Raw genomic sequence first — 56114 nt, 5'->3', positions numbered from 1 at the left:
GATGCGCGCGCACAGCGCCTGGTCTTTCTCGAAGCCGAGCCAGCTGGCCGAGGTGCCGCTCCAGCAGATGGTGTCGACGCGCGCGTCGGCCAGCAGCCGCGCGGCCTCGAGGATCTTGCTGTCGTCGAACTGGTTCAGCGACGCGTCGCGCATCGAGATCTCGGTGACGGTGAAGCGCGAGAAATGCGCCGAGACGCCGGGCACGGCCGCGACCATCGCGCTGGTCAGCGGTTCGAGCGCGGTGTTCGAGGAAGGCGTGAGCACGCCGATGAGTTTGCGAGGGGTCATGGGATGGACGTCGGGGTGGTTGGCATCAGACCGGCAACTTCTTGCTGTAGTCGATCAGCATCGTCGAGCAGACGAACAGGCCCGCGCCGGCGGCCGTGAACAGCATCAGCGCCATGAAGTAGGAGCCGGTGGCCTGCACGATCAGGCCGACCACGATCGGCACGCCGATGCCCGCCACGTTGCCGCCCAGGTTCATCGTGCCGCCCAGGAAGCCGACCCGGGCACGCGTGCCGAGGATCGACGGCACGCACCAGAACAGGCCGCACCAGCGCAGGAAGAACAGCGTGACCGACAGCAGCACCACGACGGCGACCGGGTCCGTGATCCGCGTCACCATGAAGATGGCGATGGTCGCGATGATCGACGAGATGCCGAACAGCGTGCGCAGCACCTTGCTCTGCGACGCGCCGGCCGCCATCCATTTGTCGGCCAGCCAGCCGCCGAACATTTCGCCGACGAAGCCCGAGAAGAACATGATGAACACCGCGCCGCCCATCTGCTTGATGTCGAAGCCGTGCACCTTCGACAGGTAGTTGGGCATCCAGGTGAGCAGGCCGTAGAACAGCGCGTTGAAGCACATCCAGCCGAAGAACATGCCCCACACCGAGCGGTAGCGGAAGAAGTCGAGCACGCGGCCGCTGGCATTGGCCGATTCCTTGGCGGCATCGGCGGCGTGGCTGGCCTCGATGTAGCGCGCCTCGGCCTCGTTCACGTCGGGATGCTGGCGCGGATGGTTGCGGATGTAGCGCCAGGCGAAGTAGCCGGCGATGACGGTGCCAACACCGGCGATCACGAAGGCCAGGCGCCACGAGCCGAGCACGGCGATCAGCGCCGAGATCAGGATCGCGCCCAGCGCCGCGCCCAGGGGCGCGCCGCCGTCGAGCAAGGTGGCGCCGCGCCCGCGTTCGGTCTGCGTCATCCAGATGCCGTTGAGCTTGCCGCCCGCCGGGTAGATCGGCGCCTCGGCCGCGCCCAGGCCCAGCCGCGTGAGCAGCAGGGGCACCCAGCCGGTGCAGGCCGCGGCGATGGCCTGGAAGAAGCCCCAGCCCACGGTGGCGCCGGCAATGACGACGCGCGGGCCGAAGCGGTCGGCCAGCATGCCGCCCGGGATCTGCATCAGCGCATAGGTCCAGAAGAAGGAGCTGAGCAGCAGGCCCTGCACGGCCGGGCCGATGTCGAACTCCTTGGCGATCAGCGGCATGGCCACCGAGAGCGAGGCCCGGTCGATGTAGTTGATCGAGATCAGGAACAACATCATCAGGAAGATCTTCCAGCGCACCTTGGTGGGCTGGAGGGCGCCGTCGGGCGCTGCGGCGGTCGCCTTGGCGCCGTCCGTCATGGTGTTTTGCATCGGTTTGTCTCCTTGCAGTGGCACGGATGCCAGCTTGCAAGGAAACGACCCGGCACGCTGGCGAACTTTGCAGTCGCGGGTCGGGCTGGTCCGGTCCAGTGCACCACCGAGGCTGTGGAGCGGAATTTAGGCTTTGTCGAAATTAACGTCAACATCAATGTTGACAATCTTGTTGACGATAATGGCAAACACCTAGACCGCAGCCCCTTCCCGAGGGATCACGCGGCGTCGACGGCCGGTGTTTGCGCAAAGTACGCCATGGCCGCCAGCACCCCGCTGCCGGCCACCGGCACGCCCGCCAGCTTGAAACCCATCTCGATGCCGGTCAATGCGGCCATCAGCGTCAGGTCGTTGCAGTCGCCCAGGTGGCCGATGCGGAACATGCGGCCCCGCAGCTTGCCAAGCCCCGCCCCCAGCGAGAGGTCGAAGCGCTGGTGGATGAGGCGGCGCAGCGCGTCGGCATCGACGCCCTGCGGCGTGATGACGCCGGTCAGCACGGGCGAGTGCACGCGCGCGTCGGCGCACTGCGTCGGCAGGCCCCAGGCCTGCACGGCGGCGCGCACGCCCCGGCCCCAGCGCTGGTGGCGCGCGAAGATCACGGGCAGGCCCTGCTCCAGCACCATGTCGAGCGCCTCACTGAGGCCGTACAGCAGGTTCGTGCTCGGCGTGTAGGGCCAGTAGCCGCCCTGGTTCATCTCGATGATCTCGTCCCAGGCCCAGAAGGCCTTGGGCAGGCGCGCCGTCTTCGCCACCTCGAGCGCCTTGGGCGACACCGCGTTGAAGCTGATGCCCGGCGGCAGCATGAGGCCCTTCTGCGAGCCGCTGACGGTGACGTCCACGCCCCATTCGTCGTGCCGGTAATCGGCGCTCGCCAGGCCCGAGATGGTGTCGACCATCAGCAGCGCCGGATGGCCCGCCGCATCGATCGCGCGGCGCACCGCGGCGATGTCGGAGGTGACGCCCGTCGAGGTCTCGTTGTGCACCACGCACACGGCCTTGATGTGGTGCGAGGTGTCCTGGCGCAGGCGCTGCTCGATGAGCTCGGCCTGCACACCGTGGCGCCAGCTGCGCGGCAGGCCGGTCTCGTCGGTGCCTTCGAGCGCGAGGAACTCGGGCTCCAGGCCGAGTCGGCGCGCCATCTTCTGCCACAGCGTCGCGAAGTGGCCGGTCTCGAACATCAGCACGTGGTCGCCCGGGCTCATCACGTTGACCAGCGCCGCCTCCCAGGCGCCGGTGCCCGACGCGGGGTAGACGACGACCGGGTGCCGGGTCTGGAACACCTGCTGCAGCCCGCCGATGACCTTCTTGCCCAACGTGGCGAACTCGGGCCCGCGGTGGTCGATGGTCGGCAGGCTGATGGCCCGCAGGATGCGGTCGGGCACGGGGCTGGGGCCCGGAATCTGCAGGAAGTGGCGGCCGCTGGGGTGGTTGTCGAGCGCGATCATGGGGGTTGTCTCCGTTCTGGATGGGTTGTGGAAAGTGCTAGAGCTGCACCGACGCGTGGCCGATGCCCGGGAATTCGGCGGTGACGAGGTCGCCCTCGCCCGCTTCGAGAATGCCGACCCAGGTGCCGGTCGTGACCACGGTGCCGGCCGCGACGGTCTCGCCGTGGCGCGTGGCATGGCGCAACCACGCGGGCAGCAGCCAGGCGGGGTCGCCGAGCGAATGCGTGCCGCGGCGCACCACGCTCGCGCGCGCGCCGATGCGCACCTCGCAGGCCTGCGCGGCCCAGTCGCGGGCCACGAACGGCACCCACTCGGCGAGCACCAGCGCGCCGTGCGATTGCAGGTCGGCCAGCTTGCACAACGCAGGCGCGTCGAGGGCTTCCTGCCAGCGGGAATCGACGATCTCGATCGAGACCGTCATCGCATCGATCAGCGCGCGGGCGCTGTCCGCATCGAGCGCTGATGCCAGGGCCGCATCGACGTCGCGCCCGAGCCGCAACGCGATCTCGGCCTCGATGCCGCGGAGGTGGAACGGCCAGTCGCCGGCCGTCGCCGGGCTGCTCCACACGCCGCGCGGTGGCAGCGGCGCATGCGTCAGCACGGCATCGCGCGACGGGCCGCCGGCCTTCCAGTACCGGGGCGGCGCCGCCCCGAACCAGCCGAGCGCCTGCGCCACCTGCTGCTGCACGGCGTAGGCCTCGTCGGCCTGCGCGAGCCCTCCGGCCACGTCGGCCGCCGAGCTCGCGACGTGCGCGCCGCGCGCACGCACCAGCGCCTGCGCCACCGCGTCGATCGTTGAATGGGACATATCGGGTTCCTCCAGTGATCCCAGGAAAGAAATCAGAAGCGCGCGTGCAACGGCGCGAGCCCCTTCACTTCCGCCCGCACGGCCGTGCCCTGCGAGGCGAACAACATGCCGGTGCACGAACCGGTCGTCACGACCTGGCCGGCCCGCAGGCCCTGGCCCCGCGCCGCGCCTTCGTTGGCCAGCCACACGAGCAGCGCGCCGACATCGGGGTGCGTGTGCTCCCCGACCGTGTGGGCGACGACCTGTGCGTCGAAATGCATCACGACCTCGGTGTGCGCGAGGTCGAGCCACGCGCGTTCGAAAGGCGCGGGCTCGCCGAGCACGAGGCCGCCGTGGCACAGCAGGTCGGCCAGCAGCGCCGAGGGGCTGGCGTCGAGCCAGTCGATGAGGCGGGTCTCCGCCACCTCGATCACGGGCAGCACTTCCGCGATGGCATCAGCGACTTCGTCGCGGGTATAGGGCAACCCACGCGGCGGCAGGTCGGTGCCGAGGCGGAACGCGAGCTCGGCCTCGACGCCGCGCAGATGCCATGCCGCGCCGACCAGCGACGCGCCGCCGGGCACCAGCCCCTCGGCCGGCAGCGGCGCGCACACGGGCTCGCGGCCCGGCGCGCTCGCGCCGACCTTCCAGCCGCCGACCGCACCGAGCGCCGCCAGCGTCGCGTCCTGGATGGCGTAGGCGGCGTGCCGGTCGTGCGACGGCAGCAGCGCCGACATCACGCGCCGCCCGTCGCGCCGCGCGCGGCACAGCGCCTGCGCGGCCTCGGCCGGCGCGAGCTGCGCCGCCACGGCCTCGGCCAGCGTCACAACGCGGGGAAGCGCCGCCACGGATGGGCCTGTTCGAACGAGCGCGCGAGCGCGAGCAAGGCGTCGTCCGCGCCTTCGCGCGCCACGAGCTGCACGCCGACCGGCAGCGGCCCCGCAAAGCCGCACGGCAGCGCGATGGCGGGCAGGCCCGCGGCGTTCGCGAAGCCGGCGAACACCGCGTGGCCGCGCGGGCCGACCTCGCGCCCGTCGATGCGCGTGGGATGCGTCTCGCCGGCGGGCCAGGGCAGCGCGGCGGCGGCGGGCGTGAGCAGGAAGTCGTAGCGGTCGAACAGCTGCGCCAGCATGTTGCGCAGCCGCTCGGCTTCGTACAGCAGCTCGAACAGCTCGCTCGCGCTGGCCTTGCGGCCGTTCTCGGCGTTCGCCTGCATCGCGGGGCCGAACAGCGACGCGTCGAAAGGCCGGCTCGACAGCTCCTGCGGATGCGCCACCAGCCAGGCCAGCCCGACCTGCGCCAGCAGCGGCCAGCGCTGGTTGACCGCCTCAGCGATGCCGAAGTCCTGCGCTGTCGTCACCTCGTGGCCGAGTTCGGCCATGTGGCGCGCGGCGGCTTCGGTGAGCGCCGCGATCTGCGGATCGACCGGGTGATCGCCGAAGCGCGGAATGAAGAGAATGCGCGCGCGTTGCGGGCCCGCGCCCTCCTCCACCGGCCGGTCGCCGATCACCTGCATTACCGCCGCCACGTCGGCCACGCTGCGCGCGATCGGGCCCGCGACCTCGAAGCCCAGGAAGATCGGCGGCAGCCCGTCGCCGCGCGGCACGCGAGCGCGCGAGGGCTTGAAGCCGACGAGGTTGGTGTGCGAGGCCGGCCGTCGGATGGAGCCGCCGCCGTCGGTGCCCAGTGCAATGGGACACCCGCCCGCGGCCACCAGCGCCACCGCGCCGCCCGACGAGCCGCCGGGCGTGAGCGCCGGGTCCCACGGGTTGCCGGTGGGGCCGAACACCGGGTTGTCGGTGTAGCCCTGCATCGTGAACTCGGGCACGTTGGTCTTGCCGAAGATCACGGCGCCGGCCTCGCGCAGCCTGGCCACCGGCAGCTCGTCGCGCGTGGCGACCACGCCGACCAGCGCGCGGCTGCCCCAGTGCGTCGGCAGGCCGCGCACCTGCAGGTTGTCCTTGATGGTGACGGGCACGCCGTCGAGCGCGCCCAACGCCCGGCCGCTGCGCCAGCGCGCGGTGCTTTGCTCGGCGGCGTGCGCGGCGCCTTCGCTGTCGAGCGTGATGAGCGCGTTCAGCCGCGGGTTGACCTCGGCGCTGCGCTGCAGGCAGGCATGCAGCGCGTCGGTCGGGGTGAACGACGCATCGCGAAAACCTGCGGCGAGCTCGGTCGCGGTGAGTTGCCAGAGCGATGGCATACCGGGCTACTTGAGACCGACCACCGGGCCGACGACCTGCTTCCAGGTGGCCGAGCACTTGTCGTAGGACTTGTCGCAGAGTTCGCTCCAGATCGGCAGCGACACCGTGGTCAGCGCGTCGCGGATCATCTGCTGGTCGCCCGGCTTCACCGGCACGTCCTTCATCGCGAACTTCTTGACGGTCTTGCACGGCTCCTTGCCGACATTGCAGCGCGAGGCGTCGTCAAACAGTTCCTTCGAGTAGCCCCACACCTCGGTCTCGAACTTGCGGAAGGCCTCGGTGAGCTTCACTTTCTGGTCGGCGCTCAGTGCGTTCCACTTCTGCAGGTTGATCGCGTACGCATTGAGCGCGATCTGGAAGCCGATCGGCATGAAGTGCGTGGTGACCTCGGGCCAGCCCGCCGAGTTGGCCGAGCTCGGGCCAGTGATGGCGCAGTCGGTCACGCCGCGCTCCAGCGCCTGCTGCGTCTCGCCGAAGGGAATGGTCACCGGGATGCCGCCGAGCTTCTCGATGAACTTGGCGAGCGACTGGTCGTACACGCGCACCTTCTTGCCCTTCAGGTCCGCCAGCCCGCCGATCGCCACCTTGCAGAACACGACCTGCGGACCGAAGGGATAGATGCCCAGCAGCTTGCCGCCGTGGCGCTCCTGCAGCCGCTTGTCGAAGGCCTCGCGGTAGGCATCGACCACCTTGCGTGCCACCTCGTAGTCGGTCGACAGGCCCACGATGTCGGGCCCGAGGAAGAAGGGCTCGTCGCGCGACACCTGCGCCAGGCGCAGGGTGACGATGTCGAACAGGCCCGACTTCAGCACGCGCAGGCCGTCGGCGTCTTTCACGCCCAGCACGTCCATCGGCTTGTAATCGGCGTCGATCGGCAGGCCCGTGTTCTTCGCAAAATTTTCGAAGAAGGGTTGCTCCTTGGTCTGCTGGATCAGCCCGGTGGCCACCAGGTTGCCGGCCACGCGCAGGCGGGCGTTGTCCGCCTGCGCCGGCAGTGCCAGCGCCAGGGTGGCCGCGATCAGCGGGAGAACGAATTTCAGTTGCATGCCTGACTCCTTGAAAGGTTGAAAGGTGGTTCGAGAGCGGGAGGAAAAAGTGCCGTCACTTGCCGAACAGCAGGTTCGGCAGGTAGGTCGCGATCCAGGGGTTGTGGATCAGGATCGCGGTCATCACGACCATGGCGACGAAGAAGGGCAAGGTGCCCTGGAACACGTCGTTGATCGAGCCTTCGCCGCGCACGCCCTGGATCACGTACAGCGTCATGCCGATCGGCGGGCTGATCAGCGAGATCTCGCACATCAGCACCATGAAGACGCCGAAGAACACGGGGTCGATGCCTGCGGCCTGCACGATGGGGAACACCACCGGCAGCGTGCCGACCAGCATCGGCATCGTCTCCAGCGCGATGCCGAGCACCAGGTACAGCGCCGCCAGCATCCACAGCAGCATGATGGGCGACACGTCGGCCGACTTGATGAGGCTGGCCAGCGCCTGCGGCACACCCAGCATCGAGAGCACGAAGTTCAGGTAAAGCGCTGCCACCAGGATCAGCGCCGTCATCGCGGTGAGCCGCATGGTCGAGCGGAAGCACTCGTGCAGCATCGAAACGTTCAGCTTGCGGTAGCCCGCCGCGATGGGCAGGCAGACGATCACGCCCAGCGCCGCGCTTTCTGTGACGGTGGCCCAGCCCGTGTAGATGCCGCCCATCACCACCGCGAACACGGCCAGCGGGCCCAGCAGGTGCACCGAGTGGCGCAGCTTCTCCGCGAGTGCGGTGCGGCCTTCGCGAACGCCCGCCACCGACGGCCGCCACACGCAGATCGCCAGGATCGTGAGCAGGAACAGCACCGTCATGATCGCGCCGGGCAGGATGCCGGCCATGTACAGCCGCGCCGCCGAGGTGTTGGTCATCGAGCCGTAGATGATGAAAGCCACCCCGGGCGGAATCAGGTTGCCCAGGCTGGCGCCGGCGGCGATGGTGCCCAGCACCATGCGCTGGTCGTAGTTGCGGTTCTTGAAGGCGGGCAGCGCAACCGTCGAGATGGTGGCCGCGGTGGCCACCGACGAGCCCGACACCGCGGAGAACAGCGCCGATGCACCGATGTTGGTGTGCAGCAGCCCGCCCGGCATGCGGTTGAGCCACTGGCCCAGTGACTGGTACATCTTGTCGGTGGCACCGCCGCGCATCAGGATCTCGCCCAGCAGGATGTACAGCGGGATCGACAGCAGCAGGTAGTCTTCGCCGGCCGCCCAGAGCTGCTCGCCGACGGCGTTGATGGCGGGCATGCCGAAGTGGATCAGCGACCCGAGCAGGCCGACGACCAGCATCGTGGTCGCGACATGGAAGCCCAGGAACATCAGGCCCAGCATGATGGCCAGGCCGGCCAGGATTTCGAGCGGCCCGATCACGAGGCGACTCCGGTGGCGTTGGCCACGTTGGCGGCGGCATGTTCGGCCGGCGGCTGCGCCGGACTCTTGATCTGGACCTCGGTCTCGGCCTCGATCTCTTCCTCGAGCGTCTGCGGACCGAAGCGCTCGTTGAGCTCGCCCGTGCGGCGCCGCACGAACAGGCGCAGCGCATCGAAGGCCGCCCAGGCCGCGACCAGCGCGAACATCAGGTAGCCGCCGAGCCAGATCGATTGCGGAATCCACATCGGCGTGGCGAGCGGCGTGGCGGCCGTGCTTTGCAGTTCGATGCTCTCGACCACGACGTTGTAGCCGCGCCAGAGGCACAGAACCGCCAGCAGTGCGAGGCTCACCATCGCGAGCATGTTGAGCAGCGCGCGCGTGCCGACCGAGAAGCGCGACAGCAGGAAGTCGACCCGCGTGTGGCTGCGCGTGATCAGCGTGTAGGCGAAGCCGAAGGCGCCGACGATGCCGTAGGTGTACGAGCCGATCTCGTCGATGCCCTGCAGGCTGAACGAGAACACCTTGCGGCCGAGCATTTCGACGCAGGTCATGACGGACAGCGCGATCAGCCACCAGCCGCAGGCGATCACGGTCCAGTCGCAAACCCGCGTCAGCGTTCGGCTGATGCCGTGCTGTGGAAGCAATGTTTTCATGGTTTTGTGCAAGGAGGTGCGGTTGAAGGGCAAGCCATTGGAGCGCGCGCCGCACGCGCGCAGCGGACTATCCCGCTGCGCGGGACAGTCGGAAAAACGGCTTAGGAATCAAGCACTTGGCGCGCTGCGCCAGTGGAATGCGCGCGCCTCAGCGGGCGCGCCCGCCGTAGGCGGCGGTGATCTCGTCGGCGGCGGCGCGCACGGTGGCGCCCAGGTGCGGGAAGTCGGTGCTCTTGATGCGCTGCGTCGGGCCGACCAGCGAGATCGCCCCGAAGGGCTGGCCATGCTCGTCGCGGATGGCCGCGGCAATGCAGCGCAGGCCGACGGCGTTCTGCTCGTCGTCGATCGCATGGCCCGCGCGGCGCACTTCGCCCAGCGTCTCGTGCAGCCGCGAGGCGCGCGCGATCGTGTTGTTGGTGAGCTTGGGCAGGCCGTAGGTGCGCAGGTACTGCAGCACGTCGTCTTCCGACATCGCCGCCAGAATCGCCTGCCCCATCGCGGTGCCATGCAGCGGCGCACGAAAGCCCGGCTTGCCGATGGCGCGCATGAGTTCGCGGCTCTCGACCTGCGTGACGAACACGATGTCGCCCAGGTCGGCAATGCCCAGGTTGATGCTCTCGCCCGTGCTGTCGCGCAGCCGGCGCATCACCGGCAGCGCCAGGTGCGCGATGCGGCGGCGGCGCCCGAAGGCCGCGCCCACCGAGAAGCAGCGCACACCCACGTACCAGAGATTCGTCTCGCGATCGAACTGCACGAAGCGCCGCTGCTCGAGCGTGGTGAGCAGCCGGTGCGCGGTGGACGACGACAGGCCCGTGTGCGCCGCGATGTCGACCAGCCGGAAGCCCTCGTCGTCCTCGGCCAGGAGTTCGAGCAGCTGCATGGCGCGCGTGAGCGACTGCACGGTGCTGTCGTTGTCGCGGTCGATGCGGGTGACCTTGGGGGCCTTGGCGGAGGTGCGCGGCGAGCTGGCTGTCATGGCGTGCCTTGTGCAAATTGCGTGCCATCCGGCCTGCCCGTCCGGCTCGCGATCTGGCCGCCGATGGTCTGCGACAAACGATCTGTCAACCACGGTGTTTGCACCAATGTCGACATTTCTTGATACAGCGATCACCCGATGCGCCCCGCAGGCGTGCATCACGCTCGCCCCCGCGGTGCGCCCGCGCGCGCGGCGGTGCCCTACCATCGCGGGCATCTTCTTCCTGCCCGCACCGGTCACACGGATGCCATGATGCCCAGCGATCTCCCGCGTTTCTTCGGCTTCGGCGCTTCGCGCGCCACCCCACGCGGTGTGATCAGCCTGCTGAACCGCTACCAGCGCGCGCTGCTGTACGTGGGCGGCGCAGTGACCTCGCTCGTGCTGCTGGCCGCCACCGGCGTGATGCTCTCTTCGCAGGTGCGCGACTACGTGGCCGAGCGGCAGGCCGAGTTCAATGCGCGCAAGGCGCTGCTGCACCTCGAACTCTTCGTGCGCCAGGGCTCGGCGCGGATCAACATCTTTCACGAGGAAGGCGCCTGGGAACGGCGCGCGCGCGCGCCGCAGTCGCTGGTCGACGCCTTTGCCGCGCACGAGGGCCGGCTGGTGCTGCCCAGCAACAAGGACTTCCCGCCGATGCTGCTGCTGGGCGACCTCTCGGCGCAGCGCCCGGCCGACAGCTTCGCGCAGTACCTCGGGCTGGCCGAAGAGGTCGGCTACCGCTCGGCGGCCTACACGAAGACGCTGACGCTGCACTCCAGCTACTTCTACGCGCCCGACCTGCGCTTCCTGGCCGTGGTGCCGGCCCCCGCCGCGGCCGACCTGTTCGAACGCCACGGCGCGCGCACCACCGAAGACCTGCTCCAGCGCATCGCACCGCCCGAGCTCGGCGACCTGAGCGACCCGGCCGTCGTTGCCCGCCTGCGCGACAGCGGCACGGCCGTGTGGCTGCCGCCGGCCGTGAGCCCCTTCACCGGCGAGGCGGTGCTGCGGCTGGCGCAGCCCGGCTTCCACGACGGCAAGCCCTTCGTCGTGCTGGTGAACGACTACCCGCTGGACATCGTCACCGCGCACCTGTCGAACGAGCGCCACGACGAGGCCTCGATGTTCGTGGACCCGTCGGGCCGGGTGATCGCCGAGACGCACGGCCCCAGTGGCACCGAGGGCCTGCAGGCGCGCGCGCTGCAGCTCTCGCAGCCATCGCTGGCCGCGAACGGCGCCACGCTGCAATACCGCGATGGCCTCTTCACGCTGCGCGCTCCGATCGCCGACGCCAACTGGACCTACCTCTACGCCTTTTCGTGGCGCACCATCGCGTCCGAGCTGGGCCTGCGGCTGGCGCTCTATGCGGGCGCCATGCTGCTGCTCATCGCCTTCGTCTGGGCCGCGCTGCTCCTGCTCGACCGCAAGGTGTTCCGGCCCGGCTATGCGCGCTCCCAGCGCATCGTGGAAAGCGAGAACCTCAACCGCACCATGGTCGCGACCACGCCCTCGGGCCTGGCGCTGTTGCGCTACCCCTCGGGCGAGGTGCTGCTGCAGAACCAGGTGATGCAGGCCTGCACCGACAACGCGCGCCCCGAAGATCCGCCGCTGCCGCAGCGCCTGCTGCGCCTGTACGACGACGCGCCCGGCGCTCCCGAATGGCTGCCCGACCTGGAGCTGCCCGTGACGCTGGCCAGCGGCGAGGTCACCGAGCTGCTCGTGAGCGTGGTGCGCACCAAGTACCAGGGCAGCGACGTGCTGCTGTGCAACTTCTCCGACATCACGACGCGCAAGAACGCCGAGCGTGCACTCGAAAGCGCGCGCGAGGCCGCGCACCAGGCCAACCATGCGAAGTCGGCCTTCCTGGCCATGATGAGCCACGAGATCCGCACGCCGCTCAACGCGATCATGGGCAACCTCGAGCTGCTGCAGCGCTCGCCGCTGTCGGCCGCGCAGAACGAGCGGCTCGGCGCCGTGACGTCGTCGTCGACCGCGCTGCTGGGCATCATCAACGACATCCTCGACTTCTCGAAGATCGAGTCGGACCAGATGCGCCTGGAGTCGATCCGCTTCGACCTCGCGGACACGGCGCGGCAGGTGATCGCGGTCTTCACGCCGCTGGCGCAGGCCAAGCGCCTGGCGCTCGATTGCGTGATCGACGACGCCCTCGCCCCGCACCACCTCGGCGACCCGACGCGCATCCGCCAGCTACTCATGAACCTGCTGAGCAACGCCATCAAGTTCACCGACACCGGCGACGTGCTGCTCGAGGTCTACCTGAAGGACGACGCCGACCCCGCCTCGCCGGTGGTGATCGGCGTGAGCGACACCGGCATCGGCATGACGGCGGCGCAGCAGAAGGCGCTGTTCGAGCCCTTCACGCAGGCCGACAGCAGCATCGCCCGCCGCTTCGGCGGCACCGGCCTGGGGCTGGCGCTGTGCCGCCGGCTGGCCGGGCTCATGGGCGGCGACATCCAGGTGGTGAGTTCGCCGGGCAAGGGCAGCACCTTCCTCGTCACGCTGCCGCTGCCGGCCGCGCCCGCCCTGCCCCCGCGCGCGCCCGCACCGCCGGCGGCCGGCGCCGACACGGCCGCACCGGCGGCGCACATCCTCGTGGTGGACGACCATCCGGCCAACCGCGAGCTGGTGAAGATGCAGCTCGAGGCGCTGGGCTACACCTCCGACCAGGCCTCGGGCGGCCTGCAGGCGCTCGACCTGTTCGCCCGGCGGCGGCACGACCTCATCATCACCGACATCAACATGCCGGGCATGGACGGCTACACGCTGGCACGCGCACTGCGCGCGCAGGGCTCGCGCGTGCCCATCGTGGCGCTCACGGCCGACGTCGCGGTGCGCGAACGCGAGCGCTGCGAATCGGCGGGCATCGACACCGCGCTGATCAAGCCCATCCTGCTCGACACGCTCGAACGCACGGTGCGCCAGCTGACCCTGCGCGACCCCGATGCCGCGCCGTCGGCCGGCGCCCGGCGGCAGGACATCGCCCAGGGCACCCTGCCCGCATCGGTGCACCAGCCGCTCGCGCAGTCGCTGGCCGACACCGCGGCGGTCATCCGCGCAGCGCTGGACGCCGGCGACACCGCCGCGCTCGGCGCCGGTCTGCACTCGCTGCGCGGCGCCTTCGCGCTGATCCACGAAGCCGGGCTCGCCGCCGACTGCGTCGCCATGGAAATGCAGCTGCGCGACGCCGACCTGCCCGCGCTGGCGCAGGCCTTCGAACGCTTCGAGCCGGCGGCGCGCGCCGCGCTCGCACGCCGGGCGCCCGAGGGCGCGGCCGCGGCCTGAAGCCGCCCGGGTCCGAACCCGTTTTCGGACCCGATCTGATCCGGAAAAGGTGCGGGTCCTAGCCCCGGGCACCCCGCGTCTTACAAATTAGGACGGGTCCTATGCATTGGCGGCCCGCTATCGGATCAGGCCGCTTAACGCAGGACCGACGCCCTCCTAAAGTCCAGTCATCCCCTGCTGGCACCGCCCGAGGCACCCGCCACCGGCCCCTTTTTCAGACGTCCCCGACGCCGGGAGCCGGGAGTTCGACAGCAGCCCTCCTTGTTCAACAGGTCCGCCATGAAGCCATTCAATCTCCGCGTCCTGATCGCGGACGACCATCCCGCCGTTCGCATCGGCATCGAGAGCACGCTGCGCGAAAGCCAGGCGGTCACCGTCGTGGGCGCCGCGCGCGACTCCACCGAGATGATGGAGATGCTCAAGCAGCACGACTGCCAGATCCTGGTGTCCGACTACGCCATGCCCGGCGGCCTGCACGGCGACGGCATCGCGCTGTTCGCGCTGGTGCGCCAGCGCTACCCGCGGCTGAAGATCGTGGTGATGACCATGCTGGACAACCCCGGCATCATCCATTCGCTGCTGGACATCGGCGTGCCCTGCATCCTGAACAAGGCCGACTCGGTGAGCCACCTGCTGCCGGCCGTGCATGCGGCCTACGCGAGCGGACGCTACCTGTCGCCCAGCATGGCGGAGATCGCCGCGCGCACCGCGCCGCACCGCACCGACACCCAGCCGCACGCCATGCTCTCCAAGCGCGAGCTCGAGGTGGTGCGCATGTTCGTGTCGGGCCTCACGGTGACGGAAATTGCCGAGCGGCTGCACCGCAGCAAGAAGACCATCAGCACGCAGAAGGGCTCGGCCATGGCCAAGCTCGGCATCCTGCGCGACATGGACCTCGTGCGCTACGGCATGGAGACTGGGCTCATGAGCACGTCGGCGGCTCCCCCGCCGCCACCGCCGGGCCTGCCGGCGTTGCCCTGGCCCTGAGGCCACACGCGGGTCAGCCTTGCGGCGCGCCCGTCACCGTGGCCGTCAGGCCGTTTTCGAGCGCATAGCGCAGCAGGTCGACATCGCGCTCGATGCCCAGCTTTTCCATCGCCTTGGTCTTTTGCGTGCTGATGGTCTTCTTGCTGCGATGCAGCTGCTCGGCGATCTCGTTGATCGTGAGCCCCGACGCATACAGCCGCACCACCTCCGACTCACGCTGGCTCAGCACGCCCGCGGCGTTGCGGCTGCGCACCTCCCAGTCGATGGAGCGCACCACCGCGTCCATGGTCGGCGAGTAGTACGTGCCGCCGGTGCGGGCGGCGTGGATGGCGGGAATGAGGTGCGCCACCGCATCCGATTTGCTCACGATGCAGCGGATGCCGCTGGACACCAGCGAGTGCAGCACCGCCGGGTTGTCGAGCATGGTCATCACCACGATCTGCGTGTCGGGAAAGCGCCGCTTCACCAGCTTGAACAGCGGCACGCCGTCGCCGAACTCGCCGGCCGGCATCGCGTAGTCGGACACCAGCACGTCGCAGGGCGTGCTCTCGAGCAGCGCCATGAGCCCGGTCGAGTTGGCCGCCTCGCCCACCAGCGTGAGGGTCTCGACCGACGCCAGCTCGTGCCGGACCCCGGCCAGCATGCCGGGATGGTCGTCGGCCAGAACGACGCGGATTTCGAAGCGGTCCATTGCCATTGTTTTTTCCCTTTTGCTTGCCGGCGTGGCCGGCGGACGAGGGTCCGGGCGCTGCGCCGGGGCATCTTACCCGCCGGTCTTGCGCGGGCGGGGCCGCGGCGCGCAGGTGAACGGCTCAGGCGGTTTCGGTGGGAGGCGCCGCGGCAGCGGGCTGCGAAGCGCGCGCGCCCGAGGCCGACAGCATGTCGCCCGGGAAGGCCTGCGCGATGGCCTGGAGTGCTGCATGCGCGGCTTTCTTTCCGGCGTCGTCCGAGGTCCGGTAGGCGCGCAGCAGCGACACCTCCTCGCGGCTCACCGACAGGTCTTCGGTGCAGGTGGGCATGCCGGTCACGACGTACAGCACGTCGATGCCGATGACGGCCATGGTGGCCAGGTAGGCCGCGTCGGGGTGGCGCGCGCCTTTTTCGAAAGCCTCCTGCACGGACGCATCGACGCCGCCGAGCACCGCGAAGGCGGCGGCGCTCAGACCGAGCCTGGTGCGCTCCATGGACAGGCGGTGTCCGATCATCCGCATGAGCGCGCTCCCCATGAAGGGTCGAGGCCCCATCCGCCTGCGATCTTGATCAAGGCCAAATGCGACCGCCTGCTCAAAAGAAATTGTCGTTCCGGGCCGTGGCCGATGGCTTTTTTGCCAGCACCAAAGCGCCGAACAACGCGCTTCGCCGCGTGCAGCCGGTTGCCTGCATTCGCTTGCCACGCAGGAATTCCCACAATTTCTTGATCCACAAGATATTCATCATCGATGACCTCTAAAAAATATTCAATCCAGCGCCCTTGCACAGGTACCAGAGAGGCGACAAAGGTAATTTTTCAATCCTATGTTTTCAGCCTAAAAAATCCAATCGGACCCGTCTGAAAATCGCTCCCGCGGTGCTTGCCTATTGGCAGTTCATCGTGAAGGTCGCGCGGCCATTGGCGCTGCCGCTCTTCACTGTCGATTTGCAAGGCAGCCTTGCCGACCCAGCGATCTGTTCGCAGGGGATCTACTCCACCCGAATAGATGATTTATTTTTCATCGACACCTATGACTGCAAAATACAGATGGAAATTTCAGAAGCCCTCGCTCATCGGCTCAGCCGAATCCTGAAAAATAAAGGCCTGCATAGGACCAGTCCTATAAACGGAAGCACTCCTGGAATTCACGAAAATCCACGCGCAATTCGCCCTACCATTCCAGTCGATTGTTTTTAATTCGCGTCTTTTTCGCCATTTTTTCGCCATGTCTCCGCCCGCCTTCCCCGCCAGCGCCCCCCCTGCCCCGACGCCTGCCCGGCAGGCGCAGGAGCTGGACCTGCTGCGCCGCTACCAGCACGCCCTGCTCTATGGCGGCGGCGCGCTGCTGTCGCTGCTCATCGTGCTGGCTGCGGGCCTCGTGCTGTACAACACCGCCGCCAATGCGCTCGCGAACCTGCGCACCACGCTGGCCGCGCACAGCGCGCAGATGCAGCTCGATATCGAGGAAAAGCAGGCGGCGATGCGCCGCGGCGTGGTGAATGCCGAGCTGCTCTGGAACAGCCAGACGCCGCCGGCCGCCGGCACGCTGGAGGCCTTCGTGCGCGACGGAGGCCAGGTGGTCCTGCAGGCCGGGGCGCAGCTGACACCCGCCATCGCAGCCGTCGACCCCGCCGGCACCCCTGACCTGCACGAGTTCGCGCCCTACCTGGGCATGCTCGAGATGCAGGCCTACAGCGTCACCGCCGTCGCGCAGCTGCGCAATTCGCCGCTGGGCGCCTACGCCTACACCCCCGACCACCGCCTGCTCACGCTGATGCCCGCGCCCGAAGGCGGCCTGCAGGGCGCGCTGGCCCGCACCGGCCTGCCGGACACCGCCGCGCTCATCGCGCGCCTGAGCTACGACATCGGCGATCTCGCCGGCGACCCCGCCCTCGCCGCGCAGTGGCGCACGCAGCGGCGCGTGGCCTGGCAGCCGCCGGCGCCCGACCTGCTGGCACCGGGGGCATCGCCCTTCAAGCTGGTGCAGCCCGGCTTCGACATGCAGGGTCGTCCTTTCATGGTGTTCGTGAGCAACCTGCCGTCCAGCGTGCTGCACAACCGCCTGCGCCACACGCCGCCAGACACGGCCGCTCTGCTGGTCGACGCGCAGGGTCGGGCGCTGCTCTCGGCCGACCGCACGGGCGACGCCATCGACGGCGGCGCGCTGATGGCCACCGCGCTGGCCCACAGCCTGCGCCAAGCCAGCCCCGCGCTGCCGCGCGAAACCTACCGCGCAGGCGTGTTCAGCCTCTCGACGCCGCTGGCCGGCACCGGCTGGTCGCTGGTGTACGCCTACTCGTGGCGCACGGTCTTCGCCACGCTGAAGCCGCAGCTGCTGCGCTACGGCGGCGCCACGCTGGTGGTGCTGGGCACGCTCTGGGGCCTGCTGCTGCTCTTCAGGCGCAAGCTGCTGGAGCCCGCCTACCGTCGCTCGCAGCGGGTGTTCGAGAGCGAGCAGCTCAACCGCGCGATCATCGCGACCTCGTCGTTCGGCGTCTGCCTGATCGCGCTCGACGACGAGCGCGTGCTGCTGCAGAACACCCTGATGGAACACTACGCCGCGGCCACCGCGCCGCCCGAACCGCTGCACCGCCAGATGGCCGCGCTCTACCGCGAACGCGCCCAGGGCGGCACGCTGCATGACGCCGGCATGCCGCTGGCCCTGAAGAACGGCCAGGCCTGCGAGCTGCTGCTGCAATGCACGCGCACGCGCTACCAGGGCGCGGACGCCCTGCTGTGCAGCTTCTCCGACACCACCGAACGCAACGAACTCGACAAGAAGCGCGAAGAAGCCCGCGAGGCGGCCGAGGCGGCCAACCGCGCCAAGTCGGTGTTCATCGCCACCATGAGCCACGAGATCCGCACGCCGCTGAATGCGGTGCTGGGCAACCTCGAGCTGCTCGGCCAGGGCGCGCCGCCCGAGGTGCAGGCCCGGCGCCTGCAGTCGGTGCGCCAGGCCTCGCGCACCCTGCTCGAGATCGTCAACAACATCCTCGACCTGTCGAAGATGGAATCGGGTCACCTCAAGCTCGAGGCCACGCGCGTGGCGCTGCCCGAGATCGTGCAGGCTTGCGCGCAGATGTTCGAGCCCTCGGCACACGCCAAGGGACTGCGGCTGGACTGCGTCGTGCACCCGGGCCTGGCCGCCGGCTACCAAGGCGACCCGACGCGCATCCGCCAGATCATCGTGAACCTGCTGAGCAACGCGATCAAGTTCACGGCTTCGGGCGCAGTGACGCTGGAGGTCGGGCCGCTGTCGCCGGGGCAGGCCTCGCCGGTGTCGATCCGCGTGACCGACACCGGCATGGGCGTGCCGCCCGAGCAGATTCCGCACCTGTTCGACATCTACATGCAGGCTTCGGCCTCGACCGCGCGCGAGTTCGGCGGCTCAGGGCTGGGGCTGTCGATCTGCCAGCGGCTGGCGCGCAAGATGGGCGGCACGATCGCAGTAAGCAGCCAGCTCGGTGCGGGCTCGTGCTTCGCGGTGACCTTGCCGCTGGTGGCGCTGGCGCCCGAAGTTGTCGCGCCATCAGACACCGGTGCTGCCAGCGCGGCCCCGCCCATGCGTCCCGTGCGCCTGCTGGTGGTGGACGACCATCCGGCCAACCGCGCGCTCATCAGCGACCAGCTCGACGCGCTTGGCGTCGCCGCCGACGTGGCGCCCGACGGCGAGGCCGCGCTGGCCCTGTTCGCCGCGCAGCGCTACGACCTCGTGCTGACCGACCTGAACATGCCCGGCATGGACGGCTACACGCTGGCCCGGCGGCTGCGCGAGCGCAGCCCGTCGATCCCGCTCGTCGCCATCACGGCGCACCTGGAGCAGGAGGGCTACCAGCAATGCTCGCTGGCGGGTTTCGCGGGGGTGCTGCTCAAGCCGGTGCTGTTGCCGGCGCTGGAGCAGGCGATCCTCAAGACGCTGGGCGCGGCCGCGCCGCCATTGGTGGCCAGCACCCCGGTCGCGCCCGCGCAAGCGCCACTCGACGCGCGCCTGCACGACGCGATGGTCTCGTCGCTGGCGTCTTCCGCGCAGCAGGTCCGCGAGGCCCTGGCGACCGGCGACCGGCGCGCGATCGGCGACGAGTTGCATGCGGTGCGCGGTGCCTTCGCCATGATCGGCGAGCCGGCCATTGCCGCGATGTGCGGCCGGCTCAGCGTCCTGGTGAAGCAGGAAGCGATGGCGGTGATCGCCCCCGATTGGACGGAACTGCAGGCAGCCGCCGAAGCGGTGCTGGCACGGCGCGCCGCTTGAGCGCGCCTCAACCCGCGTCGGGGTTGTGCGGCGCCTGCGGGCGCCCCGCCGCATAGCGCAGCAGCGCCGCGTACTGCACGAAGGCCGGCTCGGCCATCGGCGCGGCGTGCTGCGCGCCCTGCGTGAAGTGGCACCCGAGGCTGCGGGCCAACGCGAGGTCGCGCTCGCCGTCGACGCCCTTCACGAGCAGCGTCGCATGCTGTTCGCGCGCCATGGCGATCACGCTCGCCAGGATGTGGCGGGCATGCGGGTTCTCGCGCGCTTGCGCGAGCTGGCGCGCGTCGACCTGGAGCTCGCTGAACGGCACCTTGAACCAGCGGCTCAGGGTCGAGTCGCCCTGGCCGAAACGGTCGATGGCGCAGTGGAACCCGCGCAGCCGCAGGTGCGCGACCGCACCGGCCAGCACCTCGTTGCAGCGCGCACCGCCGTCTTCGGCGATCTCCAGCACGAGCTGGTCGGCGGCGATGCCGGCGCGTTCGGCCTGTTCGGCCACGCCCTGTGCCCAGGACACCGAGGCGGCCACCGACGCGGGCACGCGCACGCCCAGGCGCAGGCCGTGGTCCTTGTGCATGTAGCCGAGCAGTTCGAAAGCGCACTCGAGCATGCGTTGCACCAGCGCGTCGTGCAGGCCGGCCTGCGCGATGGCGGGCAGGAAGTTGGCCGCGGGCAGCCAGGTGTCGTCGGGCCGGTACCAGCCCGGCTGCAGTTCGGCGCCGCGCAGCACGCCCGTGCGCGCGCAGTGTCGGGGCTGGAAGTGGGCGGCAATCTGGCATGTGGCCAACGCCTCGCGCAGGGCCGATTCCGTGAAGGCCGGTGCGTCGTTCGCAGGTGGGGCGCTCCCGCGCCGCAGCCCGGCCCGGTGGCGCCGTTCGCGCGCCATGGCCTGCGCCGCCGACGCCATCGTGACCATGGTGCGCGGCTTGGCGATGGCCGAGAGCACGCGCGCGCCGCGGGCCCGGGCATAGTCTTGCGCGGCCTGCAGGATGCGCGGCGGCTGCGCGCTCATGAGCACCAGCGCGGCGGGGCTGCCGGCCTCGACCACCGCGTCGATCATCTGCAGGCCCGTGACTTCGGGCGTGTCGATGTCCACCACCAGCAGGTCGTGGCGCCGGTGCTGTACCGCCTCGACAAAGCCATGGCCGCTGCGCGTCACGTCCACGCGGGGAATGCCGGCGTAGCGCATGAAGGTGGCCAGCGCGAAGCCGGTGCGTTCGACCTGGTCGATCACGAGTGCGTTTCTGATCATGGCGAGCCTTGGCGGGGGAAGAGGATGTTCTGCATCTTCCCGGGGGCGGCAAGAATCCCCCATCGGCCCAGTCCGAAACTCGCGGCCGATTCCGTAGGACTTCGGCTGACCCCTGTTGCCACGCAGCAACTGTTGCCAGTCCTGAGCAAGGCCGCGTCTGGCGGTACGATGCGCGGAATCGAATCGATCGACATTCCACCCCACTTCGCCTGCCGCAAAGGAGCCTCGATGGCCGGACCTTCCCCCACCTTGACGCGCGGCACCACCTCGCTGGACAAGACCCTGAAAAAGAGCGAACAGGTGGCCGCCGATGTGCAGCGCGCCTCGGACAACCTCGCCGTCGTGAGCACCGTGCTGGAACAGGAACTGCCGGACGAGGTCCAGGTCGGCGAGGTAGCGCAGGCCATCGAGCACACCAGCCAGCTCGAGGAAAAACTCGCCCAGTCGGCCGAGAAACTGGCTGAAGTGAATGCGGCGCTGAGCGAGGAAATCGAGAAGCGCCTCGAAGTGACCGCCGAGCGCGACGAGAGCCAGGCGCTGGCCGAACAGCTCAAGGCGCGCATCCGCACCCAGGCGACGTCGGACAAGCGCTGATCGCCGTTGTTTCCGCACGGTTTGCGTGCGTCGTTCTCCCTTCTCCTACGCGGAGACCGCTTGCGCCACGCTACGCTATTGGTTCACACATCAAAACCGCGGCATGGCCCTCATCACGTTCCTCGTCGAGGACAACAAGACCATCAGGGACAACCTGGTCCCGGCCCTCGAGGACCTCGTCAACGGCCATGTCGTCGGCTATGCCGAAACCGAATCGGGCGCCCTCGCCTGGCTCGCCGCCCACCCCGATGCCTGGCAGTTGCTCATCGTCGACCTGTTCCTCAAGGAAGGCTCCGGCCTGGGCGTGCTGTCGGGCTGCCGCGAACGCGGCCCGCACCAGCGCGTCGTGGTGCTGAGCAACTACGTCACCCCCGACATCCGCACGCGCTGCCAGGCCCTGGGCGCCGACGCGGTGTTCGACAAGTCGCGCGACCTGGACGCCTTCATCGAGTACTGCAACGCCGACCGCCCCTCGGGCCTGGCCGCGCTCTGAAGGCAACCCCGCGCAACGGCTGCGCGCACCCCTGAATGAAAAAAAGGGCCCGAGGGCCCTTTTGTCATGGAACGACCCGGTGAAGGGTCGTTGGCTGCAATGCGATCAGCGCACCACGGCGATCTGCGTGCGCACGCCACCCTTGTAGGTGAAGAGCGTCAGGGCGCCGTTCTTGATGTCGCCCTTTTCGTCGAAGGCGATCGGGCCGGTCACGCCCTTGTATTGCACCTTGCCGACTTCAGCCAGGTACTTTTCCGGGTCGGACGAGCCGGCCTTGGCCATGGCTTCGGCCAGCACGTTGACCGCGTCGTACACGTACGGTGCGTAGATCTGCACTTCGACGCCGTTCTTGGTCTTGAACTTGGCCTTGAAGTCTTCCAGCGGCTGCTTGAAGTCGCCGTCGACACCGCCGGCTTCGGCGCAGACCACCATGTCTTCACCAATGGCGTCGCCTGCCAGCTTCGGCAGTTCGCCGGTGCACAGGCCGTCGCCGCCCATGAACTTGACGTTCAGGCCGAGTTGCTTGACCTGCTTGAGCATCGGGCCGCCCACGGCGTCCATGCCGCCGAAGAACAGCACGTCGGGCTTGGCAGCCTTCAGCTTGGTCAGGATGGCGTTGAAGTCGGTCGACTTGTCGGTCGTGAACTCGTGGCCCACGATGGTCGCGCCGGCAGCCTTGGCAGCCTTCTCGAACTCTTCGGCAACGCCCTGGCCGTAGGCCGTGCGATCGTCGATCACGGCGATGTTCTTGCCCTTGAGCGTTTCGACGGCGTACTTGCCGAGCGTGCCGCCCAGCTGCGTGTCGTCGGCCACCACGCGGAACGTGGTCTTGAAGCCCTGGCGGGTGTACTTGGGGTTGGTGGCCGACGGCGAGACCTGCGGAATGCCGGCGTCGCTGTACAGCTTGGAAGCGGGGATCGTGGTGCCCGAGTTCAGGTGACCGACGATGCCGTTGACCTTTTCATCGACCAGCTTCTGGGCGACGGCGGTGCCTTGCTTCGGATCGCCAGCGTCGTCTTCGGGAACCAGCACGAACTTGGCAACCTTGTCGCCGATCTTGAAGCCCTTTGCATTCAGGTCTTCGATGGCCATCTTGGCACCGAGCTCGTTGTCCTTGCCGAGGTGGGCAATGGGACCGCTGGTCGGGCCGACGTGGCCGATCTTGACGACCAGGGCATCAGCAGGAGGCGCAGCAGGGGCCGGAGCCGCAGCCGTGGGTGCCGGTGCCGCCGGAGCAGCAGCTTCTTCCTTCTTGCCGCAAGCCACGAGCGTGAGTGCAGCCAGTGCGACCGCAGTCCATTTCAATTGCATGAGAACCTCCAGAACTTGGATGAAAAGATATAAAAACCGGTCGTTCGATCCGGGCGTTCAGACCTCGCAAGTTTCGCGCCGCAGACCAGCGGCACCCTCACGCCATTCCGACCTGCGGCGCAGTTTAGCCGAGGATTTATGCGCCGGAAGTTGGCGTAGACCCTGTGTTTTCCCCTGTGTTTTCACAGAGTTCAGCGGCCATGGATTCGATGACGAGCGCGCGCAGCACGGCCTCGATTTCGCCGCGCAGACGCGGCACCATTTCGTCGAGCTGATGCTGAACGGCAGCTGACACGGCGTCGCTCAATCGCTCCTCCAGCGACAGGTCGACGCGCTGCAGCACGCGGTGCAGCAATTGCTCTTCGAGGCTGACGATTTCGGCCGGCGTGAGCGACACCGACGGCGGCAAGGCCACGGCGCTTGCGGGGTCCGGCGACGGGGGCTGCGACACCGGTGCACCCGTGGGTCGCACCGTCTCGGCGACCGGCACGGGCTCGGCCGGAATCTCGAGCACGGTCGTCAGCGTCGGGACGAACCGGGGTGGCGTGCGCAGCGTGCTGGCCATCAGGAAGCGCTCCTTGCGAAATCGTGCGGCTGGATCGTGTAGCCCCGGTCGGCGTAGTGACGCCAGCGGGTGCGGCCGACCTGCCGGTCGTTCGCCTCGTCGCTCACGATGTCGATCATGCGTTCGAAACGCTCGAAGCCGGCCGGCACTTCGAGGCCCAGGTTGACCAGCATCTCGCGGTGCGGCAGCGAGGCCGCGTCCGAACCTTCGGCGCACAGGATGACGGGCGAGCGCGCCACCACATGGGCCGGCGCATCGGCGCGGCAGTGCGCGACGAAGTCAACCGGCGACAGCTGCCAGAGCGCGGCATCGACCGTGTCGAGCGCGCGCGCATCGCCCACCACCACCACGCGCAGGCCGCGTGTGTTCACGGCCTTGCGAACCAGCCGGCAAGCGTAGGTGAGCTTGTCGGGGGCGTTGTAGTGAAAGCCGATGTCGGTCACTGCGCGGACCGGGCCTTTCGGGCCGGCTTGGCCGGGGCCTTGGGCGAAGCAGCCTTCTTCATGGGCTTGGCGGCCTTGCCGGCCTTCGGTGCGGCGGCAGCGGCGTTGCTGCTGCCCGCGCGGTTCGTCAGGTACGACACCAGCAGGCCGACGGGCCGGCCGGTCGAGCCCTTGGCCGCCCCGCTCTTCCAGGCCGTGCCTGCGATGTCCAGGTGCGCCCAGGCGTAGTCGGCCGTGAAGCGCTGCAAAAACTTGGCCGCGGTGATCGCGCCGCCGGCACGCCCGGCGATGTTGGCCACGTCGGCGAAGTTGCTCTTGAGGCCTTCGGCGTAGTCGTCGTCCAGCGGCAGGCGCCAGCAGCGGTCCTGCGAGGCCTCGCCGGCCGATTCGAGCGCGGAGGCCAGCGACTCGTCGCTCGCGAACAGGCCGCTGCGCACGCCGCCCAAAGCCACCACGCAGGCGCCTGTGAGCGTCGCGATGTCGATCACGGCGGCGGGGTCGAAGCGCTTGGCGTATGTGAGCGCGTCGCACAGGATCAAACGGCCTTCGGCGTCGGTGTTCAGGATCTCGATGGTCTGCCCGCTCATGCTGGTGACCACGTCGCCGGGCTTGACGGCCTTGCCGTCGTTCATGTTCTCGCACGAAGGAATCAGGCCGACCACGTTGATCGCCGGCTGGATCGCGCCCAGCGCGCGGAAGGTGCCGAGCACACTGGCGGCACCGCACATGTCGAACTTCATCTCGTCCATCTCGGCCGCGGGCTTGAGCGAGACGCCGCCGGTGTCGAAGGTGATGCCCTTGCCCACGAGCACCACGGGGGCCTCATCCTTGGCGCCGCCCTGGTAGCGCAGCACGATGAAGCGCAGCGGTTCGGCCGAGCCCTGGGCCACGGCGGCGAACGCACCCATGCCGAGCTTGTCGACTTCCTTCGGGCCCAGCACTTCGCACTTGATGCGCGGCAGCTTCGCCAGCCCCTTGGCGGCTTCGGCCAGCAGCGTGGGCGTGGCGTGGTTGGCGGGACGGTTGCCCCACTCCTTGGCCAGCTCGATGCCGGCGACCGTGGCGCGGGCGTCGTCGAAGGCCTTGGCGACGGCGGGGCTGGCGGCCTCGGAGACGCCCAGCGTCAGGTGGCGAATGCTGCGCGGCTCGGCCTTCGACTTGGTCGTGGTGTAGACATAGCTGGCATCGGCCGCAGCCGTGACGGCGGCGGCCACCGCGGCGGCGTCGGCCGGCTGCGCGAAGACGATCACGACGCGCTTGGGGCCATTGGCCTTGGCGGCGGCAACCGCCGCGCTCACGGCGCTGCGCACCGAAGCGGCCTTGCCGTCGCCGATGGCGGCGAGCAGCACACGCGAGGGCACCACGGTCTCGGGGCGGTACAGCGCGAGCAGCTTGCCGGCCTTGTCGGGCAGGTCGCCGGCTTTGCGGGCGCTGGCGGCGAGCACGGAAACGGGGTCTTTGGCGGTGGGGAGAGCGCTGCCGACGAGCACGATGAGGAGGTCGGATTTCTCGGCGGCGGCCTGGGCGACGGTGAAGGTCTTGAGTTGAAAGTCCATAATCCTTTTTTTCCTCGAACGATGTTATTCCATTCTTCCCTACGCAAGGAGCTGTCGCGCAGCTTCGGAGCGACCCTCGTCGTCCTGGTCACCATCGTGATGACCATGATGCTCATCCGTACGCTCGGGCTGGCGTCCAAGGGCAGCGTGAACCCGCAGGAGGTCTTCCTCGTGATGGCGTACACGGTGCTCGGCTACATGCCGACCATCCTGAGCCTGAGCCTGTTCATCGCCATCGTCGGCACGCTCTCTCGCATGTACCGCGACAGCGAAATGGTGATCTGGTTCTCCAGCGGGCGCGGCCTGGCCGATTTCGTCCAGCCGCTGTTCCGCTTCGCCTGGCCGGTGCTGCTGCTCATCGCAGTCATGGCGCTGGTGGGCTGGCCCTGGGCCAACTCGCAGACCATCGGCATGCGCCAGCAGTACGAGCAGCGCAGCGACATCGAGCGCGTCACGCCGGGTGAGTTCCGCGAGTCCTCGGGCCGGCTGCGCGTGTTCTTCATCGACAAGGACACGCCCGACGGCGCCACCGCCACCAACGTGTTCATCTGGGCCGTCGAGCGTGGCCTGCAGATCACCACCTCGGCGCGCAGCGGCCGCATCGAGGACATCGACAACCACCGCTTCCTGCTGCTGAGCAACGGCCAGCGCCTGGAACGCCCGCTGTTCACCGAATCGGGCCTGAAGATCAGCGAGTTCAAGACCTACGGCACGCGCGCCGGCGGCAGCTCGAACGCCACCGGCGACAGCACGCCCACGCGCGCGCGCTCCACGCTCTCGCTGCTGCGCGACCGCAGCGATGCCAGCCTGGGCGAGCTGGGCTGGCGCTTCGGCATGCTGCTGGCCGCCATCAACTTCGTGCTGCTGGCGCTGACGGTGTCCAGCGTCAACCCGCGCGTGGGGCGCAGCGGCAACCTGGTGTTCGCGCTGTTCGCCTTCGTCGTCTACTACAACCTGCTGAACCTGGGCCAGAGCTGGATCAGCTCGGGCCGCTACGGCATGGGCTCCTTCATGCTGCTGCTGCATGGCGGCGTCTTCCTCTTCGCCACGGCCTGGCTCACGCTGCGCAACAACAACTGGTCGGCCCGGCGCCAGGCCCGCGCCAGCGCCGCCACGGCCGCCCTGCCGGCCGTACCGCCTTCCCGGATCGACCCGACCTCGTGAAAACCATCCGCCGACTGATCTACGTCGAGGCACTGAAGGCCGTGGCCTTCGTGACGCTCGGCTTCCTGAGCCTGTTCTTCTTCTTCGACTTCGTCGACGAGTTGCAGTCCGTGGGCAAGCCCGAAAGCCTGGCCTACGGCCCGGTGCAGGCGCTGATCTACGTGCTGCTGCTGGTACCCAGCCACCTGTACGAGCTGCTGCCGATCACGGTGCTGATCGGCTGCATCTTCGTGATGGCGCGCCTAGCGCAAAGCTCCGAGTACACCATCCTGCGCACCAGCGGCCTGGGCCCGTGGCGCGCGCTGCGCACGCTGCTGCTGCTGGGGCTGGGCTTCGTGGTGCTCACCTTTGCCATCGGCGACTACATCGCGCCGCTGTCGGGACGCACCGGGCAGCTGCTCAAGTCGCGCTACCAGGGCACCTACTCGCTGGTGGGCAACACCGGCGCCTGGCTGAAGGAAAAGCGCGGCGACACGTCGTACGCGGTCAATGTGCTGTCGATTTCGCGCGATGGCTCGCTGCAGAACACGCGCATCTTCGAGTTCGACGGCAACGGCTACGTGAGCAAGCAGCTCATGGCCAAGTCGGCCCGCATCCTCGACGAGAAGTGGGTGCTCTCCGAGGTCGAGCAGCAGGACTACGAAACCCGCACCGCCGACAAGGCCCGCATCACGACCACCCATGTCGAGAAGATGGACTGGCCCACTTCGCTCACCGCCGAAATGGTGTCGGTCGCGCTGCTGCGGCCCGACCGCATGAGCACCATCGACCTGTTCGACTACATCCGGCACCTGAACGCCAACGGCCAGACCGCGCAGCGCTACGAGATCGAGTTCTGGCGCAAGGTGTTCTATCCGCTGTCGTGCCTGGTGATGGTGGTGCTCGCCCTGCCCTTCGCCTACCTGCACTTCCGCCAGGCCGGCATCACGACCTACGTGTTCGGCGGCGTGATGATCGGCATCAGCTTCTTCCTGCTGAACAACGTGTTCGGCTACCTGGGCAACCTCAGCAACTGGTCGCCCTGGCTCACGGCGGCGGCGCCGGGGCTGATCTATTCGGTGCTGTCTCTCACAGCCTTCAGCTGGCTGGTCCTGAGGCGATGACCACGCAGGTGCCGGGCACGGTGCTGCTCGCGCACGGCTCGCGCGACGCGCGCTGGCGCGAGCCCATCGAGGCGGTCGCCGCCCGCATGCGCGAGGACGACCCCGCCGTGCGCGTGCTGTGTGCCTACATGGAACTGGCCGCGCCCGACCTGCCCACGGCCGCCGCTGCGCTGATTGCCGACGGCGCCACCGCGGTGCATGTGGTGCCGCTCTTCCTGGGCATGGGCAAGCACGCCCGCGAAGACCTGCCGCTGCAACTGGACGCCCTGCGCCTGCGCTGGCCCGACGTGGACTTCTCGCTGGCCCCGATCGTGGGCGAATCGCCCGAACTGGTCGCCTTGCTGGCCCGGATTGCCATCAAATCCTGAAGTCCCGGTCATTTTTATAGACTTCAAAGGCATAATGAATTCCGCAATCAGACGGAATTTGATATGAATCTGCACCAGTTCAAGTTTGTTCAGGAAGCCGTGCGGCGCAACCTGAACCTCACCGAGGCGGCCAAGGCGCTCCACACCTCGCAGCCCGGCGTCTCCAAGGCGATCATCGAACTCGAGGAAGAGCTCGGCGTCGAGATCTTCGCCCGCCACGGCAAGCGCCTGAAGCGCATCACCGAACCCGGCCAGCACGTCATCGCGAGCATCGAACTGATCATGCGCGAGGTGGGCAACCTCAAGCGCATCGGCGAACAGTTCAGCGCACAGGACAGCGGCACCCTCTCCATCGCCACCACCCACACCCAGGCGCGCTATGTGCTGCCGGTGCCCGTGGCCAACCTGCGCGAGGCTTACCCGAAAGTCAACGTGAGCCTGCACCAGGGCTCGCCCGACCAGGTGGCGCGCATGGTGATCGACGAGGTCGCCGAGATCGGCATCGCCACCGAATCGCTCGACGGCTATGCCGAGCTGGTCACGCTGCCCTGCTACGAGTGGCAGCACGTGCTGGTGCTGCCCAAGGACCACCCGCTGGCGGCCAAGGAGCGCGTGTCGCTCGAAGACCTCGCGAGCGAGCCGATCATCACGTACCACCCGTCGTTCACCGGCCGCACGCGCATCGACCATGCGTTTGCCCAGAAGAAGCTCACGCCGCGCATCGCGCTCGAAGCCATCGACTCCGACGTGATCAAGACCTACGTGCGCCTGGGCCTGGGCGTGGGCATCGTGGCCGAAATGGCGGTGCGCGACGAGTCGAACGCCGACCTCGTGGTGCGCCCGATGGGCCACGTGTTCGGCCAGAACATCGCGCGCGTCGCCTTCAAGCGCAGCGCCTACCTGCGCAACTTCGTCTTCAAGTTCGCCGAGCTGCTCTCCGACCGCCTCGACCGCAACCTGATCGCGAAGGCCCTGAGCGGCCACCAACAAGACTACGAACTCTGATCCTCCAGCCTTTCTCCCCGCGACGACCGACCATGAGCACCGCCACCCCTTCGTCTTCTCCCCGTACGCCCGAGATCACCACCAAGCTGCCGGCTGTCGGCACCACCATCTTCACCGTGATGTCCACGCTCGCGGCCGAGAAGAATGCCGTGAACCTCGGCCAGGGCTTCCCCGATTTCCACTGCGATCCGAAGCTGCTCGAAGACGTGACCGCCGCCATGGCGGCCGGCCACAACCAGTACCCGCCGATGCCGGGCATTCCGTCGCTGCGCGACGCCATCGCCGCCAAGATCGAGGCGCTCTACGGCCGCAGCTACAGCGCCGCGACCGAGATCACGGTCACGGCCGGCGCCACGCAGGCCATCATCACGGCCATCCTGGCCATCGTGCGCCCCGGCGACGAAGTGATCGTGCTGGAGCCCTGCTACGACAGCTACGTGCCCAACATCGACCTGGCCGGCGGCAAGGTCGTGCGCGTGCCGCTCGTGCCCGGCACCTTCCGCCCCGACTTCGACAAAATCGCCGCCGCGCTCACGCCGAAGACGCGCGCGATCATCATCAACACGCCGCACAACCCGAGCGCCACGGTCTGGACCGAGGCCGAGATGCGGCAGCTCGAAGACCTGCTCGCGCCCACCGACGTGTTCGTGATCAGCGACGAGGTCTACGAGCACATGGTGTTCGACGACGCGCGCCATGAAAGCGTGGCGCGCTTCCCCGGCCTGGCGGCGCGCAGCTTCATCGTCAGCAGCTTCGGCAAGACCTACCACGTCACCGGCTGGAAGGTCGGCTTCGTGGCCGCGCCCGCGCCGCTGATGGCCGAGTTCCGCAAGGTGCACCAGTTCAACGTGTTCACCGTGAACACGCCGATGCAGCACGCACTCGCGCAGTACATGGCGCGGCCCGAGCCCTACCTGGAGCTGCCGGCCTTCTACCAGCGCAAGCGCGACCTGTTCGCGGCCGGCCTGGCCGAGAAGACCCGCTTCAAGCTGCTGCGCAGCGAAGGCAGCTACTTCCAGTGCGTGGACATCTCGGCCGTGAGCGACCTGTCGGAGGCCGACTTCTGCCTCTGGCTCACGCGCGAGATCGGCGTGGCGGCGATCCCGCTGTCGGCCTTCTACGGCGACGGCTTCGACCAGCGCGTGGTGCGCTTCTGCTTCGCCAAGAAGGACGAGACGCTGCTCGCCGCGCTCGACCGCCTCGCGAAGCTCTGACGCCGGCGGCCGCTATCCAGGCACCGCGATGACGATGAACCGGCCGCGCTGGATCCTGCTGGCCCTGGCCCTCTCGTTCCTCGTGGTGGGCATCGCCGACGCGTTCCTGCCGCCGCTGCGCGGCAAGGACTACACCGCGCTGGACGTGGCGCATGTGTTCCTCATCTCGGCGCTGTGCTACACGTGGTGCCGGGCCGACGGCCTCGCGCGCGGCGTGCCCGCACCCGGCCGCTCGGCGCTGCTCGCGGGCATCTTTCCGCTGCTGGGCATCCCGGTCTATTTCTTCCGCACGCGCCCCTGGCGACGGGCGCTGCTGGCCACGCTGGGGGCCGCGGCCTTCCTGGTGTCGAGCCTCGTGCTGGCCGCGGTGGGCACCTTGTCGGCCGAGTGGATGCGCAACTGAAAGCCGCCCGAATGAACCCCACCCGCCTCATCACGCGCATCTTCACGCTGGTCGGCGCGCTCATGCTCCTCGGCGGCTGGCTGCTCTACCAGAACACCGCGAAGTTCATCGCATCGGCCGGCAAGGCGCAGGGCGAGGTGATCGCGCTGCAGTCCGCGGGAAGTTCGAGCCGCAGCAATGCGCCGACGTGGCGCCCGCTGGTGCGCTTCACCCTGCCGTCGGGCGCGATCGTCGAGTTCTCGCCCTCGAGCAGCAGCAACCCGCCGGCCTACGACAAGGGCGAAGTCGTGGGCGTGTTCTTCAACCCCGCGAACCCGCAGGACGCCCGGCTCGACGGCTTCTTCGACCTGTGGGGCGGTGCCGCCATCGTCGGCGGGCTGGGCGCCATCTTCCTGGCGGTGGGCGTGGCCATGCACTTCCTGCTGGCAGGCGCACCGGTAAAGCGCCGACGCCCGCGGTAGGACAGCCCTGACCGCGTCAGGGGCGGCTCTCCGGCGCTCGCGGCGCCCCGGGACGACGAGCATGGAGGCTCGTGACAACAACGTCCCAGGAGAAAAAACATGTCCCTCTCGTTCATTCTGCTGATCGTCCTGATCCTGCTGCTGATCGGCGCGCTGCCGAGCTGGGGTTACAGCCGGTCCTGGGGCTACGGGCCCAGCGGCGGCCTCGGGCTCGTGGTGCTGATCCTGGTGATCCTCGTGCTCATGGGCCGCATATAGCGCCCGCGCCATCATGAAAAAAGCCCGCGTCGACGCGGGCTTTTTTTTAAGCCTGAAGCTGCGCCCAGGCCTTGTCGAGCCGCTTCACGCTCACCGGCTGCGGCGTGCGCAGCTCCTGCGCGAAGAAGCTCACGCGCAGCTCTTCCAGCAGCCAGCGGAATTCGAGCATGCGCTCGTCCACCACGCCCTTGCGCTCGGCCACGAGGCGCCAGTAGCGCTGCTCCTGCGGCTTCAGCTCGGCCAGCTTGGCCGTGTCGCGCGCGGGGTCGGCGCGCAGCTTGTCCAGGCGCAGCACGATGGCCTTGAGGTAGCGCGCGAAGTGCTGCAGCTGCGTCCACGGCGCGTCGGCGATGAAGCGCTTGCCCACGAGCTTCTGCAGCTGCTGCGCCGCGTCCTGCACCGCCTCGGGCTGGACCTTCGTGTCCTTGATCTTGCGCGCGGCGGCCGCGTACTCCACGAGGATGACGCCCGCGAGCCGCGCCACCTCGTTGGCGATCAGCGTGAGCCGCCCGCGCCCTTCTTCGAGCCGCTTCTTGAAGGCGAACTCGTCGGTGGGCAACGGCTCCTGCAGGAAGGCGCGGTCGATCGCCACGTCGATGATCTGCGTGCGCAGTTCTTCCGACGTGCCCAGCGGCATGTAGGCGACCGACATCTTCTGCAGGTCGGGGATGTTCTTCTCGAGGTACTTCAGCGCGTCCTTCAGCTGCAGCGCGAACAGGCGGCGCAGGCCGGCGCGGTGCTTGGCAGCCGCCACTGCGGGCTCGTCGAACACCTCGATGGTCACGGCATCGCCCTCGTCGCGCAGCGCCGGGAAGCCGATGAGCGACTGCGAACCGCGCCGCACTTCCATCAGCTCGGGCAGCTCGCCGAAGGTCCAGCTCGTGTAGCGCTGGCCGGCGGGCAGCGTGGGTGCGACCTTCTCGGGCGCGGCGTTCTTCGCCGGGGCCTGACCCCCGTTCGCAGGCGTGGCCTTGGGCGCCGGCGACGCCTTCACGTTGAGCCCTGCGAGCGCCTGGAATGCACCGCGCGCCTGCGCGCCCAGCTCCGCCTTCAGCGCGCCGAGGTTGCGGCCCATGCCCAGCTGGCGGCCGTGTTCGTCGACGATGCGCAGGTTCATGAACAGGTGCGGCGCCAGCATGTCGAGCTTGAAGTCGGCGCGCTTCACGTCGATGCTCGTGAGGTCGCGCACGCGCTTGAGCAGCACGTCGGTGAGCGAGCCGGTGCCGAACAGTTCGGGCGCCGACAGCTCCTCCGCCAGCTTCGAGGCCGACTCGGGCAGCGGCACCAGCCGCGAGCGCGGGCGCTGCGGCAGGCTCTTGAGCAGCGCCTGAATCTTGTCCTTGAGCATGCCGGTCACCAGCCACTCGCAGCGCTCTTCGTTCACCTGGTTGAGCACGAACAGCGGCACGCTGACCGTGAGGCCGTCCTTCGCATCGCCCGGTTCGTGCAGGTAGCTCGCGGCGCAATCGACACCGCCCAGGCGCAGCGTGGGCGGGAACGACTGTGTCGTGATGCCGGCCGCCTGGTGGCGCATGAGCTCGTCGCGCGTGAGGTACAGCAGGCGCGGCTGGTCTTTCGAGGCGTGGCGGTACCAGTTCTCGAAGGTGATGCCGCTGGCCACGTCGGCCGGCAGCTGCGCGTCGTAGAAGGCGAAGATCAGTTCGTCGTCGACCAGCACGTCCTGCCGGCGCGCCTTGTGCTCCAGGCCTTCGACCTCGCGCACCAGCTTGCGGTTGGCCGTGAGGAAGGGGAACTTGCTTTCCCATTGCCCGCCGACCAGCGCTTCGCGGATGAAGATCTCGCGCGCCGAGACCGGATCGACCTTGGTGAAATCGACACGCCGCCCGCTGTAGACCACAAGGCCGTACAGCGTCGCGCGCTCCAGCGCCGAGACCTGCGCGCCCTTCTTTTCCCAGTGCGGGTCGAGCAGCTGCTTCTTCAGCAGGTGCCCCGCCACCTGTTCGAGCCACTGCGGCTCGATGTTGGCGATGCCGCGCCCGAACAGGCGCGTGGTCTCGACCAGTTCGGCCGCGACGATCCAGCGGCCGGGCTTCTTCTTCAGATGCGCGCCGGGGTGCTTGTAGAACTTGATGCCGCGCGCGCCCAGGTAGGCCTCGTCGTCCTCGAGCTTCCAGCCCACGTTGCCCAGCAGGCCCGCGAGCATCGACAGGTGCAGCGGCTCATAGCCGGCCGGCGTGGCGTTGATGCGCCACTTGTGCTCGGTGACCACCGTGAGCAGCTGCGAATGGATGTCGCGCCATTCGCGCACACGGCGGATGTTGATGAAATTCTGGCGCAGCAGCTGCTCGTACTGGCGGTTGCTGAGCTTGTGCGTGTCACCGTGGCCGCCGCGCGCGTCGGCGATCCATTTCCACAGGCGCAGGTAGCCGCTGAACTCGCTCTTTTCGTCGTCGAACTTCGAGTGCGCCTGGTCGGCCTGCTGCTGCGCGTCCATCGGGCGGTCGCGCACGTCCTGCACGCTGAGCGCCGAGGCGATGATGAGCACTTCTTCGAGCGCGCCGCGCGTGCGGGCTTCGAGAATCATGCGGCCCACGCGCGGATCGAGCGGCAGCTTGGCCAGCTCGGCGCCGGTGGCCGTGAGCTCGTTGGCGTCGTCGACCGCGCCCAGCTCGTTCAGCAACTGGTAGCCGTCGGCGATGGCGCGCGGCGATGGCGCTTCGAGGAACGGGAAACGCGCCACGTCGCCCAGTCGCAGCGACTTCATGCGCAGGATCACGCCCGCGAGCGACGAACGCAAAATTTCCGGATCGGTGAAGCGCGGGCGGCCCGCAAAGTCCTTCTCGTCGTACAGGCGGATGCAGATGCCGTTCGCCACGCGACCGCATCGGCCCGCGCGCTGGTTGGCCGCGGCCTGGCTGATCGGCTCGACCAGCAGCTGCTCGACCTTGCTGCGGAAGCTGTAGCGCTTGACGCGCGCCGTGCCGGTGTCGATCACGTAGCGGATGCCCGGCACGGTGAGCGAAGTCTCGGCCACGTTGGTGGCCAGCACGATGCGCCGGCCGTGGTGGCTCTCGAAGATGCGGTCCTGCTCGGGGCCCGAGAGCCGCGCGAACAGCGGCAGCACCTCGGCATTGCGGAACAGCGGCTGGTGGCTGACGTAGCGGCGCAGGTGGTCGGCCGCCTCGCGGATTTCACGTTCGCCGGGCAGGAAGATCAGGATGTCGCCGGCGTTGTGCGGATCGCGCCAGAGTTCGTCGACCGCGTCGGCGATGGCGTCGTTCAGGTCGTGCTCGCGCGACTCCTCGAACGGCCGGTAGCGCTGCTCGACCGGGAAGGTGCGGCCCGACACCATGATCGTCGGCGCCGGCCCTTTGGCCGAAGCGAAGTGCTGCGCGAAGCGGTCGGCATCGATCGTGGCCGAGGTGACGATCACCTTCAGGTCGGGCCGGCGCGGAAGAATTTCGCGCAGGTAACCCAAGAGAAAGTCGATGTTCAGCGAGCGCTCGTGGGCCTCGTCGATGATGAGCGTGTCGTAGGCCTTGAGCAGCGGATCGGTCTGCGTCTCGGCCAGCAGGATGCCGTCGGTCATCAGCTTCACCGATGCGTCGCGGCTCAGGCGGTCCTGAAAGCGCACCTTGAAGCCGACCACGTCGCCCAGTGGCGTCTTCAGCTCTTCGGCGATGCGCTTGGCGACCGAGCTGGCGGCGATGCGTCGCGGCTGCGTGTGGCCGATGAGGCGGCCCTTGCCGGGCTCCGCATTGAGCTTGCCGCGCCCGAGCGCCAGCGCGATCTTCGGCAGCTGCGTGGTCTTGCCCGAGCCCGTTTCGCCGCAGACGATCACGACCTGGTGCGCCGCAATGGCGGCCATGATCTCCTCGCGCCGGCCGGAGACCGGGAGCGATTCGGGAAACTCGATGCGCAGGGGGGCGGGAGGTGTGAGGGTCGTCAAGGCAAGGCAGTCGTCGGTCGTTGCGCGCGGCGGCAGGCGGGCAAACCGCCAATTATCGCGGGGCCCCGGCGCTGTTGCATGGCATCCACAGCGAGGCCGCATGCAGCAGGTGGCGCAGAAAATTTCGTAAAGACTCTTTACTCTACCGCATGCCGCCGCTACGATCGCGGCCATGACCTCCTTCCTTGCCCCCCTTTCGATGCGCATCCGCTGCGCAAGCCGCGTCCTTGCACGCGGCGGGGTCAAGGCGACCCGCCCGGCCTGACGAAGCCCGCGCGCCGGCTTCAGCTTCCTTCGCGGAACTGAACGCCCTGTGCTCGCGCTTCACGGACTGAAGCGCGCCAGCCTGACCCGCACAGCGCCTGCACCACCGCCCTCCCCGCATCTCGCGAGGACCAGCGGCCGCATTCCTGTTTCCGTGTCCCGAATCATTCGAAGAAAAAGAACCTCATGTCGCAACAAGACATTTCCCGCGACCTGCACACCACGCTGGCCGAGCGCACGCGCCACCTGCAGGCCATTGCCCATTCGCTGAAGGCCGAGCTGTTCGGCATCGACGAGATCATCGATCGCGTGATCGATTCGCTGCGCGCCTGGTACGTGCTGCCGCAGCTCATCAGCCGCCCAGTCGTCATCTGCCTGTGGGGCCTGACCGGCACCGGCAAGACGCAGCTCGTGCGGCGCCTGGCGCAGCACCTGGGCTTCTACGACCGCTTCATCGAAGTGCAGATGGACGGCTTCAGCCACGGTTCGGGCCACCGCACCGCCGGCTCCATCTCGGCCATGCTGGCCGAGTCGGGCATCGCCGAGGGCGCGCCCGGCATCCTCGTGCTCGACGAGTTCCAGCGCTTTCGCACCGTGGATGCCAACGGCAAGGAAGCGCGCGTGGAGCGCTACCAGGACGTGTGGGCGCTGCTCTCGGACGGCCGCCTGCCGCCGTCGCTGTCGGTGCTCAGCGAGATCGAGTCGTCGCTGGCCTGGGCCGAGTACGACCAGGACCGCCGCACCGATGACGACGATGAAGACGAAGAGGACGACGGCGCCAAGGCTGGCAAGACCAAGCGCAAGCGCCGCCTGCAGCTCTCGCCCTGGGAAGCGCAGGAGTTCAAGCGCTGCCTGAAGCTGCGCGAGTCGCTGCTCGAAATCATGACCTGGAAGCCCGACGAAATCCAGGCGCGGCTGCGCGCCTTCCGCGCCTCGCAGGACAACTGGGAGACCGACTACTCCAAGCTGCTGGTCTTCGTCTCGGGCAACCTCGACGAGATGTACGCCGAGACCGCCAAGCGGGTGGAAGACTGCGACACCGACGCCGACATCTTCCACGCGCTGACGAAGAAGCTCTCGCTCATCGACGTGAAGAAGGCGCTGGCCGAACGCTTCAAGCCCGAGCAGGTCGCGCGGCTGGGCAACAACCACGTGATCTACCCCTCGTTCAGCCGCGCCACCTACGTGCGCCTGATCCTGTCGATCTGCGACCGCTACGTGAGCGAGATCCAGGAAAGCTCGGGCGTGCGCTTCGTGCTCGACGCGAGCGTGTACGAGCAGATCTACGCCAACGCCGTGTTCCCGGCGCAGGGCACGCGGCCGCTGTTCTCGTCGATCCACGCGATCCTGAGCGCGACGCTGGTCAATGCCGCGCTGTGGGCGCTCGAACAGGGCGCGCACGGCAGCGAGCCCGTGTGGCTGATGCTCGACCCCGGCGAGGTCACGCCCGGCGGCCCGCGCCTGGTCGCGCGCTTCCGGCTGGCGCGGCGCGAGTTCCCGGTGGCGCTGGAGCTGAACCGGCTCAAGCAGCGCGCCAACGCCGACTTCCGTGCGCTGCTCGCGGTGCACGAGGCCGGCCATGGCCTGGTGTACGCCCTGCTCTTCGGCCGCGCGCCGCAGGAGATCCGCATCAACGTGGCCTCCTTCGAGGGTGGCTACAACAGCTACGTGAAGCGCAAGGCCTGGTCCAAGCGCAACCTGCTGGACAGCGTCTGCGTGAGCCTGGCCGGCCGCGCGGCCGAGCGGCTGGTGTTCGGCGAATCGGGCTGCACCACCGGCGCCGAGCGCGACCTGATGCAGGCGACCGCCACGGCAGCGCGCCACGTGCGCCACCTGGGCTTCGGCACCCGCTGGAGCCGAACCGACGTGACGACCGATGCGAACGACAACCTGAACACCGACGTGGCCGCCACCAACCGCGAGATCGAGGCCATCCTGGCGCGCGAACACACCCGCGCGCTGGGCCTGCTCGAAGCGCACGCCACCGCCTTCATGGCGGTGGTCGATGCGCTGATGGCGCACGGTTCGATCGCGCCGGACGAGCTCGCCGGACTGCTCGGCCTGCCGCTGGCACCGGCCGCGCCGGCGGGTGCGGCCGAGGCGGCGGTCGAGCCGCTGGACGCCTACGCCGACCAGCTCGAGGCCTTCAAGGCCCGCGGCACGCCCGCCGCGGCCGGGGCCGGCCGGCTGCTGCGCGCCCTGGCATGACGCGCTGCACCAAAACCTTGCCAAGAATGCACAATCACGCCCCATGTCCACCGTCTTCAATTTCACCTTCGTGCCCTGGTTCCGCTCGGTCGCGCCCTACATCCACACGCACCGCGGCAAGACCTTCGTGGTCGCGCTGGCGGGTGAGGCCATCGCGGCGGGCAAGCTGCAGAACATCGCGCAGGACCTGGCCCTGATCCAGAGCATGGGCGTCAAGATCGTGCTGGTGCACGGCTTCCGCCCGCAGGTCAACGAGCAGTTGGCAGCCAAGGGCCACGAGGCGAAGTACTCGCACGGCATCCGCATCACCGACGCCGTGGCGCTCGACTCGGCGCAGGAAGCCGCGGGCCAGCTGCGCTACGAGATCGAAGCCGCCTTCAGCCAGGGCCTGCCCAACACGCCCATGGCCGGCTCGACGGTGCGCGTGATCTCGGGCAACTTCATCACCGCGCGCCCCGTGGGCGTAGTCGACGGGGTGGACTTCAAGCATTCGGGCCTGGTGCGCAAGGTGGACGCGGCCGGCATCCGCCGCACGCTCGACTTCGGCGCGATGGTGCTCATGTCGCCCTTCGGCTTCTCGCCGACCGGCGAGGCCTTCAACCTCACGATGGAAGAAGTGGCGACCAGCGTGGCCATCTCGATCCAGGCCGACAAGCTGATCTTCCTGACCGAAGTGCCGGGCATCCGCGTGGACAGCGAACTGCCCGAGAGCGAAGACAACCCGATCGACACCGAACTGCCGCTGGCCGCCGCCGAGAAGCTGCTGGCCTCGCTGCCGCCCGCGCAGAAGCCGACCGACACCGCCTTCTACCTGCAGCACTGCGTGAAGGCCTGCAAGGGCGGCGTGGAGCGCAACCACATCCTGCCGTTCGCGCTCGACGGCTCGCTGCTGCTCGAGATCTACGTGCACGACGGCGTCGGCACCATGGTCATCGACGAAAAGCTCGAGAGCCTGCGCGAAGCCACGGTGGACGACATCGGCGGCATCCTGCAGCTCATCGAGCCCTTCGAGCGCGACGGGACGCTGGTCAAGCGCGACCGCACCGAGATCGAGCGCGACGTGGGCCACTACACGGTCATCGAGCACGACGGCGTGATCTTCGGCTGCGCGGCGCTGTACCCGTACCCCGAGGCGAAAACCGCCGAGATGGCCGCGCTCACGGTGTCGCCGCAGTCGCAGTCGCAGGGCGACGGCGAACGCATCCTCAAGCGCATCGAGCACCGCGCCAAGGCCATGGGCCTGGAAAGCATCTTCGTGCTCACCACCGTCACGATGCATTGGTTCCTCAAGCGCGGCTTCCAGCAGGTCAACCCCGACTGGCTGCCCGAGGCGCGCAAGCGCAAGTACAACTGGGACCGCAAGAGCCAGGTGCTGGTCAAGAAGATCTGAAGAAGAAACCCATCCGAAGAAAGACGCCCCGATGACGCTCGCCACCGCCCTGCTGTTCGCCATCGTGGCCTTCGCCGCCATCGCCACGCCCGGCCCCACCGTGCTGCTGGCCCTGAGCAACGGCTCGCGCCACGGCGTGCGGCGGGCGCTGCCGGGCATGCTCGGCGCGGTGCTGTCCGACTTCGTGCTGGTCGGCGCCGTGGCGCTGGGCCTGGGCGCGCTGCTCGCGGCTTCGGAGTTCTGGTTCTCGATGCTGAAGTGGGTGGGCGCGGTCTACCTGGCCTGGCTCGGGCTGCGCATGCTGCGCTCCCAGGGCGGTTTCCAGCTGCCGAGCGCGGACGCCGCGGCCACCGTCACGGCGGTCGAAAGCCGGCGCATCTTCTTCAAGTCGTTCCTGGTGGCGGTGACCAACCCCAAGGGCTACATCTTCTGCTCGGCGCTGCTGCCGCAGTTCATCGACCCGGCCGCCGCGCAGGCGCCGCAGTACCTGATCATTGCGCTGATCTTCGCGGGGCTGGACATGGCGGTGATGCTGGCCTACGCCTTCGTCGGCGCCCGCGCGATCCGGCTGCTCACGGTGTCGGCCACGCGCTGGATCGACCGCGCCTGCGGCGGCATGCTGCTGGCGCTGGCAGGCTCGCTCGCTTTCTACCGGCGCAGCGCGGCCACCGCCGTCTGACCCATCCCGCCCCTCGACCGCTGTCCTCAGGCAGCGGCGCTCCTCCCCACGATGTTTTTTCCGGCAAGCCGCCGTCCCGCGGCCTGCCCGTGCTGTTTTTTTCAATGGAGGAAATGAAAGAATGAAGAACTACCAAGCCCTGCTGGGTGCCACCCTGGTCGCCGTGTCGGCGCTCGTCGCGGGCTGCGGCGACAAGGCGGACAAGACCGCCCCACCCGCTTCCGCGGAAGCCAAGCCCGCCGCCCAGGCCGGCAACGACCAGCAGCAACTCGTCGAGAAGTACAACCTCTACGTCGACGTCTCGAACAACCTGCGCACCTCGTTCCAGGAAGCCCGCGAGAGCTACGTGACCGGCCAGGTGCCGCTGCTGCAGGCCAAGGCGCCGCTCACCAGCCTGCGCATCCAGAACGACATTCTGGTCGACCGCTCAGCCAAGAAGCTCGATGCCGCCGCCGCCATCGCCGCGCCGCTGCCCGAGATCGACGAATCGGCCAAGGCCTTCTCGGCCGCGCTCAAGGTGCTGTCGCCCCTGAGCCGCGAGCTGAACGACTACGCCAATTCCAAGGGTTACCTCGCCGACAACGGCGACAAGGCCCGCCAGATGAGCGCCGACTACCTGGCCGCGCTCACCACCGTCGCGCAGGCCGAAGCGGCCTTCGACAAGGGCCTGAGCGCCCGCGACCGGGCGCTCACCAAGGAAGCCTTCGAGAAGGCGCCCAAGGACACCGCCGCTTACTACCGCGCCGGCCTGATCTACCACGGCAAGCTCAACCACGCCGACGCCATGGCGCTGTTCGCCGCGCCCAACGACCCGCAGGCGCTGGCCGCCTTCGAGGCCTCGCTGGCGCTGGTGGCCGACTCGGCCGCAGGCTGGAGCAAGAAAACCAGCGAGCAGTCGACCCAGAACGGCAAGAGCTGCAGCGGTGGCATGCTGCAGATCAACGAGTTCATCGGCCAGTCGCGCTCGGTGATCAAGGACGCCAAGGACGGCGTGTTCAAGCGCAAGGAAACCGGTGCGATGGCCCGCATGGGCCGCTCGGCCATCGTCGACGCGGCCAACCGCTACAACCAGAATTTCGCCAACATGATCGGCCAGTTCAACCGCCCGCTTTGCTGAGCGGGCCAAGGGGCGCGGGGCGTGCGGGCCACCCGGCCCGTCGCCGATAATCCGGGGCATGAATCCCTTGCTTGCCAAATTGCAGCCGTACCCGTTCGAGCGGCTGAAGCAGCTGTTCGCGGGCGTCACGCCCGCCCCCGAATTCGCCCCCATCAGCCTGGGCATCGGCGAGCCCAAGCACGCCACGCCGGCCTTCATCAAGGACGCCCTGAGCGCCGGCCTCGGCGCCCTTGCCGCCTACCCGGCCACCGCCGGCGAGCTGAAACTGCGCACCGCCTTCACCCATTGGCTGCATCGCCGCTACAGCCTGACGCTCGACCCGGCCACCCAGGTGCTGCCGGTCAACGGCTCGCGCGAGGCGCTGTTCTCGCTCGCCCAGACCGTGGTCGACGCCAGCGCCCAGCCGAAGCCGGTGGTGATGTCGCCCAACCCGTTCTATCAAATCTACGAGGGCGCGGCCCTGCTCTCGGGCGCCGAGCCGTACTACGTGCCCAGCGTGCCCGCGCGCAACTTCGCCGTCGACTGGGACAGCGTGCCCGACGACGTCTGGGCCCGCACCCAGCTCGTGTTCGTCTGCTCGCCGGGCAATCCGACGGGCGCGGTGATGTCTCTGGACGAGTGGAAGAAGCTCTTCGCGCTGTCCGACCGCCACGGCTTCGTGATCGCCGCCGACGAGTGCTACAGCGAGATCTACTTCCGCGACGAGCCCCCGCTGAGCGGCCTCGAAGCCTCGATGAAGCTCGGCCGCCCCGACTTCAAGAACCTGATCGCGCTCACCTCGCTGTCCAAGCGCAGCAACGTGCCCGGCCTGCGCAGCGGCTTCGTGGCCGGCGACGCGGCGCTCATCAAGGGTTTTTTGCTCTACCGCACCTACCACGGCAGCGCCATGAGCGGCGCCGTGGCCGCCGCCAGCATCGCGGCCTGGGGCGACGAGTCGCACGTGGTCGACAACCGCGCCCAGTACCGCGCCAAGTTCGCCGCCGTCACGCCGCTGCTCGAACCCGTGCTCGACGTGCGCCTGCCCGACGCCAGCTTCTACCTCTGGGCCGGCGTGCCCGAAGTGTGGGCTGGCGACGACGAAGCCTTCGCCCGCGCGCTCTACGCTCAATACAATGTCACGGTTCTGCCGGGGAGCTATCTGGCGCGCGACACCGACCACAGCGCCAACCCGGGCCGCGGTCGCATCCGCATGGCGCTGGTGGCCGAAACGGCCGAGTGCGTCGAGGCCGCCCAGCGCATCGTCCGTTTCGTCAAAGACGGCCGCCGCTGACCCCCTGTCGCCCCGCTTCCCTGCCCCTTTTTCACCCGAGACTCTCTCCATGACACAGCAACTGCAACAAATCATCGACGCCGCGTGGGAAGACCGCGCCAACATCTCGATCAACGCCGCTCCCGCCGAAGTGCGCGATGCCGTCGAGCACGTGATCACCGAGCTGAACAACGGCAAGCTGCGCGTCGCCACCCGCCAGGGCGTGGGCCAGTGGACCGTGCACCAGTGGATCAAGAAGGCCGTGCTGCTGTCGTTCCGCCTGAAGGACAACGAACAGATCCAGGCCGGCTCGCTGGGCTTCTACGACAAGGTGCCGACCAAGTTCTCGCACCTGTCGGCCGCCGAGCTGAAGGAATCGGGCGTGCGCATCGTGCCGCCGGCCGTGGCCCGCCGCGGCAGCTTCATCGCCAAGGGCGCGATCCTGATGCCCTCGTACGTGAACATCGGCGCCTACGTGGGCGAAGGCTCCATGGTCGACACCTGGGCCACCGTTGGTTCGTGCGCGCAGGTCGGTGCCAACGTGCACCTGTCGGGCGGCGTGGGCCTGGGCGGCGTGCTCGAGCCGCTGCAAGCCAACCCGACCATCATCGAAGACAACTGCTTCATCGGCGCGCGCTCCGAAGTCGTCGAAGGCGTGATCGTCGAAGAGAACTCGGTGCTGGGCATGGGCGTGTACCTGGGCCAGAGCACCCCGATCTTCAACCGCGACACCGGCGAGATCTCGTACGGCCGCGTGCCCGCCGGCAGCGTGGTCATCAGCGGCAGCCTGCCCAAGAAGACCAAGTCGGGCCAGGACTACAGCACCTACGCCGCAGTCATCGTCAAGACGGTCGACGCGCAAACGCGTTCGAAGACCAGCCTGAACGACCTGCTGCGCGACTAAAACGCACCCACCACCGGCCGCCTGCTTCAACGCGCGCGGCCGGTTCGCTTCTTCCCTGAGAAAAAAACAGCACCGAGGAGAGAGACCGATGAACATGATGGAACGGATTCTTCGTTTGATGGCCGAGCGCAAGGCCTCCGACATCTACCTCTCGGCCCACTCCCCGGTGATGATCCGCATCAACGGCAACTGCCTGCCCATCAATGCGCAGGTGCTGCCGCCGACGGCGCCGCTGGCGCTGCTGTCGGAAGTGGTGCCCGAAGCCCGCATCCAGGAACTGGAAAACACGGGCGAACTCAACATGGCCGTCGCCCTCGAAGGCGCCGGCAACTACCGCATCAGCGCCATGCGCCAGCGCGGCAGCTACGCCGTGGTGGTGCGGCACATCGCCTCGGTCATCCCCAGCTTCGACGACCTGAACCTGCCCGACATCCTGAAGTCGCTCATCATGGAAAAGCGCGGGCTGATCCTGATGGTGGGCGCCACCGGCGCGGGCAAGACGACCACGCTGGCCTCGATGCTCGACTACCGCAACGAGCACGCCAGCGGCCACATCCTCACGGTCGAAGAGCCGATCGAGTTCACCTACACCAACAAGAAATCGCTGGTGAACCAGCGCGACGTGGGCAGCGACACCACCTCGCTGCAGGTGGCCCTGAAGAACGCGCTGCGCCAGGCGCCCGACGTGATCCAGATCGGCGAAATCCGCGACCGCGACACCATGACGGCCGCCATTGCCTACGCGCAGTCGGGCCACCTGTGCGTGGCCACGCTGCACGCCAACAACAGCTACCGCGCGCTGAACCGCATCCTGAGCTTCTTCCCGGTCGAGGTGCGCCCCACCCTGCTGGGCGACCTGGGCTCGGCGCTGCGCGCCGTGGTGTCGCAGCGCCTGCTGCGCACGCCGGCCGGCGGGCGTGTGCCCGCGCTCGAAGTGATGCTGAACACCGCGCTGGTGGCCGACCTGATCGAAAAGGGCGACTTCTCCGGCGTCAAGGAAGCCATGGAGCAGTCGATGGCCGAAGGCTCGCAGACCTTCGAGGAAGACATCGCCCGCCTCATCACCGAGGAACGCGTGACCCGCGAAGAAGGCCTGGCCAACGCCGACTCGCCCACCAACCTGATGTGGCGCCTGCAGAACCGCGACGCGCCCAAGAAGCAGGCCGAGGATCGCGACCTGACCGACCAGCTCGACGAACCCACCTTCACCGACATCACGCTAGACGTGAAGTTCTGACCGCCCCCTAATCCCGCTCCCTCGATGTCCCGTACGCTCCAGCTCGCCGAACAACTGATCTCGCGCCCTTCCGTCACCCCCGACGACGCGGGTTGCCAACAGATCCTGGGCGAACGCCTCGCCGCGCTGGGCTTCACGCTGGAAACCATCGAGAGCGGCCCGGCCGATTTCCGGGTCACCAACCTCTGGGCCGTGCGCCGCCCCACCAACGGCAAGGCGACCAAGACGCTGGTCTTCGCCGGCCACACCGACGTGGTGCCCACCGGCCCGCTCGACCAGTGGAGCAGCCACCCGTTCACGCCCACGCACCGCGACGGCAAGCTCTATGGCCGCGGCGCCTGCGACATGAAGACCTCGGTCGCGGCCTTCGTGACCTCCATCGAAGAATTCCTGCAGGGCGAGCCCGACCCGGCGCTCACACTGGCCCTGCTGCTGACCAGCGACGAGGAAGGCCCCGGCGTCGACGGCACCGTGATCGTCTGCAACGCGCTGGCCGCACGCGGTGAAACCATCGACTACTGCATCGTCGGCGAGCCCACCTCGGTCGCGCGCTGCGGCGACATGATCAAGAACGGCCGCCGCGGCACCATGAGCGGCAAGCTCACGGTGAACGGCGTGCAGGGCCACATCGCCTACCCGCACCTGGCGAAGAACCCGGTGCACGCGGTGGCGCCCGCGCTGGCCGAACTCGTGGCGATCAACGCCGCCGGTGGCTGGGACGCGCAAAGCAACCCCTACTTCCAGCCCACCAGCTGGCAGATCAGCAATTTCCATGCGGGCACCGGCGCGAGCAACGTCATTCCGGGCAGCGCGGTGATCGACTTCAACTTCCGCTTCTCGACCGAGTCCACGCCCGAATCGCTGCAACAGCGCGTGCATGCCGTGCTCGACGCGCACGGCGTCGACTGCACACTGGCCTGGACCGTCGGCGGCCTGCCCTTCCTGACCACGCCGGGCGAGCTCGTCACGGCCGTGCAGGCGGCGATCCGCGAAGAAACCGGCCTGGACACCGAGCTGTCGACCAGCGGCGGCACCAGCGACGCGCGCTTCATCGCCAAGATCTGCAAGCAGGTGGTCGAGTGCGGCCCTGTGAACGCCAGCATCCACAAGATCGACGAGCACATCGAGGTGGCCGAGATCGAGACGCTGAAGAACATCTACCTGCGCACGCTGCGCGGGCTCGACGCGGCGCTTGCGCAAGGCGCGCGATGAGCACGGTCATCGAACTGATCGAAGCCGGCGCCAGGCGGCTCGAAGACGCCGGTGTGGCCTTCGGCCACGGCACCGCCAACGCCTTCGACGAAGCCGCCTGGCTCGTGCTGTGGCGCCTGAAGCAGCCGCTGGACGACATCGACGCCGTGGCCGACACCCCCGTGTCGCCGGCCGACGCTGCCAAGGTGGCCGCGCTCATCGACGAGCGCATCGCCACGCGCAAACCCGCCGCCTACCTCACGAAAGAAGCATGGCTGCAAGGCGTGCCCTTCTACGTGGACGAGCGCGCCATCGTGCCGCGCAGCTTCATTGCCGAGCTCATCGCCGACGGCAGCATCGACTACTGGCTGGGCGAGCACACGCAGCGCGTGCTCGACCTGTGCACCGGCAACGGCAGCCTCGCGGTGCTCGCGGCGCTCACCTACCCGGATGTGACGGTGGACGCGGCCGACCTGTCGGTGCAAGCGCTCGAAGTGGCCGCCATCAACGTCACGCGCCATGCACTCGACGCCCGCGTCAAGTTGATCGAATCGGACGGCCTGAAGAGCGTGCCCGGTACGTACGACCTCGTGCTGTGCAACCCGCCCTACGTGAACAGCGCCAGCATGGCTGCGCTGCCTGCCGAATACCGCGCCGAGCCCGAACTGGCGCTGGCCGGCGGCACCGACGGCATGGATTTCGTGCGGCAACTGTTCGCCGACGCGCCCGCCCGCATGAGCGAGCAGGCCGTGCTGGTGCTGGAGATCGGCAACGAGCGCGACTACTTCGAGGCCGCGTTTCCGCAGCTCGAGGTGGTCTGGCTCGAAACCTCGGCCGGCGAAGACCAGGTGCTGCTGGTCACCCGGACGGCGCTGCTGGCCGGCGCCGGCGTGCGTTAGCGACGCCCGCCGCCCCCGCTTCACCGCCTTGAACGCAGCCTCCGGGCTGCGCCCCTTTTCATCGGGCGATGTCCGCCTTTGCCCCTTCGCGCCGGCTCGCTGAAGGTCGGACGGGATAATCCCCCCTACGGTTCCTATTTCATGATTACTCTCAAAAACGTCATTCTTCGCCGCAGCGCCAAGAAACTGCTGGACGGCGCCACCGTCAATCTCAACCCCGGCGAAAAGGTCGGCCTGGTGGGACGCAACGGCGCCGGCAAGTCGTCGCTGTTCGCGCTGTTCAACGGCACGCTGCACGAAGACGGCGGCGACTTCTACATTCCCAAACAGTGGCGCATGGCCCAGGTCGCGCAGGACATGCCCGAGACCGAGGAGTCGGCCACCGACTTCGTGGTCGGCGGCGACACCCGCCTGACCGAGCTGCGCGCCACGCTGGCCGCCATCGAGGCCGCCTACGCCGAGAACCCCGACGATGCCGACATCGGCATGGAACTGGCCCACGCTTACACCGACCTGGCCGATGCCGGCGAGCACGACGCCGTGCCGCGCGCGCAGGCGCTGGTGCTGGGCCTGGGCTTCAAGTCGCACGAGCTCGACGAGCCCGTCAACAGCTTCTCGGGCGGCTGGCGCATGCGCCTGCAGCTGGCCCGCGCGCTGATGTGCCCGAGCGACCTGCTGCTGCTCGACGAGCCGACCAACCACCTGGACCTGGACGCCCTGGTGTGGCTCGAAGCCTGGCTGCAGAAGTACCCCGGCACCATGATCGTCATCAGCCACGACCGCGAGTTTCTCGACGCCGTGACCGACGTCACCCTGCACATCGCCAACGCCCAGCTCACGCGCTACGGCGGCAACTACAGCAAGTTCGAGGACATGCGCGCGCTGCAGATGGAGCAGCAGCAGGTGGCCTTCAGCAAGCAGCAGGACAAGATCGCCCACCTGCAGAAGTTCATCGACCGCTTCAAGGCCAAGGCCAGCAAGGCCAAGCAGGCGCAAAGCCGCGTCAAGGCGCTGGAGCGCATGGAAAAGGTGGCGCCGCTCCTGGCCGAGGCCGACTTCACCTTCGAGTTCAAGGAGCCGGGCAACATCCCGAACCCGATGCTCTCGATCGACAACGCCAGCTTCGGCTACGAGGTCGAGGGCGAAGCGCCCAAGACCATCCTGCGCGGCGTGAGCCGCTCGGTGCTGGCGGGCCAGCGCATCGGCATCCTGGGCGCCAACGGCCAGGGCAAGTCGACGCTGGTGAAGACCATCGCGCGCGAAATGGGCGCGCTGGCCGGCCAGGTCACCGAAGGCAAGGGCCTGAACATCGGCTACTTCGCGCAGCAGGAACTCGACGTGCTGCGCCCGCAGGACAACCCGCTGGAGCACATGGTGCGCATGGCGCGCGAGCTGGGCAGCAATGCCAAGGAAGCCACTGGCGAGCAGGCCCTGCGCGGCTTCCTGGGCAGCTTCAACTTCAGCGGCGACATGGTCAAGCAGCCCGTGGGCACCATGAGCGGCGGCGAAAAAGCCCGCCTCGTGCTCGCGATGATGGTCTGGCAGCGCCCCAACCTGTTGCTGCTGGACGAGCCCACCAACCACCTGGACCTGGCCACCCGCGAGGCCCTGGCCGTGGCGCTCAACGAGTTCGAAGGCACGCTGATGCTGGTGAGCCACGACCGTGCGCTGCTGCGCTCGGTGTGCGACGAGTTCTGGCTCGTGGGCCGCGGCGTCGTCACCGACTTCGACGGCGACCTGGACGACTACCAGCGCTACCTGCTCGACGAATCCAAGCGCCTGCGCGAAGAGGCCAAGGTGGCCGTGCGCGAGGCGGACGCCGTGGCGGCGGCTGCTGCGGCCGCCGCAGCTGCCGCGCCAGTGAAGAGCAGCAACACCCCCGAGCAGCGCAAGCAGGACGCCCAGGAGCGCCAGCAGCGCAGCGAGCAGGCCAAGCCGCTGAAGAAGGAGATCGCCAAGATCGACGAGCGCATGGCCGCGGCAAGCACCGAGCGCAGCACGCTCGAAGCCCGGCTGGCAGAACCGCTGCCGCCCGCCGAGATCGCCGATGCCGGCAAGCGGCTGAAGGCGCTCAACGACGAGATCGCGCAGCTCGAAGAGCGCTGGCTGGCGCTGTCCGACCAGCTCGAAGCGCTGGCGGCATAACCCCTGCCGCCCGCACGGCCCGGCCGGTCTCCACCGGCGCGGCCGGGTAGCATGGCACGCTCAGGGAACCCGCCAAGGAGCCACGCTGCATGCCTTCTTCGATCGAACTCGCCCGGGGCGATGAAAAACTCATTGCGGCCATCCACCGCAGCCGACGCCTGATCGGCCGCAAGGCCCTCATGGCCGCCGCCGCCAGCGCCGTGCCGCTGCCCGGCGTCGACTGGATGGCCGACGCGGCGCTGCTGTCGCGCCTGGTGCCGCAGATCAGCGCCGAGTTCGGCCTCTCGGTCACCCAGGTCGAAAAGCTCGCGCCGCACCAGCGCGAGCGCATCCAGAAGGCCGCGACCACGCTGGGCGCCCTGCTTGTGGGGCGGCTTGTCACGCGCGAGCTGCTGATGAAGCTGGCCCGGCACGCCGGCATCCGCCTCACCGCCAAGCAGGCCACCAAGTACGTGCCCATCGCCGGGCAGGTCGTGTCGGCCGCGCTCGGCTATGCCGCGCTGCGCGCGCTGGGCGAACAGCACATCAAGGACTGCGTGCGCGTGAGCACCACGCTGGCCCTGACGCCGCCCGAGCCCGCCGAACGGCTCAAGCCGGCCTGATCCGGCCACTTCCGGCTCAGTGGCCGGCTCAGTCGCCGGCTGGCGGCGGTCCGTAGTGCGGGGCCGGCCGCAGCGCCTCTTCCTTCATGCGCTGCTCGTAGGCGGCCAGCAGCGCGACGTAGTGGCGCGACATCACGTCGCTCACCCGCCCCAGCCCGATCTTGCTGACCGTGGGCTGCGGAATGCCCGTGCGTTCCTGGATCTGCTTTTGCGTCAATCCGAGCGCTCGCAGCGCCTGCACCAATTCGCGTGGCTTCATATCGATCCTCCCTTTTTTTCCTATTTTAGAGTCCAATACGAATATTCATCTGCGCTTGAATCTCCACCCCATGGAGACTATTGCTTCACGTGCCCTGGCCGCACGCAAATTCGCCAAGATGACGCAGAAGCAGGCCGAGGCCGCTTCGGGCGTCAAGCAGTCGAGCATCTCGAAGATCGAGCGTGGCGACACCAGCCGGTCGATGAGCGTGCTCGCCTTGGCACGCGCCTACCGCGCCGACCCCAACTGGCTCGACACCGGCGACGGCCCCGCCCCGTGGGACGAGGTGCAGATCCGCCTGGCACGCGACAACGCCCACGAGCCGCCCGGCCCCTACCGCGTCACCCGCATCGCGCCCGTCGGCCCGGCCTTCGCGCCGCAGACGCCCGGCACCGTGCCGCTGATCTCGTGGGAGCAGGCCGGCGAATGGCGCGGCGCCGAATCGCCGCCCCGGCCCACGCTGGCCGAACGCTGGATTCCCTGCATCGCGCACCACAGCGCCGGCACCTACGCGCTGCGCGTGCGCGGCGACAGCATGACCTCGCCGCACGGGCACCTGAAGAGCTACCCGGCCGGATCGATCGTCTTCGTCGACCCGCAGCACACCACGCCCGACGACGGCGAGCGCGTGGTCGCCAAGCTCGACGACGACATCCGTGGCGAAGTCACCTTCAAGGTCTACAAGGAAGACGCGGGCCGCCGCTGGCTGCTGCCGCTGAACCCCGCGCACGAGGCGGTGCGCGTGCCCTTCACCGTGCTGGGCACCGTGATCGGCAAGTGGGAAGACGAAGACTGAAGGCCCAAAGGGCCTCTTTTCGCGAGGTCAGGTTGCGTACAGATTCGCCGGGCACAGTGAGGTTTCTCCCGGTGGCTTGCACCTCTGATCCTCCCTCCTCCAGCAAGTCACCTTCCAGCCCGCCCTCGTGCGGGCTGTTTTTTTGCCTGCACCGCTGCGCGCCGGGCGGCGGCTTTTGAAGGGGTCGATTCATTCTGGTATATAATTCGCGGTTGCCCGAAACGATCGGGCATTTGCCTGGCCAGGCAAGCTGAATCTCATACCAGCGCGTCGAAGTCATAGCGACGAGAAAAACAACAATGACTTCCGCAAACGAATCTTTGCCGTAGCGTGGACCGCGTAAGAGTTCACGACCAACTTCCGAACAAAGCCCTCCTCGTGAGGGCTTTGTCATTTCCGGCCTGCTAACGGCCCAAGGCGTTTGCCTGCCGTCAGCCCCTCTTTTTTCCTACACGGTGTAACGGAATGCGGCCTACGCGGTTCCACCCGGGCGCAAGAGACGATTCGTTCACTGTCAGCACAGGGAACAAAGGGAACGACATGAGCCTCAGGGACATCCGCGAACGCTACGGCGTGAGCTTCGAAAGAGGAACCCGCGTCATCTGCGGCGGCCGCCTCGGCACCGTCGCCGGCGCGAGCAACTCGCACATCCGCATCAAGTTCGACGGGCGCCAGATCAGCAGCCCGTGCGATCCGCTGGAGGTCCAGCCGTGCCATGAGGGCGCCACGGGCTCCACCGGCCTCGCGGACCTCACGCCGCAAGCCAGCGCGCAGGACTGGCACGCCCCGGCCTGAGGCCAATACCCGGCCCAGAGCGCGCGCGCTGAGCAGCGCGCGCCCACTGGGCCTTGGCTGTTTTTGACGCAGGGTTGGCATCGCGGCCCCGGGGTGCACGTGCCATGATTTTGGCCAGTCCCTTCGGGCCCCCTCCTCTTCGTCAAAGGCCAACGATGCGCATCCTCGCCCTGCTCTTTCCCCGCTTCACCGCCATCGACCTGATCGGCCCGGCCAATTGCTGGGGGTTGATTCCCGGCGTGCAGTTCCAGTTTGCCGCCGCGCAGGCGGGTGCACTGCCCATGGACTTCGGCGGACCGCACGCGGACATCGTGGCCACGCACGACTTCAAGACATGCTGGCAGGACCCCGATGTGCTGCTCGTGCCGGGCGGCGGCAGGCCCGCATTCGAGGCACTCGACAACGACGCCTACCTCGACGCAGTCGCGCACATCGGCGCCCGGGCGGGCTGGGTGACCAGCGTCTGCAACGGCTCGCTGCTGCTGGGCGCGGCCGGGTTGCTCAAGGGCTACAAGGCGGCCTGCTACTGGTACTCGCGCGACTACCTCGAACTGTTCGACGCCCAGCCGGTGAACGAGCGCATCGTCATCGACCGCAACCGAGCCACGGGCGGCGGCATGACGGCCGGCGTGGACTTCGGCCTGCACATGATCGGCCAGTGGGCTGGTGCACCCAACGGCGCGCTGACGGAGCTGTTGATGGAATACGCACCCCAACCGCCCTTCGGTTCGGGCCGACCCGAGATCGCTTCGCAGGAGACGCTGGCGACGGCACGCGGCATCCTGCAAGGAGAAATGCCCAATGACCTCGTGGCGCAGGCGGCTCGCCGGCGCGGCTTTGCCTAGGGCCTGTTCACCCTATTTCTGGCGTCGCGAAGGTCTGCCAAGGCGGGCCAATCAAGGCGCGCTCCTTGCGTGTGCATGCGCACACGCAAGGAGCGCAACGCCGAGTGGCCCGCCGTGGCAGACCTTCCCTTCGGGTTGGCTGGCAAAGGGGCCGTCTGCGGCGTTGCCCGCGCTTGCAAGGCTTCAGCCTTGCTGCGCACGGGCGCCTTGCAGCCAGCCCCTTTGCCAGCCAACGCGACGCCAGAAATAGGGTGAACAGGCCCTAGTTGAGCGCAGCGGCGGTTCCGACAGCTTCCGAGTGCCGGTAGCTGTCCGGCCCGACGCCCAGCACGCGCACGAACGAGCGCCGCATGTTCTGCTCGTCTCCGAATCCGCAGTCGCGCGCGATCTTCTTCAGGCTCAGCGCCGGCTCGGCGAGCGAGCGCAATGCGGCCTCGATGCGGAAGGCCTCGATCGTCTTGGCCGGCGTGCGGCCGACCTGCTCGGTGTAGCGGCGCGCAAAGGTGCGAGGCGCCATGCCCACGCAGTCGGCCAGCGTTTCCACGCTCAGCTCGTCGGCCAGGTGCTCCATGAGCCATGCGTGCAGCTTGCTGAAGCCGCGGTCGCCGGCGATCTGCGACGACAGCGCCGCCGAGAACTGGGACTGATGGCCCGGGCGCTTGAGAAAAGTCACGAAGGAGCGCGCGGCTTCCATCGCGATCTCGTAGCCGTGGTCTTCCTCGAGCACGGCCAGCGCAAGGTCGAGCCCGGCGGTGAAGCCCGCCGACGTCCACAGTTCGCCATCGCGCGAGTAGATGTGGTCGGCCTCGATGCGGCCCTGCGGATAGCGCTCGGCCATCACCCGGGCAGCCTGCCAGTGCGTGGTGACCCGCTTGTTCATGAGCAAGCCCGCTTCCGCCAGCAGGAAGGTGCCGGTGCAGATGCCGCAAATGCGGGGCACCTGGCGGCCTTCGCGCGCCAGCCACGCCACCAGGTCGGCGGGAATCGGCGGGTCCGCGGGCGGCCCGCCGCCGGGCACGACCAGGGTGCCGATGCGCTCAGTGGCGATCTGCGACAAGGGCTCGGTGGCCATGCAGATGCCCGATGACGTGCGGATCGGCTGGCCACCGATGGATGCGATCGCGATGCGGTAGCCCGGCGTGGCGCTGCCGAGAAAATAGCGCGTCGCCATGGCGAAGACATCGGCGGTGCCGGTGATGTCGGAGGCCGTCACCTCGTCGAACGCGAGGATCACCACGAGGTGGCTGTCGGCGGGGTGTGTCATCGAGGTGCTCCAGGGAGCGCAGCGCCGATCGGAGGGGCGGGGCCGCGCGTGCTTTCGGATCGTACGTGCTGCCCCGCGGGAACGCGAGAAGGGCAGGCCCCGGCCTGCCGTCGCGTGTGGTCGATGGCCGGAATTGACAGCAGTTTGTCTGTGCGCGGGCGCCCCGCCTCTCTACGCTGGCCGTCCGTCATCCCGTGAGAGTGAGCCCGCTTCATGACCGCCCTTCATCCGCACGCCGCACTGCCGGTGACCTCGCCGGTGGCCATGCCACCCCTGCCGGCGCCCTCGCCCGCGAAGAAGAACAGTGCGCACTACCGCTGCGCCTGCTGCATCCCGCGCGCGGCGTTTCTTCAGCTGCTCCACGACGTGCACCGCGCAGCGCACGATGCCGACTGGCGACAGCCCGCACCGCTCACCCGACCGATGCTGTGGACGTGCATGGCCGCTGCCTGGCAGGCGCAACCGCTGGGCCTCTCGGGCGCGGCTTTGCCGGCCGCTGGCAGCGACGGTGCGGCACCGCTCGTTCGAAGGCGCGGTGGCCCTTCCAAGGCGCCAGGGGGCGCCGAGCGCGTGCTGTCCGGCGGGCGCATCTTCACGGCCGACCGCACGCATCCGTGGTGCGAGGCGCTCGCCATCGACGAAGGCCGCATCGTCGCCACCGGCACGCGCGCCGAGATCGAGGCCTGGATCGGCGAACGCACCGAAGTCATCGAGCTGCAGGGGCGCCTGGTGATTCCCGGTTTCAACGATGCGCACATGCACCACACGCCCGACCCCGCGGGCATCCGGCTGCCGGTCGATCCGGTCGTGGACCCCGGCTTCGCGCAGGTGGCACCGATGATCGAGGAGGCTGTCGCAGGCTCGCCGGCGGGCACCTGGATCTACGGGGTGATGGGCATCGGGCTGTCGATCGACCGCTCGGTGACGCGCGACGCGCTCGACGCGCTGGCGCCCCGGCACCCGGTCATCCTGCTGGGCATGACCAACCACACCAACGTGGTGAACAGCGCCGCGTTGCAACGGCTGGGCATCTCGGACGACGAGCCCGATCCGCTGGGCGGCACCTACGAACGCGTGGCGGGCACCCGGCGGTTGTCGGGGCGCATCAACGAGTACGCGCAATGGGCGCCGCAGCGCACCTTCGCGTCCATGGCCACGCGCGACGAGGGCGTGGACAGCCTTCGCGCGCTGGCGGCCGATTGCGTGCGCTGGGGCATCACCACCTTGCAGAACATGTCGTGGACGCCCGCGGCCCGTTACGTCGAGATGCTGAAGGCCGCCGACCTGCCGATCAAGGTGCGGGTGATCCGCTTTCCGCCGTCGGGGCCGCAGGGGCGCCTGGTGAGCGAAGGCCGGGAGCTGCCGCGCCAGGTCGCTCCGCGCATCCGCGTGGACGGCACCAAATGGATTCTCGACGGCACGCCCGTCGAACGGGCCTCGGCCATCGGCCGTGCCTACGGCGACGATCCGACGACCCAGGGGCGCGAGAACTTTGCGGCATCCGACGTGCGCGAGATGCTGCGCGAAAGCATCGCCGCGCGCGAACCGCTGCTGCTGCACGCGATCGGCGCGCAGACGCTGGAGACGGTGCTCGCATGCGCGGAGTCCTTCGGCCCCGATGTGGACTGGCGCGACCCCGGCCTGCGCATCGAGCATGCCGACGGCATCACGCCCGCGCAGATCGACCGCACGAAAGCTCTGGGCGTGACGGTGGTGCAGAACCCTTCGCACTTCCTGTTCGGCGATCTGTATTCAGCGCGCTTCGGTGCCGACACGCCCTTTGCGGCTTTCCGCTCGCTATTCGGCGCCGGCATTCCGGTGGCCCTGGGCTCCGACGGGCCGCTGAACCCCTTCCTCGGCCTGTATGCCGCCGTGGTGCATCCGGCCAGGCCCGACGAGGCTGCCAGCATGGAAGACGCCCTGAGGGCCTACACGCACGGCGGCGCGGTGGCCGAAGGGCTGGGTGAGCACAAGGGCCGCCTGGTGCCCGGCGCCTGCGCCGATCTGGCCGTGCTGTCCCAGGACCTGTTCTCGATCGCGCCGTCGGAGATTCCGGCGACCCACAGCCTCCTGACGCTGGTCGACGGCCACGTCGTCCACGAACACGTCTTCACTCCCGCTTCTTCAACCACGGAAACACCATGACCTTGATTCAACAGATCCAGCAGCAAGAGGACGCGCTGGCCCGCGCCATCGCCAGCCGGCGCCTTCCCGACGCCCTGGCGCTCTACACGCAGGATGCGCAACTCCTGCCCGAGGACGCGCCCACCTTCAAGGGCCATGAAGAGATTGCGCGCTTCTTCGAAGGCGTCTTCGCCCAGGGCATCGTGGCCGCGAGCTTCGTGTCGCTCGATGTCGAGGGGAACGAGCACGAGGCCTCGGAGGTCGGCGCGTATGAGCTCCAGGCGGCGACGCCGGAGGGCACGAAGGTCACGGCAGACAGCGGACGCTACCTCGTGCTGTGGCGCAAGGTGGAAGGCCGCTGGCTGATTCACCGGGACATGATCAACCACGGCCCCCAGGGGTGATCGTGCGTGGGGGGCGCGCGCCGCCCATAAAAAAATCCTCAGGTGCTTGCAGCACATGAGGATTGATTGGGGGGTTCTGGTAGGACGTACTGGATTCGAACCAGTGACCAACGGATTAAAAGTGCGGTATGGGCTCCCTGTGAAAACCGTCCACAGAGGGGGAAACGCTTCACACAGCTCCCCGAAAACGCCCATTTTCCATGCCCGTGGTCGAAATCTCCCCCACAGTCTCCGCTCTACTTCGCGCCGGCCTGCTTGATCGATTCCGTGAGCGCTGCGCCCATGGCCTGGCCGCTGTCCTTGCTACCCTTGCTGGAGCCGTAGAAAAA

The 56114-nt window shown here is 68.5% G+C and carries 52 protein-coding genes (2 of these 52 running past the window's edge); 30 read left to right on the top strand and 22 right to left on the bottom strand.

All coding sequences use genetic code 11. The features are described 5' to 3' along the window. The 10 genes from AC57B8_RS24700 to AC57B8_RS24655 all read right to left on the bottom strand — a co-directional run. A protein-coding gene (locus AC57B8_RS24700; RefSeq protein WP_307588422.1) for a maleate cis-trans isomerase family protein crosses the window boundary here: on the bottom strand, window positions 1–288 show its 5' portion. Its footprint begins 441 nt before the window's first position; 288 of the gene's 729 nt are visible here — the first part of the coding sequence; it begins with the start codon at window positions 286–288; the stop codon falls past the left edge of the window. 25 nt (window positions 289–313) lie between these two features. Beyond that, entirely contained in the window at window positions 314–1639 is a 1326-nt protein-coding gene (locus AC57B8_RS24695; protein WP_496481046.1) for an MFS transporter, read from the bottom strand. A gap of 218 nt (window positions 1640–1857) precedes the next feature. After that, window positions 1858–3084: a pyridoxal-phosphate-dependent aminotransferase family protein gene (locus AC57B8_RS24690; protein WP_496481045.1), complete on the bottom strand. Its 1227-nt coding sequence runs from the start codon at window positions 3082–3084 to the stop codon at window positions 1858–1860. A gap of 37 nt (window positions 3085–3121) precedes the next feature. Then, on the bottom strand, window positions 3122–3892 hold the full coding sequence (locus AC57B8_RS24685; protein ID WP_496481044.1) for a fumarylacetoacetate hydrolase family protein: 771 nt from the start codon (window positions 3890–3892) through the stop codon (window positions 3122–3124). A 32-nt stretch (window positions 3893–3924) separates the two neighbouring features. Next, a complete protein-coding gene (locus AC57B8_RS24680) occupies window positions 3925–4719 on the bottom strand; it encodes a 2-keto-4-pentenoate hydratase (RefSeq protein WP_496481043.1) in 795 nt (264 codons plus the stop codon). Further along, window positions 4695–6071 (bottom strand): amidase, encoded by a 1377-nt coding sequence (locus tag AC57B8_RS24675; RefSeq protein ID WP_496481042.1) that lies wholly within the window; start codon window positions 6069–6071, stop codon window positions 4695–4697. Before AC57B8_RS24675 ends, AC57B8_RS24680 begins: the two co-directional genes overlap by 25 nt. A gap of 6 nt (window positions 6072–6077) precedes the next feature. Then, window positions 6078–7118 (bottom strand): TRAP transporter substrate-binding protein, encoded by a 1041-nt coding sequence (locus AC57B8_RS24670; RefSeq protein ID WP_496481041.1) that lies wholly within the window; start codon window positions 7116–7118, stop codon window positions 6078–6080. Window positions 7119–7173: 55 nt separating this feature from the next. Next, on the bottom strand, window positions 7174–8481 hold the full coding sequence (locus AC57B8_RS24665; RefSeq protein ID WP_095745403.1) for a TRAP transporter large permease: 1308 nt from the start codon (window positions 8479–8481) through the stop codon (window positions 7174–7176). Next, complete coding sequence (locus AC57B8_RS24660) at window positions 8478–9134, bottom strand: TRAP transporter small permease subunit (RefSeq protein WP_496481040.1); 657 nt, start codon at window positions 9132–9134, stop codon at window positions 8478–8480. Before AC57B8_RS24660 ends, AC57B8_RS24665 begins: the two co-directional genes overlap by 4 nt. A gap of 148 nt (window positions 9135–9282) precedes the next feature. After that, window positions 9283–10110, bottom strand: a complete 828-nt coding sequence (locus tag AC57B8_RS24655) for an IclR family transcriptional regulator (protein WP_159271724.1) — start codon at window positions 10108–10110, stop codon at window positions 9283–9285. Between the two features lie 252 nt (window positions 10111–10362). Between AC57B8_RS24655 and AC57B8_RS24650 the strand changes: the two genes are divergently transcribed. Further along, window positions 10363–13392 carry an ATP-binding protein gene (locus tag AC57B8_RS24650; RefSeq protein WP_496481039.1) on the top strand — a complete coding sequence of 1010 codons (3030 nt, stop codon included), beginning with the start codon at window positions 10363–10365 and terminating at the stop codon, window positions 13390–13392. A gap of 279 nt (window positions 13393–13671) precedes the next feature. Continuing rightward, a complete protein-coding gene (locus AC57B8_RS24645; protein WP_062470253.1) occupies window positions 13672–14379 on the top strand; it encodes a response regulator in 708 nt (235 codons plus the stop codon). A gap of 13 nt (window positions 14380–14392) precedes the next feature. Here AC57B8_RS24645 and AC57B8_RS24640 read toward each other — a convergent pair whose 3' ends face one another. From AC57B8_RS24640 to AC57B8_RS24630, 3 genes are all read right to left on the bottom strand, one after another. Continuing rightward, entirely contained in the window at window positions 14393–15070 is a 678-nt protein-coding gene (locus tag AC57B8_RS24640) for a LuxR C-terminal-related transcriptional regulator (protein ID WP_496481038.1), read from the bottom strand. Window positions 15071–15191: 121 nt separating this feature from the next. Beyond that, window positions 15192–15590, bottom strand: a complete 399-nt coding sequence (locus tag AC57B8_RS24635; RefSeq protein ID WP_495262537.1) for a helix-turn-helix domain-containing protein — start codon at window positions 15588–15590, stop codon at window positions 15192–15194. Between the two features lie 73 nt (window positions 15591–15663). Next, window positions 15664–15816: a hypothetical protein gene (locus tag AC57B8_RS24630; RefSeq protein ID WP_496481037.1), complete on the bottom strand. Its 153-nt coding sequence runs from the start codon at window positions 15814–15816 to the stop codon at window positions 15664–15666. 130 nt (window positions 15817–15946) lie between these two features. Here AC57B8_RS24630 and AC57B8_RS24625 point away from each other — a divergent pair, with 130 nt between their 5' ends. Both AC57B8_RS24625 and AC57B8_RS24620 read left to right on the top strand, forming a co-directional pair. Further along, a complete protein-coding gene (locus AC57B8_RS24625) occupies window positions 15947–16267 on the top strand; it encodes a hypothetical protein (RefSeq protein ID WP_496481036.1) in 321 nt (106 codons plus the stop codon). A gap of 28 nt (window positions 16268–16295) precedes the next feature. After that, window positions 16296–19319: an ATP-binding protein gene (locus AC57B8_RS24620; RefSeq protein WP_496481035.1), complete on the top strand. Its 3024-nt coding sequence runs from the start codon at window positions 16296–16298 to the stop codon at window positions 19317–19319. Between the two features lie 7 nt (window positions 19320–19326). On the opposite strand, the gene AC57B8_RS24615 is transcribed toward AC57B8_RS24620, so the two are convergent. Beyond that, window positions 19327–20565, bottom strand: a complete 1239-nt coding sequence (locus AC57B8_RS24615; RefSeq protein ID WP_496481034.1) for an EAL domain-containing response regulator — start codon at window positions 20563–20565, stop codon at window positions 19327–19329. Between the two features lie 228 nt (window positions 20566–20793). Between AC57B8_RS24615 and AC57B8_RS24610 the strand changes: the two genes are divergently transcribed. Together AC57B8_RS24610 and AC57B8_RS24605 are read left to right on the top strand one after the other, a co-directional pair. Then, complete coding sequence (locus tag AC57B8_RS24610) at window positions 20794–21159, top strand: hypothetical protein (RefSeq protein WP_070060782.1); 366 nt, start codon at window positions 20794–20796, stop codon at window positions 21157–21159. A 103-nt stretch (window positions 21160–21262) separates the two neighbouring features. Then, a complete protein-coding gene (locus tag AC57B8_RS24605; protein WP_062470237.1) occupies window positions 21263–21652 on the top strand; it encodes a response regulator in 390 nt (129 codons plus the stop codon). Window positions 21653–21757: 105 nt separating this feature from the next. Here the strand turns inward: AC57B8_RS24605 and AC57B8_RS24600 are convergent, their stop codons facing one another. The 4 genes from AC57B8_RS24600 to AC57B8_RS24585 all read right to left on the bottom strand — a co-directional run bounded on the left by AC57B8_RS24600 (window position 21758) and on the right by AC57B8_RS24585 (window position 25527). Then, a complete protein-coding gene (locus tag AC57B8_RS24600; RefSeq protein ID WP_062470234.1) occupies window positions 21758–22963 on the bottom strand; it encodes a branched-chain amino acid ABC transporter substrate-binding protein in 1206 nt (401 codons plus the stop codon). Window positions 22964–23099: 136 nt separating this feature from the next. Continuing rightward, the gene (locus tag AC57B8_RS24595) at window positions 23100–23528 is read right to left on the bottom strand and encodes a hypothetical protein (protein ID WP_307635760.1); all 429 of its coding nucleotides are present in this window, start codon (window positions 23526–23528) and stop codon (window positions 23100–23102) included. After that, window positions 23528–23971: a DNA polymerase III subunit chi gene (locus AC57B8_RS24590; protein WP_095948627.1), complete on the bottom strand. Its 444-nt coding sequence runs from the start codon at window positions 23969–23971 to the stop codon at window positions 23528–23530. Before AC57B8_RS24590 ends, AC57B8_RS24595 begins: the two co-directional genes overlap by 1 nt. Beyond that, the gene (locus AC57B8_RS24585) at window positions 23968–25527 is read right to left on the bottom strand and encodes a leucyl aminopeptidase (RefSeq protein WP_496481033.1); all 1560 of its coding nucleotides are present in this window, start codon (window positions 25525–25527) and stop codon (window positions 23968–23970) included. The genes AC57B8_RS24590 and AC57B8_RS24585 overlap by 4 nt, the downstream gene beginning before the upstream one ends. A gap of 21 nt (window positions 25528–25548) precedes the next feature. On the opposite strand from AC57B8_RS24585, the gene lptF reads away from it, so the two are divergent. From lptF to AC57B8_RS24545, 8 genes are all read left to right on the top strand, one after another. Next, window positions 25549–26691: an LPS export ABC transporter permease LptF gene (gene lptF / locus AC57B8_RS24580; protein WP_496481032.1), complete on the top strand. Its 1143-nt coding sequence runs from the start codon at window positions 25549–25551 to the stop codon at window positions 26689–26691. Continuing rightward, window positions 26688–27794 (top strand): LPS export ABC transporter permease LptG, encoded by a 1107-nt coding sequence (lptG, locus tag AC57B8_RS24575; RefSeq protein WP_062470221.1) that lies wholly within the window; start codon window positions 26688–26690, stop codon window positions 27792–27794. Before lptF ends, lptG begins: the two co-directional genes overlap by 4 nt. Then, complete coding sequence (locus tag AC57B8_RS24570) at window positions 27791–28162, top strand: sirohydrochlorin chelatase (protein ID WP_496481031.1); 372 nt, start codon at window positions 27791–27793, stop codon at window positions 28160–28162. The genes lptG and AC57B8_RS24570 overlap by 4 nt, the downstream gene beginning before the upstream one ends. A 63-nt stretch (window positions 28163–28225) precedes the next feature. Further along, window positions 28226–29167, top strand: coding sequence for a CysB family HTH-type transcriptional regulator (locus AC57B8_RS24565; RefSeq protein WP_496481030.1), 942 nt, complete (start codon window positions 28226–28228; stop codon window positions 29165–29167). A 32-nt stretch (window positions 29168–29199) separates the two neighbouring features. After that, window positions 29200–30381, top strand: a complete 1182-nt coding sequence (locus tag AC57B8_RS24560) for a pyridoxal phosphate-dependent aminotransferase (protein ID WP_095745413.1) — start codon at window positions 29200–29202, stop codon at window positions 30379–30381. Between the two features lie 28 nt (window positions 30382–30409). After that, a complete protein-coding gene (locus tag AC57B8_RS24555) occupies window positions 30410–30784 on the top strand; it encodes a rard protein (protein WP_496481029.1) in 375 nt (124 codons plus the stop codon). 11 nt (window positions 30785–30795) lie between these two features. After that, entirely contained in the window at window positions 30796–31245 is a 450-nt protein-coding gene (locus tag AC57B8_RS24550) for a DUF3592 domain-containing protein (protein ID WP_496481028.1), read from the top strand. Between the two features lie 99 nt (window positions 31246–31344). Beyond that, window positions 31345–31503 (top strand): DUF3309 family protein, encoded by a 159-nt coding sequence (locus AC57B8_RS24545; protein WP_070060790.1) that lies wholly within the window; start codon window positions 31345–31347, stop codon window positions 31501–31503. A 46-nt stretch (window positions 31504–31549) separates the two neighbouring features. Here the strand turns inward: AC57B8_RS24545 and hrpA are convergent, their stop codons facing one another. Beyond that, entirely contained in the window at window positions 31550–35515 is a 3966-nt protein-coding gene (hrpA, locus tag AC57B8_RS24540) for an ATP-dependent RNA helicase HrpA (protein WP_496481027.1), read from the bottom strand. A 348-nt stretch (window positions 35516–35863) separates the two neighbouring features. On the opposite strand from hrpA, the gene AC57B8_RS24535 reads away from it, so the two are divergent. The 11 genes from AC57B8_RS24535 to AC57B8_RS24485 all read left to right on the top strand — a co-directional run bounded on the left by AC57B8_RS24535 (window position 35864) and on the right by AC57B8_RS24485 (window position 49298). Beyond that, the gene (locus tag AC57B8_RS24535; protein ID WP_496481026.1) at window positions 35864–37885 is read left to right on the top strand and encodes an AAA family ATPase; all 2022 of its coding nucleotides are present in this window, start codon (window positions 35864–35866) and stop codon (window positions 37883–37885) included. Between the two features lie 43 nt (window positions 37886–37928). Beyond that, entirely contained in the window at window positions 37929–39275 is a 1347-nt protein-coding gene (gene argA, locus AC57B8_RS24530; RefSeq protein WP_062470199.1) for an amino-acid N-acetyltransferase, read from the top strand. A gap of 31 nt (window positions 39276–39306) precedes the next feature. Continuing rightward, complete coding sequence (locus AC57B8_RS24525; protein WP_095745417.1) at window positions 39307–39954, top strand: LysE family translocator; 648 nt, start codon at window positions 39307–39309, stop codon at window positions 39952–39954. A 121-nt stretch (window positions 39955–40075) separates the two neighbouring features. After that, the gene (locus tag AC57B8_RS24520; RefSeq protein WP_496481025.1) at window positions 40076–41071 is read left to right on the top strand and encodes a DUF3829 domain-containing protein; all 996 of its coding nucleotides are present in this window, start codon (window positions 40076–40078) and stop codon (window positions 41069–41071) included. 58 nt (window positions 41072–41129) lie between these two features. Further along, window positions 41130–42341 (top strand): succinyldiaminopimelate transaminase, encoded by a 1212-nt coding sequence (gene dapC, locus AC57B8_RS24515; protein ID WP_095745419.1) that lies wholly within the window; start codon window positions 41130–41132, stop codon window positions 42339–42341. A 49-nt stretch (window positions 42342–42390) separates the two neighbouring features. Then, window positions 42391–43224, top strand: coding sequence for a 2,3,4,5-tetrahydropyridine-2,6-dicarboxylate N-succinyltransferase (gene dapD / locus AC57B8_RS24510; RefSeq protein ID WP_062470187.1), 834 nt, complete (start codon window positions 42391–42393; stop codon window positions 43222–43224). A gap of 88 nt (window positions 43225–43312) precedes the next feature. Continuing rightward, window positions 43313–44461, top strand: a complete 1149-nt coding sequence (locus AC57B8_RS24505; RefSeq protein WP_062470184.1) for a PilT/PilU family type 4a pilus ATPase — start codon at window positions 43313–43315, stop codon at window positions 44459–44461. 24 nt (window positions 44462–44485) lie between these two features. Beyond that, window positions 44486–45673 (top strand): succinyl-diaminopimelate desuccinylase, encoded by a 1188-nt coding sequence (gene dapE, locus AC57B8_RS24500; RefSeq protein WP_496481024.1) that lies wholly within the window; start codon window positions 44486–44488, stop codon window positions 45671–45673. Next, window positions 45670–46551: a 50S ribosomal protein L3 N(5)-glutamine methyltransferase gene (gene prmB / locus AC57B8_RS24495; RefSeq protein WP_496481023.1), complete on the top strand. Its 882-nt coding sequence runs from the start codon at window positions 45670–45672 to the stop codon at window positions 46549–46551. The genes dapE and prmB overlap by 4 nt, the downstream gene beginning before the upstream one ends. A gap of 141 nt (window positions 46552–46692) precedes the next feature. Next, window positions 46693–48696 (top strand): ABC-F family ATP-binding cassette domain-containing protein, encoded by a 2004-nt coding sequence (locus AC57B8_RS24490; RefSeq protein WP_159276846.1) that lies wholly within the window; start codon window positions 46693–46695, stop codon window positions 48694–48696. An 89-nt stretch (window positions 48697–48785) separates the two neighbouring features. Continuing rightward, complete coding sequence (locus tag AC57B8_RS24485) at window positions 48786–49298, top strand: hypothetical protein (protein WP_139701662.1); 513 nt, start codon at window positions 48786–48788, stop codon at window positions 49296–49298. 28 nt (window positions 49299–49326) lie between these two features. Here AC57B8_RS24485 and AC57B8_RS24480 read toward each other — a convergent pair whose 3' ends face one another. Beyond that, entirely contained in the window at window positions 49327–49557 is a 231-nt protein-coding gene (locus tag AC57B8_RS24480; protein WP_062470169.1) for a helix-turn-helix domain-containing protein, read from the bottom strand. 70 nt (window positions 49558–49627) lie between these two features. On the opposite strand from AC57B8_RS24480, the gene AC57B8_RS24475 reads away from it, so the two are divergent. From AC57B8_RS24475 to AC57B8_RS24465, 3 genes are all read left to right on the top strand, one after another. Beyond that, the gene (locus AC57B8_RS24475) at window positions 49628–50353 is read left to right on the top strand and encodes a helix-turn-helix domain-containing protein (protein ID WP_083259139.1); all 726 of its coding nucleotides are present in this window, start codon (window positions 49628–49630) and stop codon (window positions 50351–50353) included. 540 nt (window positions 50354–50893) lie between these two features. Then, entirely contained in the window at window positions 50894–51148 is a 255-nt protein-coding gene (locus tag AC57B8_RS24470; protein WP_496481022.1) for a hypothetical protein, read from the top strand. A gap of 155 nt (window positions 51149–51303) precedes the next feature. Then, window positions 51304–51993 carry a DJ-1/PfpI family protein gene (locus AC57B8_RS24465; protein ID WP_495270906.1) on the top strand — a complete coding sequence of 230 codons (690 nt, stop codon included), beginning with the start codon at window positions 51304–51306 and terminating at the stop codon, window positions 51991–51993. 262 nt (window positions 51994–52255) lie between these two features. Here the strand turns inward: AC57B8_RS24465 and AC57B8_RS24460 are convergent, their stop codons facing one another. After that, a complete protein-coding gene (locus AC57B8_RS24460) occupies window positions 52256–53257 on the bottom strand; it encodes a GlxA family transcriptional regulator (protein ID WP_496481021.1) in 1002 nt (333 codons plus the stop codon). 213 nt (window positions 53258–53470) lie between these two features. Here AC57B8_RS24460 and AC57B8_RS24455 point away from each other — a divergent pair, with 213 nt between their 5' ends. Together AC57B8_RS24455 and AC57B8_RS24450 are read left to right on the top strand one after the other, a co-directional pair. Then, a complete protein-coding gene (locus AC57B8_RS24455; protein ID WP_495270831.1) occupies window positions 53471–55402 on the top strand; it encodes an amidohydrolase family protein in 1932 nt (643 codons plus the stop codon). Then, window positions 55399–55785, top strand: a complete 387-nt coding sequence (locus AC57B8_RS24450; RefSeq protein WP_487846866.1) for a YybH family protein — start codon at window positions 55399–55401, stop codon at window positions 55783–55785. The genes AC57B8_RS24455 and AC57B8_RS24450 overlap by 4 nt, the downstream gene beginning before the upstream one ends. Window positions 55786–56021: 236 nt before the next feature. Here the strand turns inward: AC57B8_RS24450 and AC57B8_RS24445 are convergent, their stop codons facing one another. Continuing rightward, window positions 56022–56114: the 3' portion of a hypothetical protein gene (locus AC57B8_RS24445; protein ID WP_496481020.1), read on the bottom strand. It continues 513 nt past the right edge of the window; the window shows 93 of its 606 coding nt (coding positions 514–606); its start codon lies beyond the right edge, outside the window; the stop codon is at window positions 56022–56024.

The organism is Variovorax sp. BGA-UO-ETr-C22, from assembly GCF_059567965.1.
Note: the sequence above shows the minus strand (reverse complement) of the source record. Positions and strands in the feature narration are given on the sequence as shown.

What these genes read in the sequence shown, in the direction of transcription:
- AC57B8_RS24490 (WP_159276846.1), top strand. Translation starts at nt 46,693, where the DNA reads ATGATTACTCTCAAAAACGTCATTCTTCGCCGCAGCGCCAAGAAACTG.
- dapD (WP_062470187.1), top strand. Translation starts at nt 42,391, where the DNA reads ATGACACAGCAACTGCAACAAATCATCGACGCCGCGTGGGAAGACCGC.
- AC57B8_RS24485 (WP_139701662.1), top strand. Translation starts at nt 48,786, where the DNA reads ATGCCTTCTTCGATCGAACTCGCCCGGGGCGATGAAAAACTCATTGCG.
- AC57B8_RS24675 (WP_496481042.1), bottom strand. Translation starts at nt 6,071, where the DNA reads ATGCCATCGCTCTGGCAACTCACCGCGACCGAGCTCGCCGCAGGTTTT.
- dapE (WP_496481024.1), top strand. Translation starts at nt 44,486, where the DNA reads ATGTCCCGTACGCTCCAGCTCGCCGAACAACTGATCTCGCGCCCTTCC.
- AC57B8_RS24635 (WP_495262537.1), bottom strand. Translation starts at nt 15,590, where the DNA reads ATGCGGATGATCGGACACCGCCTGTCCATGGAGCGCACCAGGCTCGGT.
- AC57B8_RS24460 (WP_496481021.1), bottom strand. Translation starts at nt 53,257, where the DNA reads ATGACACACCCCGCCGACAGCCACCTCGTGGTGATCCTCGCGTTCGAC.
- AC57B8_RS24695 (WP_496481046.1), bottom strand. Translation starts at nt 1,639, where the DNA reads ATGCAAAACACCATGACGGACGGCGCCAAGGCGACCGCCGCAGCGCCC.
- AC57B8_RS24645 (WP_062470253.1), top strand. Translation starts at nt 13,672, where the DNA reads ATGAAGCCATTCAATCTCCGCGTCCTGATCGCGGACGACCATCCCGCC.
- AC57B8_RS24470 (WP_496481022.1), top strand. Translation starts at nt 50,894, where the DNA reads ATGAGCCTCAGGGACATCCGCGAACGCTACGGCGTGAGCTTCGAAAGA.
- AC57B8_RS24605 (WP_062470237.1), top strand. Translation starts at nt 21,263, where the DNA reads ATGGCCCTCATCACGTTCCTCGTCGAGGACAACAAGACCATCAGGGAC.
- AC57B8_RS24685 (WP_496481044.1), bottom strand. Translation starts at nt 3,892, where the DNA reads ATGTCCCATTCAACGATCGACGCGGTGGCGCAGGCGCTGGTGCGTGCG.
- AC57B8_RS24670 (WP_496481041.1), bottom strand. Translation starts at nt 7,118, where the DNA reads ATGCAACTGAAATTCGTTCTCCCGCTGATCGCGGCCACCCTGGCGCTG.
- AC57B8_RS24595 (WP_307635760.1), bottom strand. Translation starts at nt 23,528, where the DNA reads ATGGCCAGCACGCTGCGCACGCCACCCCGGTTCGTCCCGACGCTGACG.
- AC57B8_RS24570 (WP_496481031.1), top strand. Translation starts at nt 27,791, where the DNA reads ATGACCACGCAGGTGCCGGGCACGGTGCTGCTCGCGCACGGCTCGCGC.
- AC57B8_RS24480 (WP_062470169.1), bottom strand. Translation starts at nt 49,557, where the DNA reads ATGAAGCCACGCGAATTGGTGCAGGCGCTGCGAGCGCTCGGATTGACG.
- prmB (WP_496481023.1), top strand. Translation starts at nt 45,670, where the DNA reads ATGAGCACGGTCATCGAACTGATCGAAGCCGGCGCCAGGCGGCTCGAA.
- AC57B8_RS24520 (WP_496481025.1), top strand. Translation starts at nt 40,076, where the DNA reads ATGAAGAACTACCAAGCCCTGCTGGGTGCCACCCTGGTCGCCGTGTCG.
- AC57B8_RS24610 (WP_070060782.1), top strand. Translation starts at nt 20,794, where the DNA reads ATGGCCGGACCTTCCCCCACCTTGACGCGCGGCACCACCTCGCTGGAC.
- argA (WP_062470199.1), top strand. Translation starts at nt 37,929, where the DNA reads ATGTCCACCGTCTTCAATTTCACCTTCGTGCCCTGGTTCCGCTCGGTC.
- AC57B8_RS24655 (WP_159271724.1), bottom strand. Translation starts at nt 10,110, where the DNA reads ATGACAGCCAGCTCGCCGCGCACCTCCGCCAAGGCCCCCAAGGTCACC.
- AC57B8_RS24640 (WP_496481038.1), bottom strand. Translation starts at nt 15,070, where the DNA reads ATGGACCGCTTCGAAATCCGCGTCGTTCTGGCCGACGACCATCCCGGC.
- AC57B8_RS24475 (WP_083259139.1), top strand. Translation starts at nt 49,628, where the DNA reads ATGGAGACTATTGCTTCACGTGCCCTGGCCGCACGCAAATTCGCCAAG.
- AC57B8_RS24600 (WP_062470234.1), bottom strand. Translation starts at nt 22,963, where the DNA reads ATGCAATTGAAATGGACTGCGGTCGCACTGGCTGCACTCACGCTCGTG.
- AC57B8_RS24455 (WP_495270831.1), top strand. Translation starts at nt 53,471, where the DNA reads ATGACCGCCCTTCATCCGCACGCCGCACTGCCGGTGACCTCGCCGGTG.
- AC57B8_RS24555 (WP_496481029.1), top strand. Translation starts at nt 30,410, where the DNA reads ATGACGATGAACCGGCCGCGCTGGATCCTGCTGGCCCTGGCCCTCTCG.
- AC57B8_RS24550 (WP_496481028.1), top strand. Translation starts at nt 30,796, where the DNA reads ATGAACCCCACCCGCCTCATCACGCGCATCTTCACGCTGGTCGGCGCG.
- hrpA (WP_496481027.1), bottom strand. Translation starts at nt 35,515, where the DNA reads ATGCGGCCTCGCTGTGGATGCCATGCAACAGCGCCGGGGCCCCGCGAT.
- lptF (WP_496481032.1), top strand. Translation starts at nt 25,549, where the DNA reads ATGTTATTCCATTCTTCCCTACGCAAGGAGCTGTCGCGCAGCTTCGGA.
- AC57B8_RS24650 (WP_496481039.1), top strand. Translation starts at nt 10,363, where the DNA reads ATGCCCAGCGATCTCCCGCGTTTCTTCGGCTTCGGCGCTTCGCGCGCC.
- AC57B8_RS24450 (WP_487846866.1), top strand. Translation starts at nt 55,399, where the DNA reads ATGACCTTGATTCAACAGATCCAGCAGCAAGAGGACGCGCTGGCCCGC.
- AC57B8_RS24535 (WP_496481026.1), top strand. Translation starts at nt 35,864, where the DNA reads ATGTCGCAACAAGACATTTCCCGCGACCTGCACACCACGCTGGCCGAG.
- dapC (WP_095745419.1), top strand. Translation starts at nt 41,130, where the DNA reads ATGAATCCCTTGCTTGCCAAATTGCAGCCGTACCCGTTCGAGCGGCTG.
- AC57B8_RS24545 (WP_070060790.1), top strand. Translation starts at nt 31,345, where the DNA reads ATGTCCCTCTCGTTCATTCTGCTGATCGTCCTGATCCTGCTGCTGATC.
- AC57B8_RS24615 (WP_496481034.1), bottom strand. Translation starts at nt 20,565, where the DNA reads ATGATCAGAAACGCACTCGTGATCGACCAGGTCGAACGCACCGGCTTC.
- AC57B8_RS24560 (WP_095745413.1), top strand. Translation starts at nt 29,200, where the DNA reads ATGAGCACCGCCACCCCTTCGTCTTCTCCCCGTACGCCCGAGATCACC.
- AC57B8_RS24660 (WP_496481040.1), bottom strand. Translation starts at nt 9,134, where the DNA reads ATGAAAACATTGCTTCCACAGCACGGCATCAGCCGAACGCTGACGCGG.
- AC57B8_RS24465 (WP_495270906.1), top strand. Translation starts at nt 51,304, where the DNA reads ATGCGCATCCTCGCCCTGCTCTTTCCCCGCTTCACCGCCATCGACCTG.
- AC57B8_RS24525 (WP_095745417.1), top strand. Translation starts at nt 39,307, where the DNA reads ATGACGCTCGCCACCGCCCTGCTGTTCGCCATCGTGGCCTTCGCCGCC.
- AC57B8_RS24505 (WP_062470184.1), top strand. Translation starts at nt 43,313, where the DNA reads ATGAACATGATGGAACGGATTCTTCGTTTGATGGCCGAGCGCAAGGCC.
- AC57B8_RS24565 (WP_496481030.1), top strand. Translation starts at nt 28,226, where the DNA reads ATGAATCTGCACCAGTTCAAGTTTGTTCAGGAAGCCGTGCGGCGCAAC.
- AC57B8_RS24690 (WP_496481045.1), bottom strand. Translation starts at nt 3,084, where the DNA reads ATGATCGCGCTCGACAACCACCCCAGCGGCCGCCACTTCCTGCAGATT.
- AC57B8_RS24585 (WP_496481033.1), bottom strand. Translation starts at nt 25,527, where the DNA reads ATGGACTTTCAACTCAAGACCTTCACCGTCGCCCAGGCCGCCGCCGAG.
- AC57B8_RS24620 (WP_496481035.1), top strand. Translation starts at nt 16,296, where the DNA reads ATGTCTCCGCCCGCCTTCCCCGCCAGCGCCCCCCCTGCCCCGACGCCT.
- AC57B8_RS24630 (WP_496481037.1), bottom strand. Translation starts at nt 15,816, where the DNA reads ATGATGAATATCTTGTGGATCAAGAAATTGTGGGAATTCCTGCGTGGC.